This is a genomic window from Lysinibacillus sp. GW821-FHT14F06, assembly GCF_058803665.1.
In genome coordinates this window covers 1-51,940 of the sequence record NZ_JBXAPF010000034.1, presented here as the reverse complement: position 1 = coordinate 51,940, position 51,940 = coordinate 1, and the positions used below count along the sequence as shown (strand labels likewise).

The following is a 51,940-nucleotide window of genomic DNA, read 5'->3' as shown; positions in this document are numbered from 1 at the left end:
GGCTAACCTCTACTTCTGTCTTCGGGGTTCGGGACTTACACCCTATAGTTCATGCACATGCCGGGCGCACACAAAAAACTACACTTCAATTTGCGAAGTGTAGTAAGCATGTTTCTATATAAGTGTTATTTTATTGTCTAATAGGACATGTAGCTCGTATAGCTTTTTAATTTCATAATGCGGTTGAATCGTACTTGTATTATCAATATGGCGTATATTAAACCAGCATGTATCAATGCCTGCTTGTAATCCGCCTTTTATATCAGATGTTAATGAATCGCCAATAATTAATGTTTTATCCTTTTGTAACCCATCAATACGTTCAAAAACGTAGTCAAAAAAGGCTGGCATTGGTTTCTGAAAGCCAGTTTGCTCTGATATAAAGATGCCTTTAAAAAATTGAGCTAGTTGTGCATCCTGTAATCGTTTATTTTGAGTACCTGTTTTACCATTAGATACAACATATAAATCATAGTCATTAGCTAGCTGCTGAATGACTTCATAGGCACCCTCTACATAATGGTGTGCCTCCTGCAAATATTTCTGAAAAATTGCTTCAAAATAGGTACCATCAACATCATAGCCGAATTCCTTTAATGCAATAGAAAATCGCGTATTATGTAGCGTATCTTTAGCCACTTCACCACGTTCAAAAGCACGCCACATAGATTCATTTATTTCTTTATAACGTGCAACCAATGTTGGGGTTGCTATGATGTTTTCCTGCTTAAATAAATGGTTAAGTGCTGCATTTTCAGCAACATCAAAATCTAATAAAGTGTCATCTACATCAAACAATAATGTTTCATACTTTGTCATGTTATTTCCTACTTTCTTTGGTGCTATATTACCATTTCGCTCTTACTATCATAACGTTTTTCTAAAAAAATAACAGCAAAATCGTTTTTCTTTATCCAATATTTGGTTTGATCAAGCAGATTATTCAATAAATGAAGGCGATAATTACCCTAAAAATAGCACTTTTGATAATTTCATATTTGAAAATAGCAACGAATATGAGACAATAGATTGCTAGAAAGGAAGATGTACGAATTATGACGACCCTACAAAAAGGTTACCATTTCAATAACAGTGACATAAAGAGTGAGCAAACCTCTCAGGTTAAATATTCTTGTTTTTTCGCTTCATCCTGTATTTTATTATTGTAAAGATCATCAGTCCCACTCTCACCGTGATATACAGGTATTATTACAAAGTCTGTTTCTCCACCATTATCAGTAAGCTCTTTCCAATAGTAGACCTTATCAATAATCTCATGTAACAGCTTGTTTGTCTTAGCTGGATTAGCTTTAATATCCATAGAAAGCAGATACTGTATCTTATTTTTTTGCTCCTGTAGCTTATCTACTTCTTCCTTAACGTCTGCTCCCTCCATACTCTTTAACTCCTGCTGTATAGCTTTCTGTTGCTCCTTTATTCTTTTTATCTCCGCAATAGCCTCTTCGGCCTCATAGATACCTGCTTTGTATCCATCTTGTACCCTTTTCTTTTCTTCATCTAGCTTGATATGCTGTATAGTTAGTTCCTGCTGTTTTTTCTCTACAACAGATATTACATCTATCTCACCTGATACTACAGCATTAATTCTATCATTTATGTCTTTTAGATTTTCTTTGAGCTTAGCAAACAAAGCCTCCTCAATCCTATTTGCCCTAACTCCATTGTTTTTACATCTAGTTTTACCTGACTCATTCCACTCAGTCCTAGCTCCTGCCCTTTACTTGAATAGCAATTTAATATATAAAGATCCCTACTGTCCTTATCTAGTTTGGCTCTACCTTTTCTGTTATTGTATTTCATACAAAAAGATAAGGTTTGCTTACACTCAAGACATATTAACAGTCTAGATAAAGTATATATTCCTCTCTGTGACTGCTGAGGTACTTTCCTTTTGACCTTTCTTATCTGCTGCGCTTTATCCCATGTATTCTCATCTACTAAAGCAGGATGAGCCTCCTCTACATGTATAACAGGCTCTCCCTCCATTTCATAATGTACAATACCTTTATAAGCTACATTAGATAATATTAGGGAGGTGGCTCTAGGAGTAAAGGCTTTACCTTTTCTAGACTTCTTACCTTTCAGAGTCAACTGCTCACATATCTCAGCTTGATTAAGTCCCTGATTAACATACATATCAAAGACGTCTTTAACAACTTGAGCCTCATTCTCTAAAGGTAATAAGTGCTTATCTGTATCCTTAGTATATCCATATGGAGCAATTCCAAAGTAAACTCCTTTGTTAATAGCCTGTATTCTACCTCTTTTGAGCTTTCTCTTAGTAATTTTCATTAGCCTAGTATCCATCTCACCCTGTAAACCTAAGAAGAAAGCATCACCATCATCTAATGGGTTATAGACTTTGTTGAGTGTATACAATAGTAAGCCATTGTTAGCTAATATCTTTATAAACTTTAGAAAATCAAAGTTATCCCTCACAATCCTATCTTGGTCTGTTACTAGGACCCCATCATATATACCTATCTGTAGCTCTATTAGCATAGCTTGTAATTGTGGCCTACCTTCCCAATCCTCTGAGCTACCCTGCTCAGCATATATATTTTTACATCTAGTTTATGTTGTTCTGCATAGTCCTCTAACAGCTCAATCTGTCTGTCAATCTCCATTCCTTTTGAGTCCTTGAGTCTTGACTTCCTGACATATCCTAGGACTTGATTTCTTTTCTCCTTTGCCATCTTTAAACTTCATCTCCTGATATGTTTATCTATGTAATATACCATTTATTACTTGCTCTTAAGTAGATGCAATATTTATTACATTCCATATTGCATTGTTTTTTACAACAGACGGATACATTGACATATGTTACTCCAATTACTCATAATAAAGAAGTATTTAATAGATAGGAGTAATTGAAATGAATGAACAGATTAATACCATCTCCAAAGTTACACCTCAAAATGATGCATGGGAGTCTTACCTCGACATAGAACAGCATGGACAGCTCACTCTTTCCAATATTGAATTTACCACTACAAACCTCTGTAACATGAGATGCTCCCACTGTGCTGTAGGTCATACCTTGTCACACAAAGATGCTAAAGGACTTCCAATAGAGCTACTACTACAAAGATTAGAGGAGATACCTCACTTACGCTCCATGAGTATTACTGGAGGAGAGCCTATGATGTCTCTCAAATCTGTAGAAAACTATGTACTGCCTTTATTGAAATATGCCCATAAGCGTGGAGTAAAAACTCAAATAAATTCTAATCTGACATTAGACTTAGAGAGATACAAACTCATAGCACCCTATTTAGATGTACTACACATATCTCATAACTGGGGAACTGTAGATGAGTTTATTGATGTAGGTTTTGGCATGATGAAAAGAAAACCTACTAGAGAACAAAGAGAAGCATTGTTTGATAACATGATTAAAAATGCTAAGGCTCTATCTGAAATGGGGGTATTGGTATCAGCTGAGACAATGCTGAACAAAAAAACATTACCTTACTTAGAGAAGATTCATAAGCAAGTCATTGAGGAAATGGGGTGTGCTAGGCATGAAATTCACCCTATGTATGATAGCGGATTCGCTGGTATGACTGAGTTCCCAAAGATGCAAGATTCAGATACATCCCCTTCTGATTTTGCCAGTGCCCTTACCTCTTTATCACTAGAGGAAACTCGTGATGCGATTCATCATCTGCTGGATGTTCGAGATGAAAACACATGGATGCTATTTGGTACCCTACCTTTCTATCCTTGTAGTATAAATGAAAAAGATCAACTGCTTTTGAAACAATTAAGAGAAGCAAAAAATGTTACGATGCGTAATGATCCAGATGGTCGCTCTCGCTTAAATATCAATATTTTCTCAGGTGATGTTATTGTCACAGACTTTGGCGATACACCAGCACTTGGCAATATTGTGAATGATGAGTTACCAGCTATTTTTGACAAATGGATGGCCACGGATTTAGCAAAGTCACTTAACTGTCATTGTCCAGCAGTCAAATGCTTAGGTCCAAACGTGCTTGTTAAAAATATGTATTATAAAGGAGCGGAGTTTGTTAGTGGCTCTGCTAAAATATAAAAAAATGTCCAATGCGGAAATCAACAAGCATTGGACATTTTATGTTTCTATAATAATTCTTTAGCAAGTAGCTTATAGCAATTCATGCGGCTTTCTTGTTCATATTGGTTGCAGTTCAGCATAACTTCGTCAAAGCCATAGTGCTCTTGCTCTGCTACTAAAAAGTCAGCGATTTCCTTAGGTGTTCCTACAAGATTAGCCTTGCAATTATTCGCAATTGACATTTTATCCATTTCGGTCAGCGGGAAATCCTTTGCCTCGTCGGGTGACATTCCTTGAATGATTTGCCCTTTCATCAAGTGCAACCGTGTAATATCAATAGGCTTAGCCAAATATTCTGCTTCCTCTAAGGTATCTGCAACAGTTGCAGCATAGGTAACGATAATTTGAGAATTTTCCATGTAATAGGAAGGAGTAAAGTAAGCTCTATAAGAATCGAAAATATCCTTTGACATATTGCCTGTAAAAAATTGAGCATATGAATAGCCCACACCAAGCTGTCCTGCCTGCATCGCACTTTGTCCGCTAGACCCCAGCAACCATGCCTCAGGTAACTGAATATCAACGGGAGCTGCTATAACCTGATCATAGACATATTCGCCCGTCTTTTGGTTATTCATCAATTTTAATATAATTTCAAACTTGTCATATTGCTCCGTAAAACGCTGTCTTCGCCCTTCTGCTAGTGCATAAATAGCGGCATGATCGCCACCAGGGGCTCTGCCAACACTAAAGTCAATTCGATTAGGTGCCAAGCCACTTAATGTTTTAAAGACCTCTGCTAGCTTATACGGTGAGTAGTGCATCATCATCACTCCACCAGTACCAATACGAAGTCGCTTCGTTTTCGCAGCTAAAAAAGCAGCTGTAACTTCTGGAGCAGAGCTTGCCAATGAGTTACTATTATGGTGTTCCGCTAGCCACATACGATGATAGCCAAGCGCTTCACCTAAAAATGCCAATTGTTCTGTACGTTGAAATGCCTCCTCAGCCGTGTGACCTTTCGGTATAGGCATTTGATCTAAAATACTTAACTTCATTGAAAACATCCTCTCTCTCTGTAGACTCCCCTTTCTACTGTAATATAGGATGCATTTTTTATAAAATAAAAAAGCTTATTGATAAGCAAGCTGCTTCATCTGCCAAGTCTTATAAACCATGCCAATCAAATTGTTTTTTTGCTCAACACTTAACACATCATCATTAAACTTCATCGCATGAGCAGAAAATGCCATGTTTTGTTCGTCTACAACAAATTGTAATATGGCATGTCCTTTTTTCCCTTGAAACGTAATATCACCTGATAATTCGACAACATGCTCCCCTGTTTTTGCCTCATAATATCGCCAATAAGGTTCAAAAAACGCATAATTAAATGCATTACGAACCGTTACATCTGAAAAATTGGACAAATATCCTTCTTTGACTACTTCAATATATTCATTGTCCGTTATATCCTTTTTGGCATTAAAAACATACCCCACTAATACACCCATAAACACTACACAAATAAACACTCTGAGATGATTTGTTAAACTCAAATGTCATCACGTCCCCTTTACGTAAAAAACATCATTATCTACATAATACACTAAAAACAATACTTAAAATAGAATATTTTTGTTTTTTGTAGAATTGCAATAGAATCATAATGCTTACATACTATTTCATTTTGTCGACGGATATTTACAGCTAACTTTCATTTAGCTACGATAAATCGCAATGAATGTAATTAAGCAAGGCAATTGTATGCCCTCCTTATGTTTATATACTTTGGACATTTAGATTATGACTATGGTGCTCTCTTTATATGTGGGATTTATGTAATAGTCCAGTTTATGAAGATTGAAGATTGCCTAATTTAGTATGTAGCTACATTGAAATGATAAAACTTATCTCATATTAGGGTAAGTTTTTAAATATCATCAACTTTTTTTGTCTCTCCATACGTCTAGTAGTTGTATACAATTTGAAAATGTTAAAAAGGAGCTTCTTTGGACATGAAAACAAGAAATGCATTTCAACATGAAGAGGTGTTTGTCCAATTCATTCGTGAACAAAAAGAGCGATTTTATTTGCTCGCGTATAGCTATACAAAAAATGAACAGGACGCACTAGATGTCGTACAGGACAGTATCCAAAAAGCTATGCTTTCGCTCCATCGCCTAGAAAATGTCGAGTATATGAAAAGCTGGTTTTATAAGATTGTCGTACGGACAGCCATAGATTTTTTACGTAAGCATAAACGTTTACAAGTGACAGACGATGATACAATGCAATATTTAACACCTGCTCAGGAGGACGTCTATGAAAATGTTGACTTAGAACATGCATTAGACGAGTTACCTCAAATGTATCGTGAAGTAGTCATTTTACACTATTTTGAAGATTTAAAGCTCGCTGATGTTGCCACTATCCTTAACATAAAGCTGAGTACAGCCAAATCGCGTCTTTATAAGGCGCTAAAGCTTCTGAAAATACAATTGCAAGATGTGAAGGGAGAAACAGCACATGGATGAAAAATTAAAAGACCTAGAAAAGCAATATAATAAAGTACCCATTCCAAAGGAGCTTGATTTTGTAGTTGAACGTGCATTACAACAAGGGAAAAAGAAGAGAAAAAAACGAGCGCCACAATGGTTACTTGGTTCAGCAGCGGCCGCTATGCTTTTTACAGCAGGGTTAAATGTCAGTCCTGCAATGGCACGTACACTTTCTGAAATCCCTGTAGTTGGTAGTGTTGTGAAGGTTTTAACATGGACGGAATATGAAGTAGCTGAGGACACATACGATGCGAACATTAAGGTGCCCTCTATTGAAAACCTTGAAAATCAAAAGCTTGCTAATACTTTAAACGAAAAATACCGTGCAGAAGGTAAAGCCCTCTACGATAACTTTATCACCGAGGTCGGAGATTTGAAGGCAAATGGAGGAGGCCATTTAGGAGTAGACAGCGGCTATGACATTAAAACTGATAATGACCAAATCCTATCAATTGGACGTTATATCGTAAATACAGTCGGATCGTCTTCTACAGTTATGCACTATGATACGATTGATAAAGAAAATGAAATTTTAATTACACTTCCAATGCTCTTTAAAGACGATCATTATATTCAAACTATAAGTGATAATATTAAGGAACAAATGCAGGAACAAATTGCTGCCTCCAACCAAGAGAAAGTATATTGGGTAAAAGGTGCAGGTCTCTCTGATGAGGAGCTTATGGAAGAGTTTAAAACAATTAACGCTGAGCAACAATTCTATATTTCAGATAAAGGGAAGCTTGTAATTTCCTTCGATAAATACGAAGTTGCTCCTGGTTATATGGGCGTTGTTGAATTCGAAATCCCAACCAATGTGTTAAAAAATGATCTTGTAAGTATGCAATATATTCACTAAACAAAAAAATTCAAGATGCGAGGAATTTGATGTATATACGTCAAGTTCCTCGCTTTTTCAATAGCTTGCACCATTCAACAATTCTCCTTTTGAGAGAATGTCAACGTACTTATAAACCGCTCACTTTTTGTCAAAACTAATTGGTATCAATTAACGATAGAGGGTTTTCATATGAAAGGTGTAGGATCAATCAGTATTTTACATGTTATTTTCTTATCTATGACTGTTATTGGCTTAAAAAACCATGTGACAATTATTCCACCGCTGCTTGACGTTGCCAAAAGAGATGGGTGGGTATCCGTGATAATAGGAGCAGTGATTATATTCTTCTGGCTATTTTTGTTAGTTTATATTCAATCGAAGTCAAAACAAGAGCCCATTAGAGATTGGTTAGATGGAACTATTGGAAAAACTGGCTCAACAATTGTTATTTATAGTATCGCTATATATTTGATTATTTTAGCAGCTTTTACGATGGTTGAAACGCTGCAATGGGTGAACACTACATTTTTACCGCAAACTCCAGTCATCATTTTGTTGTTTATTTATACGATTCTTTGTATTTTACTTGTCACAACAAGTCTACAAACAATCGTTATTTTAAATGTTTTTGTATTGTTTGGGGTAGTTGTCTTTGGTTTTTTTGTAGCATTTACGAATATACAGGTGAAGGAATACCATTTATTACTTCCCCTTTTTGAGCATGGCTTTTCACCTGTTCTAAAGGGAATGATTTATCCTACTTCAGGATTTATTGAGTTATTGATGTTGTTATTTCTACAGCATCAATATAAAGAACGCATCCGCTGGTATCATTTTGGCATCATGCTTTTCATTTTAATGGGGCTTACTTTAGGACCTCTTATTGGCGCAATTACAGAATTCGGCCCGGTGGAAGCTGCTAAACAAAGATACCCTGCTTATGAGGAATGGGGCTTAGTTTCCATCGGTCGCTATATAGAGCATTTAGACTTTTTCTCAATCTATCAATGGCTTACTGGAACATTTATAAGAGTGAGTTTCCTCTTATATGTAGTGGCTGATTTATTAAAAATGACTAGCGATCCAAAGCAAATATGGAAAATGCTTGCTCCACCATTTTTCTTTATTTGTTTACCATTAATTATTTTGAATGAAAACATATTTTTAAAGGTGAAAGGGAACTATATATTAACAGCTACTGTTATTTTCTTTTTTGCAATCTCTGTTCTTCTCGTCCTAGCAGCATTCTTTTCAGATAAATCCTCAAAAAAGGGGAAGTCTGACAAACAAGAAATGGAAAGTGGTGAATCATAATGCCTCAGCAGGAGAAGGCTATAGACCTGAGCACCTTAAAAAAATTATTTCAAAAATCTGCAGATATTCAGTTTCAAGAATATACATTTAATCAGCAGAAAGTACATTTCGTTACCTGTGATTCGATGATTGACCAGCAGCTACTGAATGAAGTCATTATAAAGCGCGTTCAGTATCTCTTTGACCATTTAACAGATGCTCCGCTGGAAGATAATATTGAAAAGGAACTCCATGTTCCTACACTGCAAAAAGTTAAGGGCAAAGAGGAGGCCATTACATTTGTCTATACAGGGTTTCTTCTGCTTTATTTTGAGGAAGAGGAATTGTTATATGCAAGTAATATTGCGAAAAAGCCTAATCGAAATCCTGAGGAAACGAGAATGGAGGTTCTTGTAAAGGGACCCCGAGATAATTTTATTGAGGATATACGTGTCAACATAGCTCTTTTGCGAAAACGATTACCGACTAATTCTTTTTGTGTCGAAAAAGTAGAGCTAGGAAAACGCTCAAAAACGACTGTTGCCATTCTTTATTTTGATGATATTGTCGATATGGATATTTTACATGGCATTAAGAAGCAATTGGCATCTGTTGATACAGATATAGTGTTCAGTGGGGATTTATTAATGGAACGTATTAATAAAAACTCTAAGCTTTTCCCAAAATTCGATTATACTGGACGTCCTGATTATGCCATACAAGCATTAATCAGGGGGCGTTTTCTTATATTCGTTGATGGTGTAGCATATGCTGTTATCACACCTGTGAATTTATTCCTATTATTAAAATCAGCTGAAGATAATGAATACCCTATTATCTTTAGTTCTGTTGAACGTTTATTAAGGATATCCGGTATTTTAATTGGCTTATTGTTACCAGCATTTTGGTTAGCCCTGACAACCTACCATCAAAACCAGCTACCATTGCAGCTTTTAGCAACAGTTGTCCAAGCGAAAACAGGGCTCCCGCTCCCCTCTTCACTAGAAATGCTACTGATGCTACTAATGTTCGAATTATTCCGTGAAGCTGGTTTACGGCTTCCCTCTGTTATTGGAGGAACGATAAGTGTTGTAGGTGGTTTAATTATTGGGGATGCAGCCATTCGTGCTGGTGTAACAAGTCCAGAAATGATCGTGATCATTGCCATCTCTACAATTGCTTCATTTACATTAGTGAACCAATCTCTAGTCACAACAATTAGCTTATTACGCATTGTTTTTATTCTCGCAAGTGGCTTTTTAGGTTTATTTGGATTTTTCGTCTCTCTATACGCGACACTTTTGTACTTATGTAACATTCGAATCTATGGTTATTCTTACATGAATCTTGCCACAGATTTAAATTGGTCTACCATTAAAAAATCCATCTTCCGACTTTCACCAAAAGGCTATACAGAACGGAATAAAGCATTGGCTCCACAAGATTACACACGAACTTCTTTGAATAAGCAAAAGAAAAAAAAGAAAAGTTTCCAGTAGTTTACGTATGCCTTTTCGTGAAAAATGGATAAAAACAAATAAATCTCCCCTAGTTTATTTACTAATAAGGGGAGATTTTATTTTTTATTTATGTGTTTACTTCCACATATTGTTGTATAGATAATTCACCTTGGCCTTTACGAAATTGAATATGGTGTAACTTAGCAAATATTCCATTTTGCGCAACTAGCTCATCGTAAGTACCATCCTCTTCGATGCCATTTGGTGTAACAACAAGAACACGATCAGCATTGCGGATAGTTGCTAATCGATGGGCAATCACAAGGGTTGTTCGATTTTCAGCAAGCTCTGTTAATGATTGCTGGATAATCATTTCTGTTTCCGTATCTAAGGCAGAGGTTGCTTCATCTAAAATTAGAATTGGTGGGTTTTTAAGGAACATTCGTGCAATGGCAATTCGTTGCTTTTGGCCACCAGAAAGCTTCATACCCCGCTCCCCAATCTGTGTTTCATATCCATCTGGCAACTCTGCTATAAAATTCTCTAAATGTGCTTTTCTAGCTGCCTCTTGAATTTCTTCCTCATTAGCTCCTAATTTTCCATAGGCAATATTTTCACGAATCGTTCCAGTGAATAAGAAAACATCCTGCTGAACAATCCCAATTTGTGAACGAAGTGAAGATTGTGTCATATTTCGTATATCTACACCATCAATTGTAATAGCTCCACTGCTTACATCATAAAATCTCGGAATTAAGGAACAAATTGTTGTTTTACCTGCACCTGATGGACCAACAAAGGCAATCGTTTGTCCAGCCTGTATATCAAATGAAATATCTGATAACACAGTTTTTGAAGTATCATAATTAAAATGAACATTATTAAATGAAATATCTCCATAAAGGTGCGTAACGTTTTTCGCTCCATCACGATCTTGAATTTCAGGGTCTTGCTCAATTAACTCACGGAAACGTTTAAAACCTGCCATTCCCTTCGGATACAGCTCTAATAATGCGCTAATTTTATCAATAGGCTTAATAAGAACATTTGTATATAAAACAAAGCTTACTAGTTCTCCATAAGAAAGCTTCCCATTAAAGCTTAGCCATGCCCCAACAACCAGTACAATTAAGGTTAATAAGCGTGTCATCATATAAATACTAGAGTGAGTCCCTGCCATAATTTTATAGGCATACAATTTGGCAGCGCGGAAAAAGCCATTTTGCTCTTGAAATCGTTCAATTTCAAAGGCTTCATTTGTAAAGGACTTAACAACACGTACACCAGATACGCTATCCTCTACACGCCCATTGACATCAGCGATTTTTCCATACATGGTTTTCCATGCGTTATTCATTTTTACATTACTAAATGTTACTAGCCATGTTAAAAATGGCACCATAATCGCTGCAATTAACGCCAGTGTTGGATTAACATTAAACATAATAGCAAAGGCACCAACAAACGTCATTATTGCAATAAATAAATCCTCTGGCCCATGATGTGCAAACTCCCCAATATCAAATAAATCATTTGTGATACGACTCATGATATGACCTGTTTTTGTATTATCAAAAAATCGAAATGATTGTCGTTGAACATGTGTAAAGAGCTCTTTCCGCATATCTGTTTCAATGTTAATGCCTAGTTTATGCCCTAAATAATTGACGATAAAGTTAAGAACTGTGCTCAAAGCATAAACAAGCAGTAATAATACACTAATTTTGACAATCATGCCCCAGTCACCCGTAGGTAAAAGCTCATCGATAAACCATTGTACTGCTAATGGAAATGCAAGTTCTAGAATTGCTACAATAATTGCACTCGAAAAATCGATGACAAACAGTCGTTTATGTGGTTTGTAATATGAAAAAAACTTTTTATACATAAGTTCCCCTCTCTAGCTGCTAAATTTTTTCACTTATCTCCAATAGTACCACTTGTTGAAACCATTCCAAAAGTATTTTTTCGCCATATTTTCATATTTCTATTTGCATTTATTTTTTAAAGTGTTATAATTCATATATAAAGAATTGAATAGCTTTTGACATTATTGTCAAAGGGGAGTAGCTAGCAGATGTGAGTAATCCATCTGATTTCACATTCGTCATTACATGGTTATTGACCATCGGGTGTGAAGGCATATCTTAAATGATAAGATATTTTTTCTGTATACATACAGTTAATCGCTTAGCAAGACCTTTGCCTATTTTTTAGGCATAGGTCTTTTTCTTTTGCCTAAAATAGGGGAAGACTAAGTTAAAAGCAGTTATTCACTTCTATTAAAAGATTAAAGGAGGAAACAAATTTGGAGGCAATTTTATTAGAATACGCATGGGTACTCGTTGTATTAATTGTACTAGAGGGTTTATTAGCTGCTGATAACGCTGTCGTGATGGCTGTGATGGTCAAACATTTACCAAAGGCTCAGCAACAAAAAGCATTATTATATGGTTTAGTGGGTGCATTTATTTTCCGCTTTGCCGCCCTATTCCTTATCACAACACTCGTTAATTTCTGGCAAATTCAAGCTATAGGTGCTGCCTATTTATTATTCATGTCTATCAAGCATATTTATGATTCTCGGAAAGCCTCAGAAAATCCAGAAGAAATTGAGGAGCCTAAAAAGAAATCTGGCTTCTGGATGACAGTAGTGAAAGTAGAGTTAGCTGACATCGCCTTTGCAGTAGATTCAATTTTAGCAGCAGTTGCTATTGCAGTAACGTTACCACATATCGGTGATTTTGATATTGGCGGGATTAATGCAGGTCAATTTGCAGTCATGTTCCTGGGAGGAATTATCGGTGTTATTATGATGCGATTTGCAGCACGTTGGTTTGTACGTGTGCTCGATAAATTCCCATCTCTTGAAACAGCTGCCTTCCTAATTGTTGGATGGGTTGGTGTAAAGTTAGCAGTATTAACATTAGCTCACGAAAAACTAGGTGTAATTCCACACGAATTCCCTCACTCCACTTTATGGAAAGTGACTTTCTGGATTGTGTTAGTAGGTATCGCCCTTGGTGGTTATTTAGTGGGTGTCAAAAATCAAAAGAAAAATACAAATTAATATACTTTGAAAAAATTGCCTAGAAATATTCGAGGGCACTGAAAAACTAAAAAAATTCACTTTTTTATATTAGAATTTTGTCTTTTGTTGGATTTGAAAACTTAAAAAAGTCGATTTGCATCACAATTTTTGTGGCAAATCGACTTTTTCAGTGCCCTCGAAATATTCTGGGCGATTTTTTATATCCATTATATACAGCATCAGTATTTCAAAATGAATTTGATTAAAAATGCTAATTGAGAACTAATATCAATTAAGTTTTGTAGGATTTACTGCGAAAAATTAAATTTTTGTATGTCTGCCTCTCTTCGCTGTATACTAGAAGAGAGCAGAAGGTATTTACTGCAAAGGGAGGAACTTTTATGTTATCTGAAAAACTACACACAGCACTAAATGATCAAATGAATTTTGAATTTTACTCAGCACATGCCTATATGGCGATGGCTGCCTACTGTACAGATCAAGATTATGATGGCTTTGCTAATTTCTTTTTAGTACAGGCGGAGGAAGAACGCTTCCATGCTATGAAATTTTATAATTTCCTAAGTGATATGGGCTACCGTGCAACTATCCAAGGCTTTGATAGTCCAGGTAACCATTTCAAATCGATTTTAGATGCCTTCAAAACTGCGCTTTCTCATGAAAAAGAAGTGACACGTCGTATTTACAATTTGTCAGACATCGCTTTAGATGAACGTGAGCATGCGACAATGGCATTCTTAAAATGGTTTATTGATGAGCAGGTAGAGGAAGAATCAACTTTCGATACACTAATCCGTAAAATTGAACGTATTGAAAATGACTCCAATGCTATCTTTATGCTAGATGCCGAATTAGCTACACGAACATTTACGCCTGATACTGAGGCATAGAATTATATTTATACTATTTCAATGAAGATTTAACTTGGATGGTGCAAAAAAAGCTACTAAGTTTTTGATGGAAACTTAGTAGCTTACTTTTTTGCTGAATTAATACGGATAAAATTTTTTTAGTTTTAATAAAAATTTCCATCTGCATAGCCAAGAAACCCTACTTCTTCGTTCGGTTTTAAAAGCAATAGTTGTTCAGTACCCTTTAGGTAAAATAAGGGCGCATCAAAATTGCTATACGGTTTTCCTAAATCTTTATACCATTTTTCATTCTGTTGTTTAGAATAAAAATCAAACGAAATAGAATCAATCGTATCGCTTATACCTATATAAGAACAATAATGCGTCTCTATATCTTTTCCTGTGCTATCTTTCAAGTAATAAATATTACAGTCTGTCTCACCATCTCCAGTTATGTATTGTTTCCTCTTAACTGGGTTTCCTAACTTATTAACTACATCTTTTCTCGAGGAACCTAAAGCAATCCCATTTACTAAAAATTCATTTTTTTGTTTATCGATCTTAATGATAAATTTACCCCGTTCAAATAATTCCACCAATGATTGGTTATGCTTTTCAGCAATCTCCACTGCTGACTCCCCATTACTATTTACACTATCTAGATTTACCTTATTTTTAAGTAGCACCTCAACAGTATTTTTATCTCCATTTAATATTGCTAAATATAAAGGTGTTTGACCTTGCTTATTTAGTCCATTTAGATCTGTTCCCTTTTTGATTAGCTCAGACAAGAAAGTCAGATTATCTATTTTATGAGTAAGTAAGATATGGATAGCATTATTTCCATTTTCATCAACCCCATTGAGGTTCAGTCCTTTATCTATAAATATTTGAACAATATCCTTATTTTGAGTAAGAATAGCCGTTTCATATGTATTTTGACCCGCTGCATTCTTTCTATTAAAATCAAGGTCTAGGTTCAATAATTCCTTTATTAAATCTATATTGTTGAATTGATGTAATAGGGCTACTTGCACTATATTATTTCCCTCATTGTCCACTTCCTGTAGATTTACTCTAATTTCATGAACAAGATAGTCAATCATATCTTTGTTCCCTATTTTTATCGCATAATATAGCACTGTGTGCCCTTGCTCATTTTTTGCGTTCATATCAACCCCAAATTGATGAAGCTCTTTTAGTATTTTATATTGTTTATTTATGACCGCAATATGTGCAAGAGTATCTTTTTCTTTACCAACCTTTATACTTCCTATTTCTTTATTCATTAATGACATAGCTATTTTTTTATTTGGTAATTTTATAGCTTCACTTACTGAATTTTCACCGTCTTTATTTGTAAAAGTAACATTTGCACCATTTTTAAGTAAAAATTCTATATTCTTTATATCCTCCATTTTAACGGCCTCAATTAAAGAGTTATGCTTATCTTTTAATAAAAGATAATTATCCCACGAAAATGTAAACTTGGTGATAAAACCATAGACCGCAATACTGATAAGCAATAAAAGGCTTATAAAGATTGAGCAATATTTAGCAACTTTCTTTACCTTTTTCTTATATATTTTATGTTGACGTTCTTTTTCTACTAGTTCTTCCTGTTTATTATCTTCTATCTGTTTTTCATATAATGTCATATTTTCATTTATTGCTTCATCATTCCTATACATTGAAAGAACACGCTCTTTTTCTCTCTTACATCGTTTACATGTTTTCGTATCCTCCAAGTTAAGACGTCCACATACACATAACCATTTATCATTTACTATTTGTGAATAGTATTTTGCATCATTTCCTTCATGTGCTTTTACATAAGATAAATGCTTGGGGTGATTAATTTCTTTTAGTTCTACATTCTCTAGTTCAGTTTCCTTTTTAGTCCATGTAGTTTCATCACTAAATAGGACTTTATGAATGACGATATTCATTTTCCTTGTATGGTGAAAACTATCTAATGGAATTTTTTCATCGTTATCAAAAATCTGGTTGGGCTTTATTGATTTCGTTAACTGCTGTGTATATTCAAAGCTATTTGATTCCATCCCTACTGGCTCACCAAATTGATCATAACAATAGACGGTAGCATTAAAACCTTTTATACTTTTTTCTGAAATATTATTAAATTTAAATGAACAATAAACTTTGCCTGTTTTTTTACTTCTATATAGCTGATATTCAAGCAATTCAACTGGACAATTTATATCAACTAACATCCTATTCCTCCTATTAATTCAACAATTCGAATTCTTCCTCTTGAGGCTTATTAGTAACTTTTGAACTTATTTCTTGAAGTAATGAAATTATTTTTGCTATTGCTAGAAAGAATATTCCTGTTAACACAATTGATATTGCTGATACCAAAGTTGTTGTAAGATGAGAGGTATAGCTATCTTTAAATATATAATATCTTTCTTCTATAAGGTTGTTATCATAATGTTCATTCGCCGCTTTTTCCCAGTACTTCATATCCTCTCTTTCTTCCTTTAAACTTGATAGTTGAGATAAACTAAAAATTAAAGCTGAAACAAATAAAATTATACTTGTTATCTGTAGTACCCGTTTCATTAGCACATCCTCCACATATTGAAAAATAAATAATATTATATACTAATTACCCATTATTTACTATATACTTCAGAATATCTTTTGAATGATACTTTCGATTTAAAAAGAGAAACGCTCAAAAATGAACGTTTCTCTTTTTCTAAAATTTAGGTATTACGCTCTATTTCAAGGGAATATCCACTGTTTGAGTTCCCTGTAAATAGAGTTCATCTGTTATAAAATAAAGTCGAACTGGATTAGTAACTCCATTTAGGTCCAATATTTCAATTTGTTCAGACTGACTGTCATTATTACTAGTAATAACTTTACTTTTTGCATCTATTATAATATCATTTGCATCTTTTACAATATCATTAAATCCCTGTATATAACTTGAAGTTGGTATATTTAGTGTCACCATTGGATTCTCTACTTTTACTTGTAAACCTGGAATAGAAGGCTTAGATAACACCTTGTTCTGATTAAAATCTACTTCAATATAATCCTGTTCTTTTCGTATTACTAGTACTTTGCCAATAGATAAAGTTAGCTTCTCAGGTTCTCTAAAGTAATTACTTTGCATAAAGTATGTTGTTTCTCCAGCAGCTGAACCTGTAGCTACTAAACCTCTTCGGATTGAAGACCATTCCTCCCCTTTTTCATCCAAAAGACGAATATCATCAAAATCATAAATACTTTTATCATTATTGGGGTCAAGTGTGATTGTAACACCAGTGCGAATTGGTGAAATCGAGACTGACTTAACTGTAATATTTTGTCCTTCGAAGCTCATTTTCTTATTCAATTCATAGGTTTTAGTTTGCGCAATTTCCTTTTTAAGTGAAAATAGAAACGTAAATTCAGATTGTTTTTCATCTGCAAATTGTATATATAATTCAAATTGGGCATTTTCATAATTTATTGGTTCAAAGAATGTAACAATCAAATTATCTTCAATTTCAAAAGTTTCCTCCTCACGATATCGGTAAAAATCTACTTCAGCATTTAGTACTTCACCGTTTAAACGAAGCTCTATTTTCTCAGTTTCTAAATTTCGTAGATCCATGGGTGCCGAAAATTTATAAGGTAAAATCATCCCAGTTTCATCAGCAATTATTCCTTGAAGTGTAAACGATAAGCCATTTTGAGTTTGAGATAGCCCCAAGTCCTCATAATATTGATTGTCAAGAATATCAGCAACACCTTTATCATACGTAATCATTTGAACAAGTGGTGAAAGACCTGGAATATTACTGACGACACTAGCAAAAGCTGGAGATATACGGATACATCCTACAAAAATTAAAAGAATTGCACAGGTTAGAGCCATGCCTTTCCATATTTGTAGACGTTTCGGTTTTTCTTGTTGATAGCGACGGACACTTTCCATATGTGCCTTAGCTAGTCGATCATGTGGAACATGAATTTGTTCCAATTCCTGGATAAATGTATCATAGTCATACTTCTCTTCCTTTTTCACCTACAACTCCCCTTTCTCTTGAAAATAAAGTTTTAGCTTTTTCAATGCCGAATGCAATCGAGATTTCACAGTACCTTCTGGTATATTTTGAAGGACAGCAATATCTTGATTTTTATAGTCATGAAAATATTTTAGAAAAATTAGCTCCTGTTGCTCTTTGGGTAGTTTGGTAATGATATCCGTCATTTCAAAGCGGTCGTGGTTATGTACGTTTTCTCCAATTTCTATATCTTCCTGTAAATGAAATCTCATACTTTTATTACGCATATCATGACAAACATTCAGTAAAATTCGTACAAGCCACGTTCCAAAATAAGCTGTTTCTTTTAAAGTATGTTTCTTTTTTAAGCTTCGGTAAGTAGCTTCTTGCACAGCTTCAATAGCATCATGCTCATTTTTTAAATAGGCAAAGGCCATTCGATACATGGTCTCTTCATATTGTTTAAGTAAATATAAAAAAGCTTTTTCATCCATCTTTCTCACTCCTTTCTATTTATTAGACAGTTGAGATGACTATATCGTTCATTCTAAATTTAGATTTCTTCATAAAAAAGAGAAACGTCAAAAATCAACGTTTCTCTTATCTTCATTATGATCTATGAGGCTCGCGAACTTCTCCATCAAATGCAGCACGATAAATCGTATAGATATCTTCTCGTTCTAGTAGCATCGGACTTCGTGCTAATATTCTTGTTTGTTTTGTTGCATCGTCCGTTAATTGCTCTAAGGCCTCTTCTGGTATATTAAACCCTTTTAATGTAGAAGGAATATTAACATCTTGAACGAGTTGTTGTAATGCATCCACGCATTTATAAGAAGCTTCTTCTTGTGATAAATAGGCAGATGAGATACCCATTGCATCTAAAATATCTTTCATACGTTTTTCACAGCTTTGACGAATATACCCCATGACATATGGTAAAAGCACTGCGTTGGAATCGCCATGAGCTATATGAAATTGACCGCCCAATGGATAGGCTAGAGCATGGACACCTGCTACTCCAGCATTGAAAAAGGCCAAGCCAGCTAAATAACTACCATAGCTCATATCTGAACGAGCCTGCTTATTTTGTCCGTCCTGCACAGCCGTGCGAATCGAGCCACTGATTAAGCGAATTGCCTGTAATGCAAGGGCATCAGTTACTTCATTTGCATTGATTGAAACATATGCCTCAATTGCATGTGTTAAGGCATCTACGCCTGTTGCAGCTGTTATTTTTGGTGGTAATGAAATCGTTAACTCTGGGTCTACGATAGCAATATCCGCCAATAAGTAGTCATGTGCCACAACGTCTTTTGTTGTTTCAAGCGACAGCACAGAAATATTTGTCACTTCTGAGCCTGTTCCAGATGTAGTTGGTATTAAAATTTTAGGTAATCCCTTTTGTTCAAGTGTTTTTGTGCCTGTTAAATTTAAGTAATCAGCCACTTTACCATCATGTACTGCTAAAACAGCAGCGAGCTTGGCTAAATCTAGAGCACTTCCGCCACCTAAACCGATGACTAGATCAAAGTGATGTTTTCTAGTAAAGTCAACTAGCTTTTCTCCAATAGCAAGTGGTGGCTCTGGGGCAATATCTGTATAAATCGTAGTCGCATATCCTTTTGAAAGCAAGGGTTGTTCGATTTTATCTGTTAACCCTAACTCCTTTAAAAATGGATCTGTGACAATTAAAATATTGGTAGCTTTAAATCTTTCTACTTCAGGTAGAAGCTGATGTAAACATCCCCAGCCTGTATAACTTACAGGAGTAAAGGTTAATTTATGCATAAATAATCTACTCCAATCTATTCATAGTGACCTTCCGTCGATTTTCTAAATGATTTAAACTGGACAGGATCATGACCAAACCAAACCTGTGAATTCGTTTCATTAGCAAGTCTGCGAATTCGTTCAACTGTAGAATTATAGCCAACCGAATCATAAATAATTCCTGGTGGCTTCACAGGTGGACCAAAGCTTTCCGCTGTGTAAATGGCATCTGAAGCTAAAATAATACCACCCGTTTCAGGCATATTAATATGAAGGCCAAGCATGCCCCAAGCATGGCCACTGCCAAAATTCAATACTTGAATCCCTTCCGCAAGCTTCACGTTGTCCTCACCGCGTTTAATGAGGCGCCATTGTAGATTATTTTTAATCCACATATCAATGTCACCCCAAATATAGGCACCTTCTTTTACATTTCTTGCATAGGTTTGGAGTGTTCCATTGAATTCATCTTCCTGTACAATAATCGTCGCATTTGTAAACAGCTCTAAGCAGCCTGCATGATCTAAATGTAAATGAGAGGCAACAACATATTTAATATCCTCAGGACGCACATTCAACTCTTCTAATCGATGATGTAAATAACATTCTTCTGGCATGTTAATAGGAAATGCTTTCTGTGTAAATTCTCCCCAACGCCCCTCAGGTCCCATTGAGTTTGGATTACATGCTGTATCAAATAATATTTTCCCTTCTGGATGATCGATTAAAACTGTATAAACGGGAAATTCTACAAATTCATTTGGCTGGTTTGGATGATCAATCGTTGCTGGGTTATGCATGGCAATCATATAGTTTTTATCCATTCGCATCGTACCATTATCCATTACATACAATTTTGGGTGTTGTTTGATAATCTTCATTTCTTCCATCTCCATTCGTGATTATTGGTTATTCCAAATAACAAGCTTCATTTCTGTCATTTCCTCTATTGCATATTTTATGCCCTCACGACCTGTGCCACTTTCTTTTACACCACCATATGGCATATGATCTACACGATAAGTTGGCACATCATTGATAAGGACACCCCCTACCTGTAATGCCTTTGAAGCCTTAAAAGCAGTCTCTATCGATGGTGTAAAAATACCTGCCTGTAAGCCATAATGAGAATCGTTAACAGCTTCTATTGCCTCCTCTATAGTAGACACTGAATTCACGATCACAACTGGTGCAAAAATTTCTTCACATGACACTTTGCTATGTGATGAAACGTTGGATAACACCGTTGGCAGTAGAACATTATTATCAATATGACCACCAGCTATTATTTTTGCCCCTTCTGCAACCGCTTCTTTAATCCATTGAAGGGCCCGTTGTTGTTCCGTTTCTGAAATCATCATTGCTATATCCGTTGTTTGGTCAAGAGGATCACCAATAATAAGCTGTTCTACTTTTGCACTTAGCTTTTCTAAAAACGCATTTAGAATACTTTCCATTACATATATCCGCTGAAGTGAGATGCATACCTGACCTTGATTTGAAAATGCTCCCATAACAATTCGGTCCATAATCTTATCAAGTTGAACCCCTTCGTCAACAATTACCCCTGCATTAGAGCCTAGTTCTAATGTGACCTTTTTTAAACCAGCGCGATTTCTTAGTGAAATACCTACAGCAGGGCTTCCCGTAAACGTTATCATTTTCACATTAGGATGTGCTAAAAATACATCCCCTATTAATTTCCCTTGGCCAGTCACTAGATTAAAAGCGCCTGCTGGTAATTTAGTTTGTGCCAATAATTTTGCTAGAAAATGAGCTGATAAAGCCGTTTGAGTAGCTGGCTTTAACACAATCGTATTGCCCGCAGCTAATGCCGGTCCTACTTTATGAGCTACTAAATTTTGTGGAAAATTAAAGGGTGTAATAGCTGCAATAACGCCTATTGGTTCTCGAATCGTATAGGCAAAGCGCCCTTCCCCATTTTTAGAAGCGTCCATCGGAATCATTTCGCCAGATAATCGTTTTGCTTCCTCTGCTGCAAATTTATAGGTTTCAATCGTGCGATCAATTTCAGCATAGGCATACTTTAATGGTTTTGCTGATTCTTGTGAAATAATACTAGCTGCTTCCTCGCGATTTTCCAAAAACAATCTGGATAGATGCTCTAAAATTTCTGCTCGTTGGAACGCAGTTAAGGCTGCCATTTCAGAGGCTGCTGCTTGTGCACTTTCAATGGCATACTGTACATTCTGTTCAGTTGCCATCGCAAACTGTGCAATTACCTCTTTTGAATAGGGGGCTTGAACCTCCATAAATTCATCTGTCATTTGCCATTGTCCATTCATCCATAAGCCCCTTTTCAAGACTTAATCACTCCTTTCTTTTAATGGTTACGTATTCATTTCAGAATATAAAGAAATGAATACGTAACCATTTTGGTGTAAAAAAACAAACTGACGTATATCAGTTTATTTTCTTACACGTTGTATTTCTTGGGAAAAGTTTAACAGATTCAGTTTGCTGGATGCAAGTACTTTTTTTCTCCATAACCTCAAATAATTTTTCAATTGCCATAAATCCAAGGTTTTTTTCTGATTCTAAACCTACCGTTGTTAAGGCAATAGAATGATGTTTACTAAGCTCAACATTATCTATACCTATTACGTTAAAATCCTCTGGCACCCTATAGCCCTGCGCTAAACATAAATTTAATATTTCAATCGCTATAGCATCCGTCGCAGCACAAATAGCTGTTGGACACTTCGAAAGCTGTACAATCTCTTCAAACACACGTTCAATATCAGTTTTATTGGTATTTGTAAAAAAAGACGGCACTGCTTTTGCATCGATTCCGTAATCCTCTAGGGCCTTTTTAAAGCCCTTATATCTTCCATAAAAGGTACTCATTTCATGAGGACCGCCAATCCAGCAAATATCACGATGAGCTAAAGATAATATATGATTTGTAGCGATATATCCTGCGTCTACATTATCGATCTCTACAAAATGTCTATTTTCTTGATGCTTGCGATTAAACATGATAAACGGTATGCCTAATTTTTCTAGCTTAAAAAATAAAGGATCTGTATACAGCATTGACGATAAAATAATCGCATCAGCCTTCGTTTCTAAAACAGAATTATAAATCGTGTCTAAGTTATCCTCTGTTCCAAAATAAACATGCACTTTATAGCCTTGAGCATTAACATAGTTAACAATTGCTGTTGTTGTATCAACAAAAAAAGGATTGTGTAAAGGGCCCGAAATCAATGTGATTGTCCCTGTTTTTTGCTGAACAAGCGATCTTGCTATATCATTCGGAATGTAATTTAATTCCTCGATCGCCTTCATCACCTTTTCAATTGTTTTCTGCTTGACTAGCTCAGGCGTATTTAATACTCTAGACACAGTTGTTTGAGAAACACCCGCATACTTTGCCACATCTTTTGAAGATACCAAAAAACCACCCATTTCATCTTTGTAAGCCTATTTTATACCATTACAGAGATAATGTTAATAGACAGTCATAGATGTATAATGAGTGATTTAACATCTTGGAAGGTTTTATTTTTTTCGATCATAAGGCATTGCTGCTTCACTCGCTTTAAAATTATAAACAGGTTTAATTACTTTGATGATATCTACCGTTTCTTCAATGGCTGATGTGATCTCTATCATTGGCTTATAGGCCATTGGAGCCTCATCTAATGTTTCTTCATTAACAGATGTTGTCCATATACCTTGCATTGTTTCTTTAAAATCATTCATATTTAATGTCGCCTTGGCAGCTCTTCTTGAGTACATTCTCCCTGCCCCATGCGGCGCTGAGAAATTCCAATCTTCATTTCCTTTTCCCACACAAATCAGCGATCCATCTCTCATATTCATTGGAATGACTAACTTTTCTCCTTTATTGGCACGAACTGCTCCTTTTCGCAATGTCATAGTATCTGTATCAATATAGTTATGAATAGTATCGAAGGTTTCATTAAAATTCCAGCCCATATGCTGAGCAATTGTTTCAGCAATGATCCAACGATTCATTCGAGCATATTGCTGCGCGATTTTCATATCTTGCATATAATCATGGAAATACTCGCCCTCTAAATATGCTAAGTCTTTGGAAATTAAAGGGTTTTGTTCTTTAAAGGCCTTTATCATTGCTTGAATTTCTTGTTGACGCCCCTGTGATTTAAGCTCCTCAATCTTTACTGTTAAATCTTCTCGACGCAAGGTTTCGTAGGCTCTCTTTTGGTGCCAGCTAGCAACTTTGGCCCCAACATATCGGGAGCCGGTATGAATTAATAAATAATGTACATCGTTTTCGTCTTTTGCCAATTCGATGAAATGATTTCCTCCACCAAGTGTGCCTAAGGATAGATTGGTATACTCATCCTTTATGCCACTCGCCCTAAATTGATTTCCTTCAAATTCTACAAATTGGCGTTTAGGTGAAACTTCAGAATGAATGTCCTGCCCACTAGGTACAAAATCTCGGATAATTTCATCCAGCTTGGCAAAATCAATTGCTGATTTATTCAATTCCGCTACAAAAACACCACAACCGACATCAACACCGACAAGATTTGGAACTACACGATCTTGTAGCTGAATCGTTGTGCCAATCACACACCCCTTTCCTGCATGATAATCAGGCATAATCCGTATTTTTGTGCCTGCCATAAATGCCTGATCTGTTAATTCCTGAATTTGATCAATGGCTGATGGCAGTGCCGTTTTAGCATAAATTTTTGCTTCTGTAAAACGTCCGTTAACAGTAATCATAAAAATCCCTCCTTCCTAACTATACGTAAAAATACCATCATTTGTTTCAAATGAATAAAAGTTCTAAAAGTATTGTCAACTTTTAGAACTTTTTTTCTAGCATCTACTCTTCATAATGAATATCTAATTTTTTCGGTATGTCTGGAATATCATTTGATTTCACATCTGTTTCTACTAAGCTTAATGTATAAATTGGATATTTGTCTTGAACATCAAAAGGAATTGCAATGCTTTCCATCTTATTATTCATCTGACTACGTGCAAGAATACCATTATAGGATAAATCAATGCTCATAATACTATGGATCGTTTCTTTTAGCATTTCAAGATCTTTTGCTTTAAGTGGCATTTGTCCGTTTAATAAAAACGGCTGAATGTTTTCCTTAATATAGCCCTGTGCTTCGATTAAACAAGAAAATTCATTTAATTTATTGGCATATAATTTTAATTGACGTTTTTCTTTTGAACGTTGTAGATTGAGCTCTTGCACCTTTTGCTCAATGCGGAGCAAACGCTTTTTCGTTAAATCCATTAGATAGCTTTGGATAGGTTGAATAGCTTGAAGCATGATTGCCTCAGCTTCCTGTACCTGCTTAAACTGTTCAATACAAATAGCCTGCTGCTCATTTAGCTTATTTACACGTTCCTTGAAAAATTCATTTTGTGTATGCTGACCAAAAATTGCTTTCATTAATCCTTTTCCATGAATTTTTTTATGCTGTGCATCCAATCGATCATATTCACGCTTATATTCGCTATACATATTACGATATTCTCTTAACACTTGCTGATAATGTATGGCCTTTTCTGTAAAGCCTTCTACAATATTGTCCTGCAAATAATCATGTTGAGAAATGGTTTGTAAAAGCTGATATAATGTCTGAACATTTTTAAATACATTGGCGACATCTTCATATTCTTGTTCATATTCCGTGACAATCGTTAAATCGCGTTGATAGCGAGAAAACTCATATTGAGTATCACCTGCATATTTTTCAATGTTCTCAACAGCAGATTGGAATGGATCACGTTGAGGTATCACAGTTAGCTCAAATCGGAATCGTTCTAACCATTGCAAAAAGCGAATTAAAATAGCATACGTTTTTTTATCGCTATTTTTCGCAACTCGATGAATTTGTGTAATTAAATGCTCATATCGGCTCTTATGCCATAGCTCGTCATTATTAGTTTGTTTAGCCTTCAGCGCATTTGTAGCCGAGATAGGGATAAATTCACTGACTAAATGACCAATTCGTTCCCTCTCTGAATGAATAAACCCCTCCGTTTCATCATTCGAATCAATACCATTAATCACACAAAGTGGTTCAACACCTTTATTTTTTAATGTTTCCATTAATAATATTTCCGCATCAATGGCCATAGATCCTGAGCGTAATACCCAAAAAATTTCATCCACTCGGTTAATCAATGTTTCAGAGAAGTAGGCTCTTTCCCCACCACCAGCTTCCAACGACACTGAATCAATAATTGTTACTGACTTTAATAAATCATTTTTTAGATATACCTCCAAGTAATCTAAATGTTCCCGTAATATTTCCGACGCGAAAGTATCACCAGTTGTCAGTAATTCCAGCTTACTCATATCAAAAATTGCCACAACACCATCTAAAAAATAGGCCCTTATTTCTTCATGCTCGCCATATCGCAAAAATGTATTTACTCCAGTTGGATGTTGCTCACTCACAGGTAAAACGTGACGTCCTAAAAGCCCGTTCACAAGTGTGGTTTTTCCAACACGCTCTTTCCCCACAATTAGAATCATCGTTTGATTATTAGCATCCTGTATAATTCGATTAAGATGCTTAGCAGTGTCTTTTACATATGTATTCTGTACGATGATGCCATGTAATTGTCGTAAACGATCAACAAGCTGTGGTAAAATATTATTCGCTGAGGCTGTATTTTTGATTGGCAGTTTGTCAATGTTTGTCATCCTCAAAACCTCTTTTCGTATGTATCTATAAATCCATTATAAATGATACGAATCCTATTCTAATACATAGTACTAAGAAATATTGACAAAAAAGGACAAAATACTCACCTGCAGTCGTCATAATTAGTAATTATTTCATATATAACCAAGTAACATTTACGTATATTATTTCCTGTTTTATTGAAAATATAAATTTCATATCTATTATTCTTCTAATCCAGCCATACGTGCATATACCTCTCCAAGTGTCGGCATGCCACCTTGAGCACCAAATTTCTCTATGGATAAAGAGGCTGCAATGTTAGCAAAATATAAAGCCTGATCTAATGACTCCCCCTCTACTAAAGCATAGGCAAGTGCTCCGTTAAAAGTATCACCTGCACCTGTTGTATCTACTGCCTTCGTCATATAAGCTGGCACATGAATCGGGTATTCCCCATCAAAATACCGAGCTCCATCACTTCCTAAGGTTACAATCAATTTATTTGGATATTTTTCTAAAATAGTGTCAAAATCATCGCCAAAAATTTCTGCACATTCTGTTTCATTCGGTGTAATATACGTAATATCTTCCATCCATTGGACATCAAAATTAGCTGCTGGTGCGGGATTTAATAGCACAGGTATATTGACTTCTTTGCATAATTTTATGGCATAGGCCACTGTTTCCTTAGGGATTTCTAGCTGTATAATGACCATTTGGCTTTGCTGAATGATTTCCTTTGCCGTTTCTATCTTTGCAGGCTTTAATTCATAATTAGCACCAGGCACTACAATAATGCGGTTGTCGTGATTATAGATTAAAATATTTGCAATTCCAGTAGGCACTGCTGTACTTTCAATAGCCTTTGTTTGGATAGACTCTTGCTGCAAAACCTTTTGTAAGGCATCACCAAAGCTATCTGCGCCCACACAGCCAATCATTGTAACCTCACTTCCAAGACGTGCGGCAGCAATTGCCTGATTTGCCCCCTTTCCGCCTGGTGACGTTTGAAACGCTGAACCTAAAATCGTTTCACCTTGCTTTGGAAAAGTATCCATTTGTACAACCAAATCCATATTTAGACTTCCTATAACTGTAATCATCTTTTTCACTACCTTTCTTTGCTTATATTCTATCGAAGAAAATATGATAGGAACAAGGATAAAATAATCGTTTGATATAAACGTAACCTGAGCAATTCCAATCCTACCCGAGTAGTACTTCCTATTGTCTGAGCGGTTTTCTCCCTTCCCTGAGCGTTCCTCCTGCTACCTGAGCAATTTTCTCTCCTACCCAAGTGGTTCTTCCTATTGCCTGAGCGATTTTCTCTTCTACCCGAGCGGTTCTTCTTGATACCTGAGCGGTTTTCCCTACTTCCCGAGCGGTTCTTCTTGATACCTGAGCGGTTTTCTCTCCTACCTGAGCGTTCCTACTGATACCTGAGCGGTTTTCTCTCCTCCCCAAGCATTCAGCATCCTCCATTTAACCAGCAAGCTCTTTTAACTTCAATAAAAAAACTGAAGACAATCGTAACCTTGTCTTCAGTCTTAGAAAAAGTATTCATCTATTAAAATACAATACGTTTTGCTTCGTAAGCAGCGATTTGTTCCTCGTATTTAATTGTTAGAGCAATTTCATCCCAGCCATTAAGTAAAGTCTCTTTATAATAAGAATCGATGTTAAACTTATAGACGATTCCATCTTCACCCGTTACTGATTGAGCTTCAAGATTGACTTCCATCGTGTAGGGCTTATCGAGGCCCTTTGCTAAAATTTCATCACACTCTGCTTCTGTTAGTTTAATTGGTAAAATGCCATTTTTAAAGCAGTTATTATGGAAAATATCTGCAAATGATGGTGCGATAACGACATTGAAGCCATAATCTAGGATAGCCCATGGAGCATGTTCACGAGAAGAACCACATCCAAAGTTATCTTGTGCTACTAAAATTTTAGAGTTTTTAAATTCAGGTTTATTTAACACAAAATCTGAAATTTCATTACCCTGTGCGTCAAAACGCCAATGGTAAAATAAAAATTGTCCAAAGCCTGTGCGCTCAATTCGTTTTAAAAATTCTTTCGAAATAATTTGATCTGTATCTACGTTTTTTCGATCAAGTGGTGTTATGACACTCTTCACGATATTAATTGGTTCCATGTTCAATCATCCCTTCCGTGTAAAACAAACTTACACCGTTTCCTTTACAAATTCACGTACATCCACAAAATGTCCAGCAATTGCTGCGGCTGCTGCCATCGGTGGAGATACAAGATGCGTACGAGAACCAGCTCCCTGGCGCCCTTCAAAGTTACGGTTGGATGTAGATGCACAGCGTTCACCAGCAGGAACGACATCATCATTCATAGCTAAGCACATGGAGCAGCCTGATTCACGCCATTCAAAGCCTGCTTCTGTAAAGATTTTATCTAACCCTTCTGCCTCAGCTTGTTTTTTCGTAGAATGGGAGCCTGGCACAACGATTGCTGTGACATTGTCATGCACCTTTCGTCCTTGGATGACACTTGCCGCTGCACGTAAATCACTGATACGTGAGTTTGTACAAGAGCCAATAAATACGTGTTGGATATCGATGGATGTTAATGGTTGACCTTCTTCTAAGCCCATGTAGGTAAGGGCTTTACGAAGTGCCGCTTTATCTGATTCATCCACATAATCCGCTTGTGTTGGAACTGTTCTTGAGACACCTGTACCCATCGAAGGATTTGTTCCCCAAGTAATGATAGGCTCAATCTCTTCTGCTTTAATAATACGAACTGTATCATATGTTGCATCCTCATCTGAGGCAAGACTTACCCAATAGGCTGCTGCTTCATCAAATTTTTCTCCCTGCGGTGCATATTTACGATCACGTATATAGTCCACAGTAATTTGGTCAGGTGAAATAAGACCAGCCTTTGCACCTGCTTCAATAGACATGTTACAAATTGTCATACGTTCTTCCATTGATAGTTTGTGGATAGCCTCTCCAGTGAATTCCACAATATGACCAGTACCAACCCCGATACCGAATTTAGCAATAATTGCTAGAATAATATCTTTTGCAGCTACACCTACAGGTAGCTCGCCTTCTACACGAATTTCCATTGTTCTTGGCTTGTTTTGCCAAAGTGTTTGTGTTGAAAGTACATGCTCTACCTCAGACGTACCAATACCAAAGGCAATAGCTCCAAAGGCACCATGTGTGGACGTATGGGAATCACCGCAAACTATTGTTTTACCAGGCTGTGTTAAGCCTAGTTCTGGTCCAATAACATGAACAATTCCCTGATCAGGATGCCCCATTCCAGCTAGCTCCACACCGAATTCTTCAGCATTTTTAGCCAAAGTTTCTATTTGATTACGCGCAATCGGGTCATTGATTGTCGGTAGATTTTTGGTTGGCACGTTATGATCCATTGTTGCAAAGCTTAAATCTGGCCGACGCACCTTACGTCCGTTCATACGTAGACCTTCAAAAGCCTGCGGAGAAGTAACTTCATGAATTAAATGAAGATCAATATATAACAGGTCAGGTTTGCCCTCTTCCTGATAAACAACATGTTTATCCCAAATCTTTTCAATTATATTTTTACCCATTGTCTTCACCTATTTCTTAAATGTATGTTGTCATAATGCTTTCTGAAACAAAGCTAGTATCAATCTCGTTAATTACTTTATCTGTCCATTCATTTGTAGATAGAATACGGTCACCATCACGAGCAAGATCTGCTGTGAAATAACCATCATCAAATACTGCACTGACTGCACGTTCAATTTCTGCAGCTTCTTCTTTTAAGCCAAATGAATATTGCAACATCATCGCAACAGAAAGAATAGTTGCTGCTGGATTTGCTACACCTTGGCCCGCAATTTCTGGTGCTGAGCCATGTACTGGTTCATATAGACCGAAATTATCGCCACGAATGGATGCCGATGGTAATACTCCTAAAGAACCTGTAATAACAGATGCTTCATCACTTAAAATATCACCAAACATATTTTCAGTAACGACCACATCATAGTGGCCTGGATTTGTAATTAATTTCATCGCAACTGAATCGACTAAGTTGTGCTCAACCTGTACATCTGGATACTCTTTTTTCTTCGCTTCTACTACTTCGCGCCACAGTCGACTAGTTTCAAGCACATTTGCTTTATCGACAGAACATAATTTGCCTCCACGTAAGCGTGCTAATTCAAAGGCATTTTCAACAATCCTTTCAACCTCAGCAGTTGAATAAACGGTTGTATCAATCGCTCCATTTTCAGTACGCATACGTGGTTCCCCGAAGTATACGCCGCCTGTTAATTCACGTACAATCATTAAATCGACGTTTTCGGCAACTTCACGCTTTAATGGTGAAGCATCAAGTAAACTCGGGAACGCCTTTACTGGACGTAGATTTGCAAATAAATCAAAATGCTTGCGAATACGCAATAAGCCTTTTTCTGGACGTAATTCAGGTGGATTATTATCCCATTTTGGACCACCTACTGCTCCAAGCAGAATAGCATCGCTGTTTTCACACATTTCAATTGTCTCATCTGGTAGTGGATTATTGTGTTGGTCGATGGCAGCGCCTCCGATTGTTGCATAACCTAAATGGAATTTATGGTTGAAACGTTTACCAATTACTTGCAATACACGTACAGCAGAAGCAACAACCTCTGGGCCAATTCCGTCACCAGGAAGTACTGTAATTTTTTTCTCCATCGTCAAAACACCTTTCTTTGTATAGTGTAGATATACACTATTTTAGTAAAGACTCTCACCTATATGTATAGATGAGAGCCATCAATTACATCACGGCATAATTGCCTAAAGGTTGTAAATGTTACGAAGTCCATTCACAACCACTGATCTGTGACATTCACCAGAGGCTAAATGCTTAACTAACAGGTTGTGCACGTAAACTTGCCTGAATTAAATGACGATTAATAGCATTTAGATAAGCTTTTGCGGAAGCCTCTAATACATCCTGTGAGGAATTTCTGCCAGTTGTTGACACATCATCATAACGAATATTAATGACGGCTTCCCCTAGTGCATCTCGCCCCTTGCCAACAGATTTTACACGGTAATCTATCACATGAATATGTCCCTGTACAAGTTGCTCAAGCGTATTGAAGATTGCTTCCACAGAGCCTGAACCTGTTGCAACAACCGTCTTTTCAACCCCTTCAGGTGTGTGCACGATCGCTGTTGCAGTTGGAATATTTTCTGTACCATATTGTACCTGTACCATCTTTAATTCAAAGAGTGGTACATCTTCTAGTTGAACTTGTTGTTCTGTTAAAAGAGTTAATAAGTCCTCTTCCGTAATTTCCTTTTTACGATCAGCAAGTTTCTTAAATTCAGTAAACGCATTGTTTAATTTGTCATCCGAAAGATTGAAGCCCATTGTTTCTGCACGATCACGGAATGCCGCGCGACCTGAGTGCTTTCCTAAAACAAGAGGTACCTCACCTTCACCAATAAGAGCAGGTGAAATAATTTCATACGTTTCTGGATTCTTTAACACACCATCTTGATGGATACCAGATTCGTGTGCAAATGCATTTTTACCAACAATCGCTTTATTCGGTTGAATAACCACATTCGTCAATTTACTGACTAATTGAGATGTGCGTTTAATTTCTTGTAATTGAATGCCTGTTTCTACAGGATAGATATCTTTGCGGATATGAAGAGCAACTGCAATTTCTTCAAGTGCGACATTTCCAGCACGCTCTCCTATACCGTTAATCGTACCCTCAACCTGAGAGGCCCCATTTTCAATAGCAGCAATCGTATTAGCAGTCGCCATACCTAAATCATCGTGACAATGTGCAGAGAATTTTACTGTTTCAGCACCTTTCACATTTTCAAGGAGAAATTTAAATAATGCACCATATTCTTGTGGAGATGCATACCCCACTGTGTCAGGCACGTTAATTGTTGTCGCTCCCGCTGCAACCACCTCATTGATAATACGGACTAGAAACTCACGATCTGAGCGGAACGCATCTTCTGCAGACCACTGTACAAGCGGAAAGAATTTTTTTGCGTATTTTACAGCTTCAACCGCTTGTTCCACCACTTGTTCCGGTGATTTTTTTAGCTTGTATTCCATATGAATTGGTGAGGTTGCTAGGAAAATATGGATATGTGGCTGCTCGGCTACTTTAATCGCATCCCATGTTGTATCGATATCCTTTTGGACACAGCGAGCTAAGCCTGTAACGATGGAGTTTTTCACGGTGCCTGCAATGCGATTTACCGCATCAAAGTCACCAGGTGACGAAGCAGGAAAACCTGCTTCAATAATTGTCACCCCTAGACGTTCTAGTTGCTTGGCGATTTCAATCTTTTCTGCTGTATTTAAATTAATACCAGCAGATTGTTCGCCGTCGCGAAGAGTTGTATCGAAAATATCAATTTTTCGCACTTGTAGCCACTTCTCTCACAACTTTTTCTTTCCCTTCGTTGATGAATGGCATCATAGCACGTAATTTAGCACCAACTTCTTCGATTTGGTGGTTTGCACCTGCTTCTTTGAATTTTGTATATTCAGGACGACCATTTTCGTTTTCTTGAATCCAACGGCGAGCAAACGTACCATCTTGGATATCTGTTAATACTTCTTTCATACGACCTTTTACAGATTCGTCGATAATACGTGGCCCTGCAACATAGTCACCCCACTCAGCTGTATCTGATACTGAGTAACGCATTGTTGCCATACCGCCTTCAAACATAAGGTCAACAATTAATTTTAATTCGTGAAGTGTTTCAAAGTAGGCTAGTTCTGGTTGGTAACCAGCTTCAACTAATGTTTCAAAACCTGCTCTTACTAATTGTGTAGCACCACCACAAAGTACTGCTTGTTCACCGAATAGGTCTGTTTCAGTTTCCTCTTTGAATGACGTTTCAAGCAGACCACCGCGAGCTGAGCCAATTCCTTTTCCGTATGCTAGAGCTAAGTCTTTTGCTTGACCTGTTGCATCTTGATGGATTGCGAATAAGCCTGGTACACCTGCACCTGCTTGGTATTGACGACGTACTAAGTGTCCTGGACCTTTTGGTGCCACTAAGAATACATCAACATCTGCTGGTGGTGTAATTTGTCCGAAATGAATATTGAAGCCGTGTGCAAACATAAGTGCTTTACCCGCTTCAAGATGTGGAGCAATTTCAGCCTCATAGACAGCTTTTTGGCGCTCATCTGGAAGTAAGATTTGGATAACATCTGCTTCTTGTGCTGCCTCTGCAACAGTTTTAACGTCTAATCCATCAGCCTTAGCTGCATCGAAAGATCCACCTGGACGAACACCTACTACTACATCAAAACCTGATTCTTTTAGGTTAAGTGCGTGTGCATGTCCTTGTGAGCCGTATCCGATAATTGCGATTTTTTTTCCTTTTAATACTTCCTCGTTGATGTTTTGTTCATAGTACATAGTAGTCATTGTTTGTTTCCTCCTAAATTATGGGTTTAAATTTCGGCTTTAAATGCACAGTACTGGATTGTGCTATGCATCTAAAGCGATCAATTTTATATGCAAACTATTTTAAAATAGAGAGCTGTGGATTTGAGATTTTTTGTGTTTCTCGAACAGAGGCAGTTGCTCCTGTACGTGTTAATTCTTTAATTCCATATGGTCGAATGAGCTCTATAAAGGCATCAATCTTATCTGGATGTCCTACAACTTGATATGTGACAACGTTTTTCGCTGTATCAATAATTTGTGGACGGAATGGTTCAACAATTGAATTCATTTCCAGTCGTAAATTTGGTGGTGAAATAACTTTGACAAGCGCTAACTCACGTAACACGATTGATTTATCTGTTATATCATTGACCTTTAATACATCAATTTGTTTTGATAACTGCTTCACCAACTGTTCAATCTTACTCTCATCTTCTACATGTACAACAAATGTCATTTTTGAGAAGTTAGGCTGCTCTGTATGACCAACTGTAATGGATTCAATATTGAATTGACGTTTCATCAGCAAGCCTGTTACACGGTTTAATACGCCACTTTGGTTAATCACTGTTACTGTAATTACTCGTTTCAATTCTTTTTCACCCCAATCATTTCGTGCAAGCCTTTACCAGGTGCTACCATCGGATAAACACATTCAAGCTGTTTAACACGACAATCAATCAATACTGGATCATCTGAAAGAAGGGCCTCACGGAAAATGCTTTCTGCTTCATCGATTGTATTAATACGATAGCCCTTAATACCATATGCATCAGCTAATTTAACAAAGTCTGGTTGGATTGGCATTAATGAAGATGAATAGCGTTCCTCATAGAATGTTTGTTGCCATTGGCGTACCATTCCAAGACAGCTGTTATTTAAAATCACCACTTTTACTGGTAGGTTGAATTCTTTTAGTAGGGATAGCTCTTGTGCAGTCATTTGGAATCCTGCATCCCCTACAATAGAAACAACCTTTTTATCTGGCTTCGCAAACTGGGCTCCAATTGCAGCTGGGAAGCCGAAGCCCATCGTACCAAGTCCACCAGACGTTACCCATCCATGATCATTATTTAAGCGATAATATTGTGCAGCCCACATTTGATGCTGCCCAACATCCGTTGTAACAATTGCATCGCCTTCTGTAATTTTATGCACAAGCTCTAATGCTTCCTGTGGTAAAACTTCCTTTTCTTCAGAATCTTTACAATACCACAGAGGGTATTCATTGGCATTATTTCTTAAGTATGCCAACCATTCTGCTGTATCAGGACCCTCAAAATCCTTTTTCAGCAATGCTTTTAATGCTTCTTTTGCATCTGCCACAATTGGAATATCAGTTGGTACATTTTTGCCAATTTCTGCTGGATCAATATCAATGTGAATAATTGTCGCATTTGGAGCAAATGTTGCTAAATTCCCAGTTAGGCGATCATCAAAACGGGCGCCGATATTTACTAATAAATCAGATTTTGTAATAGCTGTATTCGCAGTAACAGTACCATGCATACCAGCCATTCCGATAAATAATTCATGTTCTCCATGGATGGAGCCAAGCCCTAAAAGCGTGTTTGTTACTGGAATACGGTATTTTTCAGCAAATGTTGTTAATTCTTCACGTGCATCCGCAAAGAGAACGCCAGCACCAGCTAAAATAAGGGGATTCTTTGCTAATGAAATAGCCTGAATCGCTTTTTGTATTTGTAAATAGTTCGGCTTATAGGTTGGTTGATAACCTGGTAAATAAATTTCATTTGGAGCTTGTGGAGGATTTTCCACATCAAACAGCATTTGAGACACGTTTTTTGGGAAATCCACTACTACAGGACCTTTTCTGCCTGTGTTTGCGATATGGAAAGCCTCTTGTACAATGCGCGGAATATCATTGACATCCTGTACCTGGTAGTTATGCTTTGTAATTGGCGTTGTAATTCCCATGATATCAGCTTCTTGGAATGCATCTGTACCAATGACAGATGTGGCCACTTGACCTGTAAAAACAACTAACGGAATCGAGTCAATCATGGCATCAGCAATACCTGTAACTAGATTTGTTGCTCCTGGTCCACTAGTGGCAATGACAACACCTGGTTTATTGGAAACCCGTGCATATCCCTCTGCTGCATGGATTGCCCCTTGTTCATGTCTAGTTAAAATATGACGAATTGGATTTTTATACATTGCATCATAAATTTGTAGAACAGCTCCACCTGGATAACCGAAAATAATTTCGACACCTTGATCATGCAATGCTTGCACTAATACGTCAGCACCATCTTTCGCTTGATAGGTTTGTTCAGCCTTTGCTGTTGTTGCTAATTCTTCTTTTTCATTGATAGAAACATTCGCACTCATCAAATATGCCTCCTTCTTCTTATTCATTCAATTTCACATTAGTGATGCGCATCAGTGAAGTATAACTGGCTGAAGGTCTCCTAAAAAAGTAAGAGATCTTCTGAAACGTCGACAAAAATAATAAAAAGCCTTTTTCTCCACACGCAAAGAACTACCTTACGTAGGGATGAAAAAGACTTTCCATGGTACCACCCTTTTTTATAGCAAAAAACTTGCTACCTCGTGAATAAATGAAAGCATTTATGGACCAATGCGAAATCATCGCATCCAATACGGCGTCATAAAACATTTATTCATTAATAACGAGCACTTTCGATTATGCCCGGAGCTATCTAATGGCAACTGCGTTTAATAGCTCACTCCGAGGGGATGTCGGATCTAGTTGTATCGCCGGCTTCCAGCACGACCGGCTCTCTGGTAGATACAAGGTTCTAGAACCTTTAACCTCATCAACGTTTTAACATATCAAATTGTTAAATTTTCATCACGCCACCTGTAGAAGCGTTTGTTACTAATTTCGAATATCTTGCAAGCCAACCACGTTTAATTTTTGGTTCAAATACTGGTAGTTTTGCACGACGTTCAGCTAAAACTTCATCTGAAACTTCTAAATTGATTGTACGATTTGGTAGATCAATTGTGATGATATCACCGTTTTCAACTAATGCGATTGGACCACCTTCTGCTGCTTCTGGTGAAATATGTCCAATTGAAATACCGCGAGATGCACCTGAGAAACGTCCATCTGTAATTAATGCAACCTTCGTGCCAAGACCTCGACCTTGAATCGCAGATGTTGGTGCGAGCATTTCAGGCATCCCTGGGCCACCTTTAGGTCCTTCGTAGCGAATGACGACTACATGGCCCTCTTTCACTATTCCATTATCAATATTTTCTTGTGCCGCTTCCTGTGAATCAAAGACGATTGCTTCGCCTCTGAATACCTGAATAGAAGGGTCTACAGCTCCTACTTTAATAACAGAGCCTTCTGGTGCGATATTACCAAATAAAACGGATAAGCCACCGACTGGGCTATATGGATTGTCTTTTGTGCGGATAACTTGATCATTTGTGATGTGATAATCCTTTACAAGTTCTCCCATAGTTACACCAGCAACTGTTGGACGATCCGGATGAATAGCTCCCGGAATAGATACTAATTCATTAATAATGGCACTAACGCCACCTGCTTTATTAATATCATCCATTGAAAGATCTGAAGCTGGCATAATTTTTGCTAAATATGGAACACGTTCTGCCACTTTATTAATATCTTCAATGTTATAATCGATTTCAGCCTCATTCGCAATGGCTAACGTATGAAGGACTGTGTTTGTTGATCCACCCATCGCCATATCCAGTGCAAATGCATCATCAATTGCCTCTTTTGTAATAATGTCACGAGGCTTAACATCTTCTTTAATCATACGAACTAGCTGTTTAGCCGCCTCTTTTATAAGCTGATGGCGGTCTTCAGATGTAGCAACGATTGTACCATTACCTGGTAAAGCTACACCTAACATTTCCATTAAGCAGTTCATAGAGTTTGCTGTGAACATTCCTGAGCATGAGCCACATGTTGGGCATGCGTTATTTTCAATATCTAATAGCTCTTCAGCTGACATTTTCCCTGATTTATGTGCCCCTACCCCTTCAAATACAGAAGTTAATGATAGTTGCTTGCCTGTTGCAGAAGTACCAGCCTCCATTGGACCACCAGAAACGAAAATTGATGGTACGTTAGTACGAACTGCTGCCATTAGCATTCCCGGTGTAATTTTGTCACAGTTTGGAATGTAGAATACTCCATCAAACCAGTGTGCATTAATTACAGTTTCCGCAGAGTCTGCGATAATTTCACGGCTCGGTAAGGAATAACGCATACCAATATGCCCCATCGCAATTCCATCATCTACACCGATAGTATTAAACTCGAATGGAATTCCTCCTGCTTCAATAATGGCTTCTTTGACAACATCAGCAAATGTACGTAAATGAACGTGACCTGGTATAATGTCGATGTAAGAATTACAAACCCCAATAAATGGCTTGCCTAAATCTTTTGCTTTTACTTTGCCTGTTGCATATAAAAGGCTTCGATGCGGCGCACGATCTACGCCTACTTTTATCATGTCACTTCTCATTTTAAACGCCCCTCATTTATTGCTATGTTCGTTGCTATATACAAAATGTTCTGTCTATTTTGTTTTTGTCTATATGTTATCTGCCTGAAAGACAGCTAACTGCTATAACGAACGTGTTAAATTGTTGTTATCATAGTACGAAAAAAAGGTCTCGTCAACAGTATTTTTTGAATTGTTTAAACAATTTAAATTATTCATTAAATTTGAAATCGTTTTCATGCTGATTAAGCATCACTTTTATCTCGTTTTGATAAATTTTTTGACATTTCGTTCAAATTTAAATTTTTCATAAATTATCTTCGTGCAGACTCCCTAATTCATTTAAAGATGAGTGGAAAACTACAGTATAAAATAACGCCTATAATGTGAATAATTTACTTAAATAACCAGTAAAAAACACATTATCTGGATCATACTGATGACGGATCGCTAAAAACTTCTCGATATCTGGATATAGTTCGTATACATATTGAGCAGTTAGATGGTTTTGTTTCCCCCAATGTGGACGACCCTTATATTTCTTCATCATCGTATGAATCCATTCAAAATAAGGTTCTTCAGGCATTCCTTTATACATATGAAAGGCAATAAAGGCTGATTCTTGCCCCTGTGTAGGACTTAAATAACCCGCTTCTCCCGCTGTAGTTCTACATTCTAATGGAAAATGAACATTAAAATGCCCCTTTTTGAAGGTTGCATGTATCTCCTCCATACAGGCTTCGAAATATATTAATGGAATAGCATATTCACTCTCTTGGAACCTTACGCTTCTTGGGGATGGATAAATTTCATAACTAATACCTGTTTTCTCCCCTTCTACAACATTTGCTGCTGCTATCTTACTCAAAGCACCACTTAACAAAGGTTTCCATTTACATAGCTCAGACATAGCAAAAAAGGCACCGTTTTCTACTATTTGAAGTTTCATTGTTTCAATTCTCTTGCTCCAGTCACTTTGATAAACTGGGTCTACGGCATTCATGCGTTTAACCTGTATGGTCTCACTACCAGGAAAATAAAACCATTCCACATGACGATGCTGTCGAATATCCTCAGCAAAGTTTGTCAGTCCGTTTGTCAGCTTATCCCTTGTTCCTACATAATGTAAGCCGTAAAGAGGTATTACTTTAATTGTCACCTTCACAAGTACACCAAGCATACCGAGCGATACATGTAGAGCCTCAGATAAATCATCCAAGCCTCTAGTATGCTCTCGATATGTCCCAGTGCCGTCAACAAACCCCCATTTTGTGACTGTTGAAGATAACGAGCCTAGTGTTACTCCTGTTCCATGTGTACCTGTTGACACGGCTCCTGCAATGGATTGTTCCTGAATATCTCCCATATTACTAAGAGCAAAGCCAAGTTTTGCAAGCAGAGGTCCTATTTCATATAAATAGGTACCAGCCCAGAGTGTTGCCTCTTGCTTTGCCTCATTTACAGCGATAAGCCCACGCATTTTATGTAAAGAAAGTGCGATATGCTCAGGCATTGCTACAGCACTAAAGGAGTGGGCTGCACCTGTGACACGAATTGTTTTTCCCGATTCATGCGCTTGCTTTACTATATTGACTACATCCTCAATCGATTGAGGTAAATACATTTCACCTGGATAAGAGATCACATTGCCAGCCCAATTCGTCCATTTCTCACCATTTTTCCATTTCTCTATAGAAAACATTGTCCATCCCCCCTATAAGTATTAAAGGACCCTGCATACTTGTCCCCTCGAATACCATGCAGTTTTTGAAATCTTTCACAAAGCTCTCCTGCCTTTGCGTGTCGAAAATACAATGTATCACCTACTTTAACTTTTTTATGCTTTACCTTAATCGGTGACTGAACTTCCCCCGCTCCTTCTAAGCTAAGATATGAATAGAAGGCAGGCTCGTAGAATACTGGTAAACGATCAACACCGATTGCTCCAGAGGCAGTGTATCCTCCTCCATGACAAACAACAATATTTTTTTCTGGCTTCCTTGTTACTCTTAAAGCAAATCCAGCAGCCTTTTCAAGTTGTAAATGGGTGAATTGATCAAACAATGCTGGTGCATAAAATGCAGAGCCCACTGTTATTTCAGTTACCTCTCTCTGCTGTGCAGTATACGCCATACTTCCTGATCCGCCACCATTGATAAAGCGAATTTTAGGAAAATACGCCTTTATATGAGCAATGGCTAATCGACGAAACTGAGTAACTTGCTTTTTAGCTCGTTGCTGCATAGCTTCTATAATTCTTCCTTTTATAGCATTTGCAGGTCGATTGCCCACTCCTGCAATTTGTGCCTCGTAGCCCATAGCCCCCACTACCTCGATATACGGTTGTTGTTCGATAAATTTCAAGAACGGTGTTAATGACTCTAGTGAATAAAGTGAAGAACGTTTTGTACCGAAATAAAGTAATTTAAAATCATTGGATACATTAATATCTATACATACCTGTACACGAACGCCAAGCTCTTGTCCAAGCCTAGCTAAAAATGACACATGCTCCTGCTTATCCACCATAAAAGTGACAGTTTTTCCTGCTTTTACGAAGTGTAATAACTGTCGTACTGAGTCTTCTTCCATTACTGGATAGCCAAGCAATAAATCGTCAAAATGCTGCTGCAATAAGAAAAGAGTCTCTGCAGCTGTAAACGTCATATATCCAATACCATTTGGAAGGTTGTCGTGTATATAACGTAGTATCTCTATAGAGCGAATAGATTTTGTAGCAATTCGAATATTTTTTTCTCCACAATCATTGCGGACAGTTGCAATATTTTTATCTAAAGCATCAAAATCTATCCAAGCAAATGGTCGCTCTATTTCTTGAAAAGCTTGGTCAAATCTTGTTGTCATCCAATCACTCCTTTACATGTACTATGTATTTGTTCATTGTCTAAAAAATTCCTTTTCATATCACTCTTTCAAAAGTATTTCATATAATAGTTCAAGACAACAAAAAACAACCGTGGACATATCATCAGAATAGCCATCACGGTTGCTTTAGTTTTCGACAAGCATTAAACTCACCTTTCTATATTATTATTATTAGCTTATGAGACAAAAATGAACTCTGCTGCTATATTTAGCATCACAAGTAAATGTAAACCTGCAATAAGTAAACCTTGTCGATTTAAACGCTTCATAATTGTCATATCCATAAATAACACTCTCCTTTTTTCATATTATACTCACATAAAAACCAATTTTCAAACTATTCTTAATATTAAAATATATTCATTTTTCTGACAACCAGGCCCAAATATGGCATGATTAAAGTGAAATTATACCTATTGGGAGAGTGAAAAAATTGAAAAAAGCGTTATTAGTTATCGATTATACGTATGATTTTGTAGCTTCTGACGGAAAACTAACATGTGGTGAACCCGGTCAAGCATTAGATGAAAAAATAGCATCCTTAATTGAACAGTTTATTGCTGATCAAGAATTAGTTGTTTTTGCCAATGATTTACATGAGGAAAATGATAGCTTTCATCCTGAAACAAAGCTATTTCCTCCACACAATATTCGTGGCTCAAAGGGGCGCCATTTATATGGGCAAGTTGGCGAAATGTATAATCTTAACAAAGATAAGGTAATATGGCTTGATAAAACACGTTATAGTGCATTTGCAGGAACTAATTTATTCATATTATTGAAAGAACGAGGCATTGAAGAAATTCATTTAGTTGGTGTATGTACGGATATTTGCGTATTACATACAGCAGTCGATGCTTATAATTTGGGTATTTCTACAGTTGTTTATGCACGTGGAGTTGCAAGTTTTGATGTTGCAGGTCATGAATGGGCATTACGTCATTTTGAACAAACATTAGGTGCAATAGTCATACAGTACTAAAAGCCATATCATGGATTTGTAATAAAAACCATAGAAGCTAGGTGCGTTTAATATGCCCTATTCAGGGTATAACTAAGTAATCGCCATTATATCTTAATTTTAAGGAGATGAAGAAAATGATTAGCTTCATTTGGTATTTAATCATCGGCGGTATTTTAGGTTGGTTAGCTGGTGTCATTTTAGGAAAAGATGTACCTGGCGGCATCATTGGAAATATCGTTGCAGGGATTGTCGGTTCATGGATTGGTAGTATGGTTCTGGGCAATTGGGGTTGGAGAGTTAGTGATTTTTACGTATTCCCAGCATTAATTGGTGCGATTGTGCTTATTTTCATCGTAAGCATTATTTTAAAGAGTATGCGTAAAGCAACCTAGATATGTTGGAAAGAGCCATCAATTTTGATGGCTCTTTACTTTTTGTCATTTAACAGCATTGCTTGTTTCAACTCATCATGATAATCGTTATATAAATTGAAATAATGTAACACCTTTTCAACATATTCATCACTATGATTGTACTGAAAAACAGCTTGTTTTACATCACCGTTTGCTGCCCCGTATTTTGATAAATAATTTGCCGCACTATAAACGGCATCCTCAATATCATATGGATCAGCAATTCCATCACCATTGGCATCAACACCATATCCACCATATTTCTTTATGGCTTCTGGACTCATTAGTTCTGCTTTTGAAATATTTCCTTTTCCTAAGCCTGAACAGGAAGGATGTTTCCAGCCCACGAATGTACAGGGCATAAATTGCATGTGACCTTCAGCCCCTGCTGGTGATACAAGGGATTTCATGGAGGAAAAGCGAGTTTCAATCCGATGATGGGCTGCTAGTAAAGTCCATGGAACACCATACTTCTCCTCTGCGGCTACATAAATAGGAATAAATTGTTCAGGAATTTTCATATCAAAGCTTTGCTGAATTTCTTCTATTGCCCGTTGTTGAGCAATTTTCTCGAATATCGGTAATGTTTGAAGCTCCTTCCAAGCAAAAAAAACAAAGACATACATTGTTATTGCTATAGGTACTAATAATGCTATCATTCCCAATTTAACGGATGATGATAATGGTTTTTTCTTCATGTTTTTCGTCATAATTCACACCTAATTAATTATTCTCTTTCTATATTACCAAATTTGTCGTTTTTTGTAGTAGATTTTTCAGTATATAATTTCCACTATTATAACAGTTGAAATGAATGGGAAAAATATAGTAAAATATATTTCGATTCATTTATATGGATAAATACTGGAGGAATTTGTTTTGTGGAAAGACTTTAAAGAGTTTGCTATGAAGGGCAATATTGTCGATCTAGCAGTAGCAGTAGTAATTGGTGGTGCTTTCGGTAAAATTGTTACCTCCTTAGTTGCAAATATCATTATGCCATTAGTGGGTATTTTAACAGGTGGTATCGATTTAACAGAAAGCTTTGTCTATGGCTCTGGAGATGCTACAGTTAAATTGGGTGAATTTTTACAGTCGATTATTGACTTTTTAATAATTGCCTTTGCAATTTTTATGGCATTACGAATTATGACCAAGTTTTCTCGTAAAAAAGAAGAAGCAATTGTGGAAGAACCAGCACCTGAATTAGATGCGAAGGAAGAGCTGCTAAAGGAAATTCGAGATTTATTAAAAAAAGAACAAGCATAAAATTTATCAATTTCGCCTTGGCGTAATTGTAGCTGCCGCTTTGCTTTCGCTACAGATAAACAATGCGTCCGGATTTTGAATTGTGCCCAGGCCTGCACGAGGGCCGACACGATGTCGGTCATTTCGGCAATGCCACAGGACGTGGCGTTTTTACCGAGGCAGGTCAGTTAGCCGTTTTCGCAGGATGCGAAGGTTTTAGGCTAACATCCTTTATTCATTCCCTTGAAAATCCGTGACATCCGTCGGAGGCTTTGGGCCAACAGTTGTTTTTTGCGCGAAAGCGTAGTACTAACGTAGCGTCAGTAGCAAGATGTTGGTCACTCAGTCATTGCCACAGGATGTGGCGTTCTTAGACTTAGTTCATCTATTTCAGTAGGTGTTTGGACTCCCACTGAAAAGGAGAACCAAAACCGCATTCATCTCACCACCTGTAGAGGTGGAAGTCTTCTACTGAATGAGGATAAAAGAATCTGTCGCATTTCCTATTAGGAAGCAGGCAGATTCTTTTATTTTTAAAACAACAATTAGAAGCTTTTTGAGTAAAGTGTCATGATTTAAAGGAATATAATCCCTTGCCTTACTAGCCATAAGGGCACATTTTTTAGCATTCCTTGTTCCACCTATTACTCCTGGATACTCCTCCTTCTACCATCTCCTACTATTCCTAGGCGATTTACCTTAAATAATCTAGCTAATTTTCTGAAATCATCTTGTTCTTCTTTACTATACATGTTAAATTGGTAACAATTATTGAGAATATGGATAAAGAGAAAATTTGACTCTTTCCATGACTATGATGAAGAAAAGAGTGACAATATGACAATCAACAGAAGTATTGAAACAAAACTTGTACAGCTTGGCAATTTAAGTGATCCAAGAACAGGTGCTGTCAGCCCACCAATCCATCTATCAACAGCGTACAAGCATACAGGAATTGGTGAATCCACTGGTTTTGACTATACACGTACAAAAAATCCAACCCGTACCTTATTAGAAGAAGGAATTGCAGATTTAGAGGGTGGGGACATGGGCTTTGCCTGTAGCTCAGGTATGGCCGCTATTCAGCTAATTCTATCATTATTTAAGCCTGGGGATGAATTAGTCGTGCCTGATGATTTATACGGAGGTACATATCGACTTTTTAATTTCTTCGAAGAAACCTATAATATTAAGCCTATTTACTCCAAATTTGAATCCGTTGAACAGGTTGAAGCTTTAATCAATGACAAGACACGTGCCCTTTTCATTGAAACTCCGACAAACCCACTTATGCAGGAATTTGATTTGCAAACATACGCGGAATTAGCCCACAAGCATGGTGCATGGTTGATTGTTGATAACACATTCTATACACCATATTTCCAACGCCCAATCGAATTAGGTGCAGACATTGTTATTCATTCAGCTACTAAGTATATTGGTGGTCATAATGATGTCTTAGCAGGTTTAGTTGTTGCAAAAGGCGCTGAATTAGCTGAGCGTATTGCCTTTCTTCATAATGGCAGCGGAATGGTATTAGGAGCGATGGATGCTTGGTTACTTATTCGCGGCTTAAAAACAATGCATCTTCGTCTAAAGCAGCACGATGCAAATGCTAAAGCAATTGCAGCCTATTTAGAGAATGAAGAGCTTGTAACTGACGTGTTATATACAGGAAAGGGTGGTATGCTGTCCTTCCGTTTACAGAAGGCTGAGTGGATTGACCCATTCCTTCGAAACTTAAAATTAATTACGTTCGCTGAGAGCCTTGGCGGTGTGGAAAGCTTTATTACATATCCTGCTACTCAAACACATGCAGATATGCCATATGAGGAACGCATTGAACGTGGCGTATGTGATCGTTTACTACGCTTCTCAGTTGGAATTGAAGAGGCTGAGGATTTAATTGCTGATTTAAAACAAGTATTCGATATCCTTAGAAAAGAGGCATAGACATGAAGCAACGTATTGAAACAAGCCTAATTCACGCAGGTGTTCGTGACGGCTACGCTAATAAAAAAGGTGCAGTCAATGTGCCTATGTATTTATCATCGACGTTTCATCAGGAGAGTATTGATGAATTTGGTGAATATGATTATGCTCGTTCAGGTAACCCTACAAGAGATGCATTAGAAAAAGCAGTTGCAGAACTCGAAGGTGGAGTTCGTGCCCATGCATTTTCTTCTGGAATTGCCGCTGTGTCCGCAACCTTGATGCTATTATCTCAGGGTGATCATATTGTGTTGACAGAAGATGTTTATGGTGGAACATACCGTTTCGTCACTAAAGTATTACCACGTTTTGGTATAAAGCATACTTTTGTTGATTTCACAGATTTAGCAGCCGTTGAAGCGGCTATCACACCTACAACTAAATTGCTTTATATGGAAACACCATCAAATCCAACTCTTGGCATTACAGATATTCGCGGGGTAGTTACCTTAGCCAAACAACATAATTGTTTAACGTTTTTAGATAATACATTTATGACACCTTTACACCAACGCCCACTTGAGCTAGGCGTAGATGTTGTCATCCATAGTGCTACAAAGTTTTTATCTGGACACTCTGATATTATTGCAGGATTGACGGTTACAGCTGATGAAAAGCTAGGACAAGATCTTTACTTTATCCAAAATTCATTCGGCAATATTCTAGGTGTACAGGATTCCTTTACATTATTGCAAAATATGAAGACAACTGATGTACGCTTTAGCCGCTCCGCTGAATCGGCACAAAAAATCGCAGAGTTTTTAGCTACAAACGCTCTTGTCGAGCAAGTATATTACCCTGGGCTTGCATCTCATCCAGGCTATGATATTCATCGTAGTCAATGCACTAGTGCAGGTGCTGTCCTATCTTTCCGCCTGCCAAGCTACAATGCCGCAAAAGCTCTTGTAGAAGCAATGAAAATTCCTGTTTTCGCTGTTTCTCTTGGTGGTGTTGAATCAATTTTATCCTACCCTGCCAAAATGAGTCATGCTGCGATGGAACCTGAGGAACGTGCAAAACGTGGTATTACTGACGGACTATTACGCTTCTCAGTAGGACTAGAGCATGTTGACGATCTGATCGCTGATTTCGCTCAAGCATTAGAAATTGCCGCAAAGGCTAAAAAATAGCAAACAAAACAACCGCGTCTCTATCAACTAGAAACGCGGTTGTTTTATTTGCCCCACTCAATAAAGCACTTTTCTTTTGCCATAGCAACTGCTTCCGCTTGGGATTCCCCATTCAAGCGTGCAAAAATTTCACAAATTCTCAGCCTATTATATAGAACAGTTGAATCATTACTGACTTCCATTTTATTATTGTTTGTTATTTTTCCACTCTGTAATGTGATTGGTAAAAAATATAGCTTTTATTCATGGCTGCCTTTGCTGTAAACTGAATCCTTTTTCATGTTAAGTTTAGGAGACAATGGCTATGGAATTTTTTATTAATTAGTTGCGGTTTACTTTTTCAAACTTTAGCTGTCCGTAAATTTCCCAACAATTATTTCTGAATAATAAAGCTGAAGACTAATAAACATAGTCTCTCGCTGATTTTCAGCTTTCCCCAAATGACTCAATAATAATGGACATACACTTAATGATTAACATGGGCCATTAGTCTATACAAATAATCTCCATGCCCTTTTGCTAGTGTCACTTCCTGTTCATCTGTTATCCAATAAAAGGAGAATATAAAACCTGTTTCGTTTAAGCCTGTAGGATGATGCTGCCATGTATCTCGTTTTTCATTTGTCGTTAGATGATAAAAATAGCGTTTTTGTAAAGCGCCTGAATAATGATTAAAATAATCTTCAGCAATTAATCCCTTAACTGTTAAATGCGATAAGCCTGTCTCCTCAAACATCTCTCGAGATACAGCCTCTAGCGGTGCTTCCCCTTCCTCTACTGTGCCTTTTGGAATTTGGATACCTGCTCCTTCTGTATTTTGCTCAAATACTAGCACCTGTAACTGCCCCTCATGCTCTCTCGTAATATAGCCAAATGCTTTTTCAACAACTTGCATGAAGTCATCTCCTTTCACATGATTTAATGTTACAATAAATATAAAAATTGGAATTGTAGGTAGAAAGTGTTGACATTAATTATACGGCAGATGCAAGAGAATGACATCTTTTTCGTGCAAGAAATTGCCAAGAGAAGCTAACATCAAACATACGAAAGCATCACCCCACGCGACAACTAGGATCGTTTTTTACAGATTACTTATAGTAGAGAGCGCTTAAAAGAACGTCTAGAAAGCAATTTTTTTAGTTACTATACTAGAGGAATCAATAGAAGGCTTTCCTAATTTTTTAAAATGTAAAAAATGATGAAGCTGAGCTTTTGGCAATCTATATTCTTCCTGAAACACAGGGCAAAGGTATTGGCTCAGCGCTATTACAGCAAGGTATCCAAATGTTTTCAGAAATCAAGTCACTTATCGTTTATGTAGAGAAGGAAAATACAACAGGTATGAGCTTTTATCAAGCAAGAGGCTTTGTTAGAATAGCAGAGTATGATGATCTATTCGATGGGCATATATTACAACGATTAAACTCAGTTTAAAACTATAACGGAGCTAAAACTACTCCGTTACAATTTGTGACTAGGCAAGATTGATTTGCTTAGATTCAAGGATAAGTGCTGTTAATCCTGTATCGCTTCCAGATTCATGTGCTTGTCCTGTTTGCCAAAGCACACCCTGACCAGCCTTTAAAAATATCTTCTCCCTATTTGCTCCACAAACCCATCCTTCACCTTGAATGACTATAAATAACTGTGGAACAGGGGCCTCATGCATGCCAACAACACCACCTGGCTCTATATACATAAAGCCAATACTTGTTGGTTCTACCGTTCTCATTATCCTCTTATAGAAAGCGTCTACTGAATCATAATTTATAATTTGATTGGCAAACTCTTGTGTGAAATTAAAAATTTTCATGTGATTTACATATTCCTTCCTTAAACCTTCTTTTTCCTCAATAGCATTGTAAAACAACCCATACCTTCTCATTTTGTTTATTTTTACAATCTTCCTCACGAATCTAGAAAAATAATCTATCGCTATCCCCCAACATAAACCCGAGCTCATCCTCAGAATAAATCTGAAGCAATAATTGATAATCTAGTCGCTCCAGGACTCTAATTCCTGTCTGCGTGGATCATCGTAACCTGTTGAGTCACACAATCTAAGCGTTTTGTTATAAGTTGACATTCCAAATACATATCGCCTTGAAAGGTATCTAGATAACCGTCTATGCGGTGAGTAACCATATCACCTTTCTCTTCCACTGTTATAGCTATCAACCTCCTTTTTACTTAAAATTTCTTTTAAATTGGTTGAGTAAGGAGATTGCCATAATGGAAGTATCCACTCGATTTTAAATTGTTGGCTATGCTAATTCTTCCTGTGCAAATGCTAACAGCGTCTTATCTTCTTTCTTGAAATAAAAAGCAAATGCATCATAGCCATTTCTTTTTATTGTGTTCCAGTCTGCTGTCTCTCCGCTGATCAGTTGTACATAACCTTGGTCATCTACCTCATAGTCGTCCACTTCTTCATCGTAATCAATATTATAATAAAATGATAATACAATTTCCGTTGCGGGCATGTTATATTTTTGAAGTGGACGATTACCACGTTGCTCTATTGTATATTCATCACAAAACAACGCATTATAGCCATGCATGGTCCCATCAAACAGTAAAATTTCCTCTGCTGTTAATGGGTCATTTGCGACGATTTTAGCGGTTGAGCCTGTAATGAAAGGCATTTCCTCCCCCTCAATCAACAACAAATCACCATAATACCAAATTTCAAATTGTTGATTGCCAGCGCTAGAACAAAGCTGTAATTGTGATTCAACCTCGTCCAGTTGTTGATCATTTTCTGCAAATTGCTGTAAATAAGTTGGAATTGGAATAATCATCGCTGTCTCTCCTTTATAAATTATCTTAAACAACATCATCATAAAAAGAAATATTCACCTTTATCAAAAGAGGAAATGGAGATGTTAAAGTGATAATGGAAACGTGCAGTAAACAGAAAGTGACCTATTTTCATTTTAGGTCACCCTTTTTTTATAAAAATTTATAGCTAGAATTTGATTAGCCAATTTAATGAAATCAAACCATCTTATACATTAAAACATCATCAATATATTGCTTATCATTTAACTTAATTTCATTGATTTTCCTTCCTTCCTCCACAAATCCCATCTTTTTATAGAGCGCAATGGCACTTTCATTTGTTGAAAATACACCAAGACTAATTTTTTCAATATGTGGATTGAGCTCTGCCCACTTTAATAGCTGCTCAAGCAAACGTTTTCCAATTCCCAGACCACGATATTCATTTAATATCAACATACTGAAGGAACCTGTATGAGCTAATCTTTTTCGATTGGGTGTTTGAAACACAAGCCAGCCAACCGTTTTTTCTTGATATTGTGCAATTAAGATTATTTCCTGTTCATTTGCTAATTTTGCTTGTATCCATTTTTTTGTTCACCAATCGTTTGCTGGAATTCCTCTAACGTAGTGATTAAATAATCTTCTTCTGCTAAAACCTCACTCTGAATTGCCAGTATATTTTCAGCATCCTCTTCAGTGGCAACTCTAATTTTAATTTGTTCTTTCATTCAAATCTCTCCCTTTAAAAATATCAGCACAAAAAGTCTCCTTATATGGACATAAAGGAGACTAATGAATTTAATGATTTCTAGTCAGATATCTTTGGAAATTTTTTAAATCCTTTACTAAAAACTCATTGGATAACCAAGCATTTGTTGTCTTGATATCCTCCATAAAATTGGAAAGAGAGGTTTTATCTAATTGACTAAAATGCTTTGAAACCCCAGTATTTTTAATGGTTTCTTGCCAATTACCATAGTCTTTTATTTTATCTTGCACGAGATTTGGTTGATTTGTATAAATCGATTTAACCAATTGATTATATTCCTTGAATGCTTCCACAAGCGCATCTTTATCCTGTTTTTCAGTAGCAGCTACTATTTTATCTTTAAAGCTCTGCCATTTTTCAGGAAAGGCCTCTTTCACTAAATCATCTATATGAATGTAATCATCCGGTGCATGTACTAACGGGCCCTTCTCAATAGCATATGAAACAGTACCATTGTCATTTTTCTTGCCATTGACCGCAAATTTTGCAATCGTTGTCATAGCCTCCATAAAATCTTTTGCCTGTTTCCCCTCTAAGTAGTTGTCTGCAATAAATTGTGCTTTTTCTACACCAAGCGAAATCATGGCTTGGCGCTGTTCTTCTGTCATATTGCCAACATTGTGTACTAAGAGATTTTGAGATATTGTTGAGTATGCAGCATCAAGCACTTGCTGACTTGCACCATTTAAGCTATTGACAAGTTTCTCATTTGTTTGAATATGCGGAATGATGATAGCAAGAACATTATGTTCAATTTCCTCATCAAGTCGTGCCTGCTGTTCCGCACGAATAGCAAGCTGCTCCTCACTTTCGACGAAGTTTAATTTACCCCCATCCTTAAACATGGAGGCTATTTTTTGTGCTATCTCCTCTGGTGCATCTTGCAGTTGAATTTGAGAATCGAATAAACTACGTGCTTCTTTTCCAATTATGACAGCATCCTGATCCTTTTTTAAGGCTTGAGAATTTCCATCTCCCTTAGACGAAGTATTAATAGTTTGAAGAAAATTTACTGTATTTGTATAAGATGCTATTTTCATTATAATCCCCTCTCTTTTTAAATTAGTCAGCGTTTATATCGGATTAATTGCAAAATACTTGAAAATAAAATAATAACTTGTAAAAATCAGAACCACCAGTCTAACTGGTGGTTTGCTCTACGCGTGAAACGCTGGGGTACTGGCCCATGTCTAAAGACAC

General features: G+C 36.9%; 48 protein-coding genes and 1 pseudogene. 13 read left to right on the top strand and 36 right to left on the bottom strand.

The window, feature by feature from the left end; all coding sequences use genetic code 11:
- Positions 1-114 precede the first annotated feature (114 nt).
- The 5 genes and pseudogenes from AC1RNS_RS22005 to AC1RNS_RS21985 form a co-directional block, all read right to left on the bottom strand.
- Positions 115-819 carry a YjjG family noncanonical pyrimidine nucleotidase gene (locus tag AC1RNS_RS22005; RefSeq protein ID WP_492995755.1) on the bottom strand — a complete coding sequence of 235 codons (705 nt, stop codon included), beginning with the start codon at positions 817-819 and terminating at the stop codon, positions 115-117.
- 298 nt (positions 820-1,117) lie between these two features.
- A complete protein-coding gene (locus AC1RNS_RS22000) occupies positions 1,118-1,651 on the bottom strand; it encodes a hypothetical protein (RefSeq protein WP_492995754.1) in 534 nt (177 codons plus the stop codon).
- Complete coding sequence (locus AC1RNS_RS21995; RefSeq protein WP_492995758.1) at positions 1,624-2,313, bottom strand: recombinase family protein; 690 nt, start codon at positions 2,311-2,313, stop codon at positions 1,624-1,626. The genes AC1RNS_RS22000 and AC1RNS_RS21995 overlap by 28 nt, the downstream gene beginning before the upstream one ends.
- Positions 2,314-2,523: pseudogene (locus AC1RNS_RS21990) on the bottom strand (recombinase family protein); the annotation flags it as partial.
- Positions 2,517-2,717, bottom strand: a complete 201-nt coding sequence (locus AC1RNS_RS21985) for a hypothetical protein (protein ID WP_492995753.1) — start codon at positions 2,715-2,717, stop codon at positions 2,517-2,519. The gene AC1RNS_RS21985 and the pseudogene AC1RNS_RS21990, both read right to left, overlap by 7 nt.
- A gap of 182 nt (positions 2,718-2,899) precedes the next feature.
- On the opposite strand from AC1RNS_RS21985, the gene yfkAB reads away from it, so the two are divergent.
- Positions 2,900-4,081, top strand: coding sequence for a radical SAM/CxCxxxxC motif protein YfkAB (gene yfkAB, locus AC1RNS_RS21980; RefSeq protein WP_492995751.1), 1,182 nt, complete (start codon positions 2,900-2,902; stop codon positions 4,079-4,081).
- Positions 4,082-4,128: 47 nt separating this feature from the next.
- Here yfkAB and AC1RNS_RS21975 read toward each other — a convergent pair whose 3' ends face one another.
- Both AC1RNS_RS21975 and AC1RNS_RS21970 read right to left on the bottom strand, forming a co-directional pair.
- Positions 4,129-5,121, bottom strand: a complete 993-nt coding sequence (locus AC1RNS_RS21975) for an LLM class flavin-dependent oxidoreductase (RefSeq protein WP_492995749.1) — start codon at positions 5,119-5,121, stop codon at positions 4,129-4,131.
- A gap of 75 nt (positions 5,122-5,196) precedes the next feature.
- Positions 5,197-5,622 (bottom strand): hypothetical protein, encoded by a 426-nt coding sequence (locus AC1RNS_RS21970; protein ID WP_492995748.1) that lies wholly within the window; start codon positions 5,620-5,622, stop codon positions 5,197-5,199.
- A gap of 459 nt (positions 5,623-6,081) precedes the next feature.
- Here AC1RNS_RS21970 and sigV point away from each other — a divergent pair, with 459 nt between their 5' ends.
- The 4 genes from sigV (at position 6,082) to AC1RNS_RS21950 (ending at position 10,257) form a co-directional block, all read left to right on the top strand.
- Positions 6,082-6,600 carry an RNA polymerase sigma factor SigV gene (sigV, locus tag AC1RNS_RS21965; RefSeq protein WP_492995746.1) on the top strand — a complete coding sequence of 173 codons (519 nt, stop codon included), beginning with the start codon at positions 6,082-6,084 and terminating at the stop codon, positions 6,598-6,600.
- Positions 6,593-7,483 carry an anti-sigma-V factor RsiV gene (rsiV, locus tag AC1RNS_RS21960; protein WP_492995745.1) on the top strand — a complete coding sequence of 297 codons (891 nt, stop codon included), beginning with the start codon at positions 6,593-6,595 and terminating at the stop codon, positions 7,481-7,483. The genes sigV and rsiV overlap by 8 nt, the downstream gene beginning before the upstream one ends.
- Positions 7,484-7,654: 171 nt before the next feature.
- Entirely contained in the window at positions 7,655-8,779 is a 1,125-nt protein-coding gene (locus AC1RNS_RS21955; protein ID WP_492995744.1) for an endospore germination permease, read from the top strand.
- Positions 8,779-10,257, top strand: coding sequence for a spore germination protein (locus tag AC1RNS_RS21950; RefSeq protein WP_492995743.1), 1,479 nt, complete (start codon positions 8,779-8,781; stop codon positions 10,255-10,257). Before AC1RNS_RS21955 ends, AC1RNS_RS21950 begins: the two co-directional genes overlap by 1 nt.
- 88 nt (positions 10,258-10,345) lie before the next feature.
- Here AC1RNS_RS21950 and AC1RNS_RS21945 read toward each other — a convergent pair whose 3' ends face one another.
- Entirely contained in the window at positions 10,346-12,106 is a 1,761-nt protein-coding gene (locus AC1RNS_RS21945; RefSeq protein ID WP_492995741.1) for an ABC transporter ATP-binding protein, read from the bottom strand.
- Between the two features lie 420 nt (positions 12,107-12,526).
- Between AC1RNS_RS21945 and AC1RNS_RS21940 the strand changes: the two genes are divergently transcribed.
- Both AC1RNS_RS21940 and AC1RNS_RS21935 read left to right on the top strand, forming a co-directional pair.
- Positions 12,527-13,288, top strand: coding sequence for a TerC family protein (locus AC1RNS_RS21940; protein ID WP_492995740.1), 762 nt, complete (start codon positions 12,527-12,529; stop codon positions 13,286-13,288).
- 362 nt (positions 13,289-13,650) lie between these two features.
- Entirely contained in the window at positions 13,651-14,160 is a 510-nt protein-coding gene (locus tag AC1RNS_RS21935) for a ferritin (protein ID WP_492995739.1), read from the top strand.
- Positions 14,161-14,285: 125 nt separating this feature from the next.
- On the opposite strand, the gene AC1RNS_RS21930 is transcribed toward AC1RNS_RS21935, so the two are convergent.
- The 21 genes from AC1RNS_RS21930 to AC1RNS_RS21830 form a co-directional block, all read right to left on the bottom strand.
- A complete protein-coding gene (locus tag AC1RNS_RS21930; RefSeq protein WP_492995738.1) occupies positions 14,286-16,355 on the bottom strand; it encodes an ankyrin repeat domain-containing protein in 2,070 nt (689 codons plus the stop codon).
- Between the two features lie 13 nt (positions 16,356-16,368).
- Positions 16,369-16,707, bottom strand: a complete 339-nt coding sequence (locus AC1RNS_RS21925) for a hypothetical protein (protein WP_492995737.1) — start codon at positions 16,705-16,707, stop codon at positions 16,369-16,371.
- A gap of 160 nt (positions 16,708-16,867) precedes the next feature.
- Positions 16,868-18,166 carry a DUF4179 domain-containing protein gene (locus tag AC1RNS_RS21920; RefSeq protein WP_492995736.1) on the bottom strand — a complete coding sequence of 433 codons (1,299 nt, stop codon included), beginning with the start codon at positions 18,164-18,166 and terminating at the stop codon, positions 16,868-16,870.
- Positions 18,167-18,640, bottom strand: a complete 474-nt coding sequence (locus AC1RNS_RS21915) for a sigma-70 family RNA polymerase sigma factor (RefSeq protein ID WP_492995735.1) — start codon at positions 18,638-18,640, stop codon at positions 18,167-18,169.
- Between the two features lie 115 nt (positions 18,641-18,755).
- Positions 18,756-19,937, bottom strand: coding sequence for an iron-containing alcohol dehydrogenase (locus AC1RNS_RS21910; protein WP_492995734.1), 1,182 nt, complete (start codon positions 19,935-19,937; stop codon positions 18,756-18,758).
- Between the two features lie 17 nt (positions 19,938-19,954).
- Positions 19,955-20,800 (bottom strand): AhlS family quorum-quenching N-acyl homoserine lactonase, encoded by an 846-nt coding sequence (ahlS, locus tag AC1RNS_RS21905; RefSeq protein WP_286923794.1) that lies wholly within the window; start codon positions 20,798-20,800, stop codon positions 19,955-19,957.
- A 21-nt stretch (positions 20,801-20,821) separates the two neighbouring features.
- Entirely contained in the window at positions 20,822-22,243 is a 1,422-nt protein-coding gene (locus AC1RNS_RS21900; RefSeq protein ID WP_492995733.1) for an aldehyde dehydrogenase family protein, read from the bottom strand.
- Between the two features lie 100 nt (positions 22,244-22,343).
- Positions 22,344-23,339: a LacI family DNA-binding transcriptional regulator gene (locus AC1RNS_RS21895; RefSeq protein WP_492995732.1), complete on the bottom strand. Its 996-nt coding sequence runs from the start codon at positions 23,337-23,339 to the stop codon at positions 22,344-22,346.
- A gap of 105 nt (positions 23,340-23,444) precedes the next feature.
- Positions 23,445-24,665: an RtcB family protein gene (locus AC1RNS_RS21890; protein WP_492995730.1), complete on the bottom strand. Its 1,221-nt coding sequence runs from the start codon at positions 24,663-24,665 to the stop codon at positions 23,445-23,447.
- A gap of 103 nt (positions 24,666-24,768) precedes the next feature.
- Positions 24,769-26,619 carry a dynamin family protein gene (locus tag AC1RNS_RS21885; protein WP_492995729.1) on the bottom strand — a complete coding sequence of 617 codons (1,851 nt, stop codon included), beginning with the start codon at positions 26,617-26,619 and terminating at the stop codon, positions 24,769-24,771.
- Between the two features lie 204 nt (positions 26,620-26,823).
- Positions 26,824-27,705 (bottom strand): ribokinase, encoded by an 882-nt coding sequence (gene rbsK, locus AC1RNS_RS21880; RefSeq protein ID WP_492995728.1) that lies wholly within the window; start codon positions 27,703-27,705, stop codon positions 26,824-26,826.
- 464 nt (positions 27,706-28,169) lie between these two features.
- Complete coding sequence (gene leuD / locus AC1RNS_RS21875) at positions 28,170-28,760, bottom strand: 3-isopropylmalate dehydratase small subunit (protein WP_492995727.1); 591 nt, start codon at positions 28,758-28,760, stop codon at positions 28,170-28,172.
- A gap of 30 nt (positions 28,761-28,790) precedes the next feature.
- Positions 28,791-30,200, bottom strand: coding sequence for a 3-isopropylmalate dehydratase large subunit (gene leuC, locus AC1RNS_RS21870; protein WP_492995726.1), 1,410 nt, complete (start codon positions 30,198-30,200; stop codon positions 28,791-28,793).
- A 16-nt stretch (positions 30,201-30,216) separates the two neighbouring features.
- The gene (gene leuB, locus AC1RNS_RS21865; RefSeq protein ID WP_427542728.1) at positions 30,217-31,317 is read right to left on the bottom strand and encodes a 3-isopropylmalate dehydrogenase; all 1,101 of its coding nucleotides are present in this window, start codon (positions 31,315-31,317) and stop codon (positions 30,217-30,219) included.
- A gap of 175 nt (positions 31,318-31,492) precedes the next feature.
- Complete coding sequence (locus AC1RNS_RS21860) at positions 31,493-33,031, bottom strand: 2-isopropylmalate synthase (RefSeq protein ID WP_492995724.1); 1,539 nt, start codon at positions 33,029-33,031, stop codon at positions 31,493-31,495.
- Entirely contained in the window at positions 33,018-34,052 is a 1,035-nt protein-coding gene (gene ilvC, locus AC1RNS_RS21855; protein ID WP_492995722.1) for a ketol-acid reductoisomerase, read from the bottom strand. The genes AC1RNS_RS21860 and ilvC overlap by 14 nt, the downstream gene beginning before the upstream one ends.
- 97 nt (positions 34,053-34,149) lie before the next feature.
- Positions 34,150-34,665, bottom strand: a complete 516-nt coding sequence (gene ilvN / locus AC1RNS_RS21850) for an acetolactate synthase small subunit (RefSeq protein WP_492995720.1) — start codon at positions 34,663-34,665, stop codon at positions 34,150-34,152.
- Entirely contained in the window at positions 34,662-36,428 is a 1,767-nt protein-coding gene (gene ilvB, locus AC1RNS_RS21845) for a biosynthetic-type acetolactate synthase large subunit (RefSeq protein WP_427542716.1), read from the bottom strand. The genes ilvN and ilvB overlap by 4 nt, the downstream gene beginning before the upstream one ends.
- A 473-nt stretch (positions 36,429-36,901) precedes the next feature.
- Positions 36,902-38,572: a dihydroxy-acid dehydratase gene (gene ilvD / locus AC1RNS_RS21840; protein ID WP_492995719.1), complete on the bottom strand. Its 1,671-nt coding sequence runs from the start codon at positions 38,570-38,572 to the stop codon at positions 36,902-36,904.
- Positions 38,573-38,930: 358 nt separating this feature from the next.
- Positions 38,931-40,253: a D-arabinono-1,4-lactone oxidase gene (locus AC1RNS_RS21835; RefSeq protein ID WP_492995718.1), complete on the bottom strand. Its 1,323-nt coding sequence runs from the start codon at positions 40,251-40,253 to the stop codon at positions 38,931-38,933.
- Positions 40,241-41,416, bottom strand: coding sequence for an amino acid deaminase/aldolase (locus AC1RNS_RS21830; RefSeq protein ID WP_492995716.1), 1,176 nt, complete (start codon positions 41,414-41,416; stop codon positions 40,241-40,243). The genes AC1RNS_RS21835 and AC1RNS_RS21830 overlap by 13 nt, the downstream gene beginning before the upstream one ends.
- 454 nt (positions 41,417-41,870) lie before the next feature.
- On the opposite strand from AC1RNS_RS21830, the gene AC1RNS_RS21825 reads away from it, so the two are divergent.
- Both AC1RNS_RS21825 and AC1RNS_RS21820 read left to right on the top strand, forming a co-directional pair.
- On the top strand, positions 41,871-42,419 hold the full coding sequence (locus AC1RNS_RS21825) for a cysteine hydrolase family protein (RefSeq protein WP_492995714.1): 549 nt from the start codon (positions 41,871-41,873) through the stop codon (positions 42,417-42,419).
- Positions 42,420-42,535: 116 nt separating this feature from the next.
- Entirely contained in the window at positions 42,536-42,793 is a 258-nt protein-coding gene (locus AC1RNS_RS21820) for a GlsB/YeaQ/YmgE family stress response membrane protein (RefSeq protein WP_492995712.1), read from the top strand.
- 35 nt (positions 42,794-42,828) lie between these two features.
- Here AC1RNS_RS21820 and AC1RNS_RS21815 read toward each other — a convergent pair whose 3' ends face one another.
- Positions 42,829-43,524, bottom strand: a complete 696-nt coding sequence (locus AC1RNS_RS21815; protein ID WP_492995711.1) for a lytic transglycosylase domain-containing protein — start codon at positions 43,522-43,524, stop codon at positions 42,829-42,831.
- A 169-nt stretch (positions 43,525-43,693) separates the two neighbouring features.
- Between AC1RNS_RS21815 and mscL the strand changes: the two genes are divergently transcribed.
- From mscL to AC1RNS_RS21800, 3 genes are all read left to right on the top strand, one after another.
- Positions 43,694-44,083 (top strand): large conductance mechanosensitive channel protein MscL, encoded by a 390-nt coding sequence (gene mscL / locus AC1RNS_RS21810; protein ID WP_492995710.1) that lies wholly within the window; start codon positions 43,694-43,696, stop codon positions 44,081-44,083.
- A gap of 816 nt (positions 44,084-44,899) precedes the next feature.
- Positions 44,900-46,015, top strand: a complete 1,116-nt coding sequence (locus tag AC1RNS_RS21805; protein ID WP_492995709.1) for a methionine biosynthesis PLP-dependent protein — start codon at positions 44,900-44,902, stop codon at positions 46,013-46,015.
- A gap of 2 nt (positions 46,016-46,017) precedes the next feature.
- Positions 46,018-47,184 carry an aminotransferase class I/II-fold pyridoxal phosphate-dependent enzyme gene (locus tag AC1RNS_RS21800; protein WP_492995707.1) on the top strand — a complete coding sequence of 389 codons (1,167 nt, stop codon included), beginning with the start codon at positions 46,018-46,020 and terminating at the stop codon, positions 47,182-47,184.
- Between the two features lie 466 nt (positions 47,185-47,650).
- On the opposite strand, the gene AC1RNS_RS21795 is transcribed toward AC1RNS_RS21800, so the two are convergent.
- Entirely contained in the window at positions 47,651-48,079 is a 429-nt protein-coding gene (locus tag AC1RNS_RS21795) for an NUDIX hydrolase (RefSeq protein ID WP_492995706.1), read from the bottom strand.
- Positions 48,080-48,399: 320 nt separating this feature from the next.
- Here AC1RNS_RS21795 and AC1RNS_RS21790 point away from each other — a divergent pair, with 320 nt between their 5' ends.
- Entirely contained in the window at positions 48,400-48,621 is a 222-nt protein-coding gene (locus AC1RNS_RS21790; RefSeq protein ID WP_492995705.1) for a GNAT family N-acetyltransferase, read from the top strand.
- A gap of 40 nt (positions 48,622-48,661) precedes the next feature.
- On the opposite strand, the gene AC1RNS_RS21785 is transcribed toward AC1RNS_RS21790, so the two are convergent.
- From AC1RNS_RS21785 to AC1RNS_RS21765, 5 genes are all read right to left on the bottom strand, one after another.
- Positions 48,662-49,057 carry a cupin domain-containing protein gene (locus AC1RNS_RS21785; RefSeq protein WP_492995703.1) on the bottom strand — a complete coding sequence of 132 codons (396 nt, stop codon included), beginning with the start codon at positions 49,055-49,057 and terminating at the stop codon, positions 48,662-48,664.
- 394 nt (positions 49,058-49,451) lie between these two features.
- Positions 49,452-49,988: a hypothetical protein gene (locus tag AC1RNS_RS21780; protein WP_492995702.1), complete on the bottom strand. Its 537-nt coding sequence runs from the start codon at positions 49,986-49,988 to the stop codon at positions 49,452-49,454.
- A 196-nt stretch (positions 49,989-50,184) separates the two neighbouring features.
- Positions 50,185-50,514, bottom strand: coding sequence for a GNAT family N-acetyltransferase (locus AC1RNS_RS21775; RefSeq protein WP_492995756.1), 330 nt, complete (start codon positions 50,512-50,514; stop codon positions 50,185-50,187).
- Between the two features lie 23 nt (positions 50,515-50,537).
- Positions 50,538-50,699, bottom strand: coding sequence for a hypothetical protein (locus tag AC1RNS_RS21770; protein ID WP_492995700.1), 162 nt, complete (start codon positions 50,697-50,699; stop codon positions 50,538-50,540).
- Positions 50,700-50,769: 70 nt separating this feature from the next.
- On the bottom strand, positions 50,770-51,780 hold the full coding sequence (locus AC1RNS_RS21765) for a hypothetical protein (RefSeq protein WP_492995698.1): 1,011 nt from the start codon (positions 51,778-51,780) through the stop codon (positions 50,770-50,772).
- Between the last annotated feature and the right edge of the window lie 160 nt (positions 51,781-51,940).

What these genes read in the sequence shown, in the direction of transcription:
- AC1RNS_RS21955 (WP_492995744.1), top strand. Translation starts at nt 7,655, where the DNA reads ATGAAAGGTGTAGGATCAATCAGTATTTTACATGTTATTTTCTTATCT.
- AC1RNS_RS21915 (WP_492995735.1), bottom strand. Translation starts at nt 18,640, where the DNA reads ATGGATGAAAAAGCTTTTTTATATTTACTTAAACAATATGAAGAGACC.
- AC1RNS_RS21765 (WP_492995698.1), bottom strand. Translation starts at nt 51,780, where the DNA reads ATGAAAATAGCATCTTATACAAATACAGTAAATTTTCTTCAAACTATT.
- AC1RNS_RS21910 (WP_492995734.1), bottom strand. Translation starts at nt 19,937, where the DNA reads ATGCATAAATTAACCTTTACTCCTGTAAGTTATACAGGCTGGGGATGT.
- AC1RNS_RS21815 (WP_492995711.1), bottom strand. Translation starts at nt 43,524, where the DNA reads ATGACGAAAAACATGAAGAAAAAACCATTATCATCATCCGTTAAATTG.
- AC1RNS_RS21780 (WP_492995702.1), bottom strand. Translation starts at nt 49,988, where the DNA reads ATGATTATTCCAATTCCAACTTATTTACAGCAATTTGCAGAAAATGAT.
- AC1RNS_RS22005 (WP_492995755.1), bottom strand. Translation starts at nt 819, where the DNA reads ATGACAAAGTATGAAACATTATTGTTTGATGTAGATGACACTTTATTA.
- AC1RNS_RS21800 (WP_492995707.1), top strand. Translation starts at nt 46,018, where the DNA reads ATGAAGCAACGTATTGAAACAAGCCTAATTCACGCAGGTGTTCGTGAC.
- AC1RNS_RS21935 (WP_492995739.1), top strand. Translation starts at nt 13,651, where the DNA reads ATGTTATCTGAAAAACTACACACAGCACTAAATGATCAAATGAATTTT.
- rbsK (WP_492995728.1), bottom strand. Translation starts at nt 27,705, where the DNA reads ATGATTACAGTTATAGGAAGTCTAAATATGGATTTGGTTGTACAAATG.
- AC1RNS_RS21995 (WP_492995758.1), bottom strand. Translation starts at nt 2,313, where the DNA reads ATGAAAATTACTAAGAGAAAGCTCAAAAGAGGTAGAATACAGGCTATT.
- leuC (WP_492995726.1), bottom strand. Translation starts at nt 30,200, where the DNA reads ATGGGTAAAAATATAATTGAAAAGATTTGGGATAAACATGTTGTTTAT.
- AC1RNS_RS21805 (WP_492995709.1), top strand. Translation starts at nt 44,900, where the DNA reads ATGACAATCAACAGAAGTATTGAAACAAAACTTGTACAGCTTGGCAAT.
- AC1RNS_RS21930 (WP_492995738.1), bottom strand. Translation starts at nt 16,355, where the DNA reads ATGTTAGTTGATATAAATTGTCCAGTTGAATTGCTTGAATATCAGCTA.
- ahlS (WP_286923794.1), bottom strand. Translation starts at nt 20,800, where the DNA reads ATGAAGATTATCAAACAACACCCAAAATTGTATGTAATGGATAATGGT.
- rsiV (WP_492995745.1), top strand. Translation starts at nt 6,593, where the DNA reads ATGGATGAAAAATTAAAAGACCTAGAAAAGCAATATAATAAAGTACCC.
- AC1RNS_RS21885 (WP_492995729.1), bottom strand. Translation starts at nt 26,619, where the DNA reads ATGACAAACATTGACAAACTGCCAATCAAAAATACAGCCTCAGCGAAT.
- AC1RNS_RS21925 (WP_492995737.1), bottom strand. Translation starts at nt 16,707, where the DNA reads ATGAAACGGGTACTACAGATAACAAGTATAATTTTATTTGTTTCAGCT.
- AC1RNS_RS21985 (WP_492995753.1), bottom strand. Translation starts at nt 2,717, where the DNA reads ATGGCAAAGGAGAAAAGAAATCAAGTCCTAGGATATGTCAGGAAGTCA.
- AC1RNS_RS21945 (WP_492995741.1), bottom strand. Translation starts at nt 12,106, where the DNA reads ATGTATAAAAAGTTTTTTTCATATTACAAACCACATAAACGACTGTTT.
- AC1RNS_RS21950 (WP_492995743.1), top strand. Translation starts at nt 8,779, where the DNA reads ATGCCTCAGCAGGAGAAGGCTATAGACCTGAGCACCTTAAAAAAATTA.
- leuD (WP_492995727.1), bottom strand. Translation starts at nt 28,760, where the DNA reads ATGGAACCAATTAATATCGTGAAGAGTGTCATAACACCACTTGATCGA.
- AC1RNS_RS21835 (WP_492995718.1), bottom strand. Translation starts at nt 40,253, where the DNA reads ATGTTTTCTATAGAGAAATGGAAAAATGGTGAGAAATGGACGAATTGG.
- AC1RNS_RS21890 (WP_492995730.1), bottom strand. Translation starts at nt 24,665, where the DNA reads ATGATTACTGTTAACGGACGTTTTACAGAAGCAAAAATTTATGCTAAA.
- sigV (WP_492995746.1), top strand. Translation starts at nt 6,082, where the DNA reads ATGAAAACAAGAAATGCATTTCAACATGAAGAGGTGTTTGTCCAATTC.
- AC1RNS_RS21975 (WP_492995749.1), bottom strand. Translation starts at nt 5,121, where the DNA reads ATGAAGTTAAGTATTTTAGATCAAATGCCTATACCGAAAGGTCACACG.
- AC1RNS_RS21830 (WP_492995716.1), bottom strand. Translation starts at nt 41,416, where the DNA reads ATGACAACAAGATTTGACCAAGCTTTTCAAGAAATAGAGCGACCATTT.
- AC1RNS_RS21770 (WP_492995700.1), bottom strand. Translation starts at nt 50,699, where the DNA reads ATGAAAGAACAAATTAAAATTAGAGTTGCCACTGAAGAGGATGCTGAA.
- yfkAB (WP_492995751.1), top strand. Translation starts at nt 2,900, where the DNA reads ATGAATGAACAGATTAATACCATCTCCAAAGTTACACCTCAAAATGAT.
- AC1RNS_RS21820 (WP_492995712.1), top strand. Translation starts at nt 42,536, where the DNA reads ATGATTAGCTTCATTTGGTATTTAATCATCGGCGGTATTTTAGGTTGG.
- ilvC (WP_492995722.1), bottom strand. Translation starts at nt 34,052, where the DNA reads ATGACTACTATGTACTATGAACAAAACATCAACGAGGAAGTATTAAAA.
- ilvB (WP_427542716.1), bottom strand. Translation starts at nt 36,428, where the DNA reads ATGAGTGCGAATGTTTCTATCAATGAAAAAGAAGAATTAGCAACAACA.
- ilvD (WP_492995719.1), bottom strand. Translation starts at nt 38,572, where the DNA reads ATGAGAAGTGACATGATAAAAGTAGGCGTAGATCGTGCGCCGCATCGA.
- leuB (WP_427542728.1), bottom strand. Translation starts at nt 31,317, where the DNA reads ATGGAGAAAAAAATTACAGTACTTCCTGGTGACGGAATTGGCCCAGAG.
- AC1RNS_RS21795 (WP_492995706.1), bottom strand. Translation starts at nt 48,079, where the DNA reads ATGCAAGTTGTTGAAAAAGCATTTGGCTATATTACGAGAGAGCATGAG.